At 61.4% G+C, this 57,403-nt stretch carries 52 protein-coding genes and 1 pseudogene (2 of these 53 running past the window's edge); 20 read left to right on the forward strand and 33 right to left on the reverse strand.

Going from position 1 to position 57,403, the window contains the following annotated elements:
- The 3 genes in view from lolE to lolC are tightly spaced (each overlapping or abutting the next) and all read right to left on the reverse strand, a layout consistent with a single transcriptional unit that may run on beyond the window.
- On the reverse strand, positions 1-675 hold the 5' portion of the coding sequence (gene lolE, locus L1P05_RS09890) for a lipoprotein-releasing ABC transporter permease subunit LolE (RefSeq protein WP_012848899.1). Its footprint begins 573 nt before the window's first position; 675 of the gene's 1,248 nt are visible here — the first part of the coding sequence; its start codon is at positions 673-675; the stop codon falls past the left edge of the window.
- A complete protein-coding gene (gene lolD / locus L1P05_RS09895) occupies positions 675-1,394 on the reverse strand; it encodes a lipoprotein-releasing ABC transporter ATP-binding protein LolD (protein WP_012848900.1) in 720 nt (239 codons plus the stop codon). The genes lolE and lolD overlap by 1 nt, the downstream gene beginning before the upstream one ends.
- Positions 1,387-2,589 (reverse strand): lipoprotein-releasing ABC transporter permease subunit LolC, encoded by a 1,203-nt coding sequence (gene lolC, locus L1P05_RS09900; RefSeq protein WP_012848901.1) that lies wholly within the window; start codon positions 2,587-2,589, stop codon positions 1,387-1,389. Before lolC ends, lolD begins: the two co-directional genes overlap by 8 nt.
- A gap of 218 nt (positions 2,590-2,807) precedes the next feature.
- On the opposite strand from lolC, the gene mfd reads away from it, so the two are divergent.
- Complete coding sequence (gene mfd / locus L1P05_RS09905) at positions 2,808-6,269, forward strand: transcription-repair coupling factor (protein WP_034167956.1); 3,462 nt, start codon at positions 2,808-2,810, stop codon at positions 6,267-6,269.
- A 78-nt stretch (positions 6,270-6,347) separates the two neighbouring features.
- Here the strand turns inward: mfd and L1P05_RS09910 are convergent, their stop codons facing one another.
- The 3 genes from L1P05_RS09910 to L1P05_RS09920 all read right to left on the reverse strand — a co-directional run bounded on the left by L1P05_RS09910 (position 6,348) and on the right by L1P05_RS09920 (position 9,361).
- On the reverse strand, positions 6,348-6,878 hold the full coding sequence (locus L1P05_RS09910; RefSeq protein ID WP_012848903.1) for a glycine zipper 2TM domain-containing protein: 531 nt from the start codon (positions 6,876-6,878) through the stop codon (positions 6,348-6,350).
- Positions 6,879-7,033: 155 nt separating this feature from the next.
- On the reverse strand, positions 7,034-7,942 hold the full coding sequence (locus L1P05_RS09915) for a DMT family transporter (RefSeq protein ID WP_012848904.1): 909 nt from the start codon (positions 7,940-7,942) through the stop codon (positions 7,034-7,036).
- A 114-nt stretch (positions 7,943-8,056) separates the two neighbouring features.
- A complete protein-coding gene (locus tag L1P05_RS09920; RefSeq protein WP_012848905.1) occupies positions 8,057-9,361 on the reverse strand; it encodes an NAD(P)/FAD-dependent oxidoreductase in 1,305 nt (434 codons plus the stop codon).
- Positions 9,362-9,751: 390 nt separating this feature from the next.
- Here L1P05_RS09920 and L1P05_RS09925 point away from each other — a divergent pair, with 390 nt between their 5' ends.
- The 7 genes from L1P05_RS09925 to pdxR all read left to right on the forward strand — a co-directional run bounded on the left by L1P05_RS09925 (position 9,752) and on the right by pdxR (position 15,297).
- The gene (locus L1P05_RS09925) at positions 9,752-10,510 is read left to right on the forward strand and encodes a DeoR/GlpR family DNA-binding transcription regulator (RefSeq protein ID WP_012848906.1); all 759 of its coding nucleotides are present in this window, start codon (positions 9,752-9,754) and stop codon (positions 10,508-10,510) included.
- 90 nt (positions 10,511-10,600) lie between these two features.
- A complete protein-coding gene (gene dinI / locus L1P05_RS09930; protein WP_012848907.1) occupies positions 10,601-10,849 on the forward strand; it encodes a DNA damage-inducible protein I in 249 nt (82 codons plus the stop codon).
- Positions 10,850-10,978: 129 nt separating this feature from the next.
- The gene (gene bssS / locus L1P05_RS09935; protein ID WP_012848908.1) at positions 10,979-11,233 is read left to right on the forward strand and encodes a biofilm formation regulator BssS; all 255 of its coding nucleotides are present in this window, start codon (positions 10,979-10,981) and stop codon (positions 11,231-11,233) included.
- Positions 11,234-11,455: 222 nt separating this feature from the next.
- Positions 11,456-12,583, forward strand: a complete 1,128-nt coding sequence (solA, locus tag L1P05_RS09940) for an N-methyl-L-tryptophan oxidase (RefSeq protein WP_012848909.1) — start codon at positions 11,456-11,458, stop codon at positions 12,581-12,583.
- A 303-nt stretch (positions 12,584-12,886) separates the two neighbouring features.
- On the forward strand, positions 12,887-13,486 hold the full coding sequence (locus tag L1P05_RS09945) for a LuxR C-terminal-related transcriptional regulator (protein WP_012848910.1): 600 nt from the start codon (positions 12,887-12,889) through the stop codon (positions 13,484-13,486).
- Positions 13,487-13,590: 104 nt separating this feature from the next.
- A complete protein-coding gene (locus L1P05_RS09950; RefSeq protein ID WP_012848911.1) occupies positions 13,591-13,707 on the forward strand; it encodes a YceO family protein in 117 nt (38 codons plus the stop codon).
- A gap of 132 nt (positions 13,708-13,839) precedes the next feature.
- Positions 13,840-15,297, forward strand: coding sequence for a MocR-like pyridoxine biosynthesis transcription factor PdxR (gene pdxR / locus L1P05_RS09955; protein ID WP_012848912.1), 1,458 nt, complete (start codon positions 13,840-13,842; stop codon positions 15,295-15,297).
- An 8-nt stretch (positions 15,298-15,305) separates the two neighbouring features.
- Here pdxR and L1P05_RS09960 read toward each other — a convergent pair whose 3' ends face one another.
- Entirely contained in the window at positions 15,306-15,833 is a 528-nt protein-coding gene (locus L1P05_RS09960; RefSeq protein WP_012848913.1) for a hypothetical protein, read from the reverse strand.
- A gap of 425 nt (positions 15,834-16,258) precedes the next feature.
- On the opposite strand from L1P05_RS09960, the gene L1P05_RS09965 reads away from it, so the two are divergent.
- Together L1P05_RS09965 and osmB are read left to right on the forward strand one after the other, a co-directional pair.
- Entirely contained in the window at positions 16,259-16,921 is a 663-nt protein-coding gene (locus L1P05_RS09965) for a DedA family protein (protein ID WP_012848914.1), read from the forward strand.
- A gap of 173 nt (positions 16,922-17,094) precedes the next feature.
- Positions 17,095-17,313 carry an osmotically-inducible lipoprotein OsmB gene (gene osmB, locus L1P05_RS09970; RefSeq protein WP_012848915.1) on the forward strand — a complete coding sequence of 73 codons (219 nt, stop codon included), beginning with the start codon at positions 17,095-17,097 and terminating at the stop codon, positions 17,311-17,313.
- 63 nt (positions 17,314-17,376) lie between these two features.
- On the opposite strand, the gene yciH is transcribed toward osmB, so the two are convergent.
- From yciH to L1P05_RS09995, 5 genes are all read right to left on the reverse strand, one after another.
- Positions 17,377-17,703, reverse strand: coding sequence for a stress response translation initiation inhibitor YciH (gene yciH / locus L1P05_RS09975; protein WP_012848916.1), 327 nt, complete (start codon positions 17,701-17,703; stop codon positions 17,377-17,379).
- A 22-nt stretch (positions 17,704-17,725) separates the two neighbouring features.
- A complete protein-coding gene (pyrF, locus tag L1P05_RS09980) occupies positions 17,726-18,448 on the reverse strand; it encodes an orotidine-5'-phosphate decarboxylase (protein WP_012848917.1) in 723 nt (240 codons plus the stop codon).
- 113 nt (positions 18,449-18,561) lie between these two features.
- Positions 18,562-19,731, reverse strand: coding sequence for a lipopolysaccharide assembly protein LapB (gene lapB, locus L1P05_RS09985; protein WP_012848918.1), 1,170 nt, complete (start codon positions 19,729-19,731; stop codon positions 18,562-18,564).
- 5 nt (positions 19,732-19,736) lie between these two features.
- Positions 19,737-20,045 (reverse strand): LapA family protein, encoded by a 309-nt coding sequence (locus L1P05_RS09990; protein WP_012848919.1) that lies wholly within the window; start codon positions 20,043-20,045, stop codon positions 19,737-19,739.
- 171 nt (positions 20,046-20,216) lie between these two features.
- Complete coding sequence (locus tag L1P05_RS09995; RefSeq protein ID WP_012848920.1) at positions 20,217-20,939, reverse strand: phosphatase PAP2 family protein; 723 nt, start codon at positions 20,937-20,939, stop codon at positions 20,217-20,219.
- A 291-nt stretch (positions 20,940-21,230) separates the two neighbouring features.
- Here L1P05_RS09995 and ribA point away from each other — a divergent pair, with 291 nt between their 5' ends.
- Positions 21,231-21,821, forward strand: a complete 591-nt coding sequence (ribA, locus tag L1P05_RS10000; RefSeq protein WP_012848921.1) for a GTP cyclohydrolase II — start codon at positions 21,231-21,233, stop codon at positions 21,819-21,821.
- Between the two features lie 80 nt (positions 21,822-21,901).
- Here the strand turns inward: ribA and L1P05_RS10005 are convergent, their stop codons facing one another.
- The 17 genes and pseudogenes from L1P05_RS10005 to yceD form a co-directional block, all read right to left on the reverse strand.
- On the reverse strand, positions 21,902-22,081 hold the full coding sequence (locus L1P05_RS10005) for a hypothetical protein (protein ID WP_012848922.1): 180 nt from the start codon (positions 22,079-22,081) through the stop codon (positions 21,902-21,904).
- Complete coding sequence (locus tag L1P05_RS10010) at positions 22,078-23,130, reverse strand: autotransporter outer membrane beta-barrel domain-containing protein (RefSeq protein ID WP_071818523.1); 1,053 nt, start codon at positions 23,128-23,130, stop codon at positions 22,078-22,080. Before L1P05_RS10010 ends, L1P05_RS10005 begins: the two co-directional genes overlap by 4 nt.
- A gap of 2,032 nt (positions 23,131-25,162) precedes the next feature.
- Positions 25,163-27,232, reverse strand: a pseudogene (locus L1P05_RS10015) (S6 family peptidase); the annotation flags it as partial.
- Between the two features lie 743 nt (positions 27,233-27,975).
- Positions 27,976-29,409, reverse strand: coding sequence for a PTS glucose transporter subunit IIBC (gene ptsG / locus L1P05_RS10020; protein WP_012848925.1), 1,434 nt, complete (start codon positions 29,407-29,409; stop codon positions 27,976-27,978).
- Between the two features lie 307 nt (positions 29,410-29,716).
- Positions 29,717-30,505 (reverse strand): metal-dependent hydrolase, encoded by a 789-nt coding sequence (locus tag L1P05_RS10025; RefSeq protein WP_012848927.1) that lies wholly within the window; start codon positions 30,503-30,505, stop codon positions 29,717-29,719.
- A 29-nt stretch (positions 30,506-30,534) separates the two neighbouring features.
- A complete protein-coding gene (gene holB, locus L1P05_RS10030; RefSeq protein WP_012848928.1) occupies positions 30,535-31,521 on the reverse strand; it encodes a DNA polymerase III subunit delta' in 987 nt (328 codons plus the stop codon).
- Positions 31,518-32,159, reverse strand: coding sequence for a dTMP kinase (gene tmk, locus L1P05_RS10035; protein WP_012848929.1), 642 nt, complete (start codon positions 32,157-32,159; stop codon positions 31,518-31,520). Before tmk ends, holB begins: the two co-directional genes overlap by 4 nt.
- The gene (gene mltG, locus L1P05_RS10040; protein ID WP_012848930.1) at positions 32,149-33,171 is read right to left on the reverse strand and encodes an endolytic transglycosylase MltG; all 1,023 of its coding nucleotides are present in this window, start codon (positions 33,169-33,171) and stop codon (positions 32,149-32,151) included. The genes tmk and mltG overlap by 11 nt, the downstream gene beginning before the upstream one ends.
- A gap of 18 nt (positions 33,172-33,189) precedes the next feature.
- Positions 33,190-34,002 carry an aminodeoxychorismate lyase gene (gene pabC / locus L1P05_RS10045; protein WP_012848931.1) on the reverse strand — a complete coding sequence of 271 codons (813 nt, stop codon included), beginning with the start codon at positions 34,000-34,002 and terminating at the stop codon, positions 33,190-33,192.
- A gap of 93 nt (positions 34,003-34,095) precedes the next feature.
- Complete coding sequence (gene fabF, locus L1P05_RS10050; protein WP_015461774.1) at positions 34,096-35,337, reverse strand: beta-ketoacyl-ACP synthase II; 1,242 nt, start codon at positions 35,335-35,337, stop codon at positions 34,096-34,098.
- A gap of 82 nt (positions 35,338-35,419) precedes the next feature.
- Positions 35,420-35,656: an acyl carrier protein gene (gene acpP / locus L1P05_RS10055; protein ID WP_005293837.1), complete on the reverse strand. Its 237-nt coding sequence runs from the start codon at positions 35,654-35,656 to the stop codon at positions 35,420-35,422.
- A gap of 154 nt (positions 35,657-35,810) precedes the next feature.
- On the reverse strand, positions 35,811-36,545 hold the full coding sequence (gene fabG, locus L1P05_RS10060) for a 3-oxoacyl-ACP reductase FabG (RefSeq protein WP_012848933.1): 735 nt from the start codon (positions 36,543-36,545) through the stop codon (positions 35,811-35,813).
- Positions 36,546-36,557: 12 nt separating this feature from the next.
- The gene (fabD, locus tag L1P05_RS10065) at positions 36,558-37,487 is read right to left on the reverse strand and encodes an ACP S-malonyltransferase (protein ID WP_012848934.1); all 930 of its coding nucleotides are present in this window, start codon (positions 37,485-37,487) and stop codon (positions 36,558-36,560) included.
- Between the two features lie 24 nt (positions 37,488-37,511).
- Positions 37,512-38,465 carry a beta-ketoacyl-ACP synthase III gene (locus L1P05_RS10070; protein WP_015461776.1) on the reverse strand — a complete coding sequence of 318 codons (954 nt, stop codon included), beginning with the start codon at positions 38,463-38,465 and terminating at the stop codon, positions 37,512-37,514.
- A gap of 6 nt (positions 38,466-38,471) precedes the next feature.
- The gene (gene plsX, locus L1P05_RS10075) at positions 38,472-39,506 is read right to left on the reverse strand and encodes a phosphate acyltransferase PlsX (protein WP_015461777.1); all 1,035 of its coding nucleotides are present in this window, start codon (positions 39,504-39,506) and stop codon (positions 38,472-38,474) included.
- 28 nt (positions 39,507-39,534) lie between these two features.
- A complete protein-coding gene (rpmF, locus tag L1P05_RS10080; RefSeq protein WP_005287307.1) occupies positions 39,535-39,705 on the reverse strand; it encodes a 50S ribosomal protein L32 in 171 nt (56 codons plus the stop codon).
- A 16-nt stretch (positions 39,706-39,721) separates the two neighbouring features.
- Positions 39,722-40,243, reverse strand: a complete 522-nt coding sequence (gene yceD, locus L1P05_RS10085) for a 23S rRNA accumulation protein YceD (protein WP_015461778.1) — start codon at positions 40,241-40,243, stop codon at positions 39,722-39,724.
- Positions 40,244-40,384: 141 nt separating this feature from the next.
- On the opposite strand from yceD, the gene L1P05_RS10090 reads away from it, so the two are divergent.
- Entirely contained in the window at positions 40,385-40,975 is a 591-nt protein-coding gene (locus L1P05_RS10090; protein ID WP_012848938.1) for a Maf family protein, read from the forward strand.
- Between the two features lie 548 nt (positions 40,976-41,523).
- Positions 41,524-43,299 (forward strand): YadA-like family protein, encoded by a 1,776-nt coding sequence (locus tag L1P05_RS10095; RefSeq protein WP_012848940.1) that lies wholly within the window; start codon positions 41,524-41,526, stop codon positions 43,297-43,299.
- A 69-nt stretch (positions 43,300-43,368) separates the two neighbouring features.
- Here the strand turns inward: L1P05_RS10095 and rluC are convergent, their stop codons facing one another.
- Positions 43,369-44,331, reverse strand: a complete 963-nt coding sequence (gene rluC / locus L1P05_RS10100) for a 23S rRNA pseudouridine(955/2504/2580) synthase RluC (RefSeq protein WP_012848941.1) — start codon at positions 44,329-44,331, stop codon at positions 43,369-43,371.
- A 579-nt stretch (positions 44,332-44,910) separates the two neighbouring features.
- Here rluC and rne point away from each other — a divergent pair.
- The gene (gene rne / locus L1P05_RS10105) at positions 44,911-48,129 is read left to right on the forward strand and encodes a ribonuclease E (RefSeq protein ID WP_015683400.1); all 3,219 of its coding nucleotides are present in this window, start codon (positions 44,911-44,913) and stop codon (positions 48,127-48,129) included.
- A gap of 52 nt (positions 48,130-48,181) precedes the next feature.
- On the opposite strand, the gene L1P05_RS10110 is transcribed toward rne, so the two are convergent.
- On the reverse strand, positions 48,182-48,472 hold the full coding sequence (locus tag L1P05_RS10110) for a putative quinol monooxygenase (protein WP_012848943.1): 291 nt from the start codon (positions 48,470-48,472) through the stop codon (positions 48,182-48,184).
- 351 nt (positions 48,473-48,823) lie between these two features.
- Here L1P05_RS10110 and pyrC point away from each other — a divergent pair, with 351 nt between their 5' ends.
- The 3 genes from pyrC (at position 48,824) to fetB (ending at position 51,390) form a co-directional block, all read left to right on the forward strand.
- The gene (gene pyrC / locus L1P05_RS10115) at positions 48,824-49,870 is read left to right on the forward strand and encodes a dihydroorotase (RefSeq protein WP_012848944.1); all 1,047 of its coding nucleotides are present in this window, start codon (positions 48,824-48,826) and stop codon (positions 49,868-49,870) included.
- A 70-nt stretch (positions 49,871-49,940) separates the two neighbouring features.
- Complete coding sequence (fetA, locus tag L1P05_RS10120) at positions 49,941-50,639, forward strand: iron efflux ABC transporter ATP-binding subunit FetA (RefSeq protein WP_012848945.1); 699 nt, start codon at positions 49,941-49,943, stop codon at positions 50,637-50,639.
- Positions 50,632-51,390, forward strand: coding sequence for an iron efflux ABC transporter permease subunit FetB (fetB, locus tag L1P05_RS10125; RefSeq protein WP_012848946.1), 759 nt, complete (start codon positions 50,632-50,634; stop codon positions 51,388-51,390). Before fetA ends, fetB begins: the two co-directional genes overlap by 8 nt.
- Before the next feature lie 78 nt (positions 51,391-51,468).
- Here the strand turns inward: fetB and fumA are convergent, their stop codons facing one another.
- Positions 51,469-53,115, reverse strand: a complete 1,647-nt coding sequence (gene fumA / locus L1P05_RS10130; RefSeq protein ID WP_012848947.1) for a class I fumarate hydratase FumA — start codon at positions 53,113-53,115, stop codon at positions 51,469-51,471.
- Between the two features lie 363 nt (positions 53,116-53,478).
- Positions 53,479-54,387, reverse strand: coding sequence for a LysR family transcriptional regulator (locus L1P05_RS10135; RefSeq protein ID WP_012848948.1), 909 nt, complete (start codon positions 54,385-54,387; stop codon positions 53,479-53,481).
- A gap of 257 nt (positions 54,388-54,644) precedes the next feature.
- Here L1P05_RS10135 and L1P05_RS10140 point away from each other — a divergent pair, with 257 nt between their 5' ends.
- The 3 genes from L1P05_RS10140 to atoD form a co-directional block, all read left to right on the forward strand.
- Entirely contained in the window at positions 54,645-56,036 is a 1,392-nt protein-coding gene (locus L1P05_RS10140; RefSeq protein WP_041692525.1) for a GntP family permease, read from the forward strand.
- Positions 56,037-56,080: 44 nt separating this feature from the next.
- The gene (locus L1P05_RS10145; RefSeq protein WP_034168060.1) at positions 56,081-56,848 is read left to right on the forward strand and encodes a 3-hydroxybutyrate dehydrogenase; all 768 of its coding nucleotides are present in this window, start codon (positions 56,081-56,083) and stop codon (positions 56,846-56,848) included.
- Between the two features lie 175 nt (positions 56,849-57,023).
- A protein-coding gene (gene atoD / locus L1P05_RS10150) for an acetate CoA-transferase subunit alpha (RefSeq protein WP_012848952.1) crosses the window boundary here: on the forward strand, positions 57,024-57,403 show its 5' portion. It continues 280 nt past the right edge of the window; 380 of the gene's 660 nt are visible here — the first part of the coding sequence; its start codon is at positions 57,024-57,026; the stop codon falls past the right edge of the window.

Below are 57,403 nucleotides of genomic sequence, written 5' to 3' on the forward strand. Positions count from 1 at the left end.
GGCTATCCCGGTCACGCTGTCATCCAGATCCTGATACTGCTGGGCATCGGCCAAGGGAACCAGCGCCAGGGTATGGTCCAGCATTCCGCTCAGCTGCAGAATCCCCCCCACCTGCAGTCGAATACGCTTGGGCTGCAGCAGCTTCATCTGCGGATCGCTGTTGGGCACCATCACCGTCACCCAGTCTCCGCGCCGGACGCCCAGCGCATCGGCGACCCCCTTACCCAGGATCACCTGCTGTCCACCGGCGCGAAAGTCCGCCCAGGCGTTATCCAGAACATAGCGCGGCAGGGAGCTAACCCGGCTCTCTTGGGCGGGATCGACCCCGCGCACCTGTACCGCACGCAGCTGACTGCCGTGCTCCATCAGTCCGGTAAAATTGACGTAGGGCGCAGCGCCGACCACGTCCTTCACCCGATCGACGCGCGCCAGCACCGACTGCCAGTCGTTAAAGGGCTGCTCCACCGGGTAGATCTCGCCGTGCGGTACCACCGACAGGATGCGCTGATCCAGCTCGCGCTCAAACCCGTTCATCGCGCTGAGGCCGACGATCAGCACCGCCACCCCGAGCGCAATACCGACCGTGGAAATCACCGAGATCAGCGATACCATGCCGCCCCGACGCCGCCCGCGGCTGAAGCGGCGCGCGATGTGTAACGCGAGCGCCAGATCCATCAGCGAGTCTCCATCAGCGTCAGCTCCTGGGTCAGCTGACCGTCACGCATCTCCAGCTGGCGGCGCAGACGGCTCGCCAGGGCCAGATCGTGCGTCACCACCAAAAAGGCCGTCCCCTGACGTACGTTCAGCTCGCCCAGCAGATCGAAGATGGTATCGGCGGTGCGCATATCCAGATTACCGGTCGGCTCATCGGCCAGCACCAGCGATGGGTTATGCACCAGCGCCCGCGCAATGGCGACACGCTGCCGCTCACCGCCCGACAGCTCCGATGGCCGATGGTGGGCGCGGTGCGCCAGCCCGACGGCCTTGAGCATCGCCAGCGCCTGCGGCTGCGCCTGCTTAGGCTTCATGCCGCCGATCAGCAGCGGCATCATGACGTTCTCCAGCGCATTAAAGTCCGGCAGCAGGTGGTGAAACTGATAAATGAATCCCAGCTCACGGTTACGCAGCGCCGCCTTGGCCGACGCCGACATGGCGTTCAGCGAATTCCCCTTGAAGATCACCTCGCCGCTGGTCGGGGTATCCAGCCCTCCCAGCAGGTGCAGCAGGGTACTCTTGCCGGAGCCGGAGCTACCGACGATCGCCATCATTTCTCCCGGATGGATATCAAACGAGACCTGACGCAGAACGTCGGTGCTCAGTTTGCCCTCCTGGTAGCTTTTGCTCAGCCCCTTGCACTGCAGCAGTGCGGGGGGCCGGGATGAAGGGTTACTCATAACGTAGTGCCTCGGCAGGATGAACGGCGGCGGCGCGCCATGAAGGATAAATCGTTGACAGCAGGGAGAGCAGCATGGCCACCAGCGCGATGGTCACCACCTGACCACCGTGAATATCGACCGGCAGCGTGCCGCCGCCGAGCATATCGCCCAGCCCCGGCAGCAGCGTATTCAGCTGGCTGGCCAACAGGGCCCCCAGCAGGGCCCCCAGCAGCGAGCCGATGATCCCGGCGCTGGCGCCCTGCACCATAAAGACGCTCATGATCTGACGTCGGGTCAGCCCCTGGGTCTGCAGAATGGCCACCTCGCCCTGCTTCTCCATCACCAGCAGCCCCAGCGACGTAATGATATTGAAGGCGGCCACGGCGATGATCAGGCTGAGCAGCAGCCCCATCATGTTTTTCTCCATCTTCACCGCCTGGAACAGCTCACCCTTGCGGGCGCGCCAGTCCTGCCATACCAGTCCGTCGGGCAGCGCGTGCGCCACCAGCGCCTCGATATCCAGCGGACGATCCATAAACAGACGCCAGCCGCTGATGTGACCCAGCGGGTAGCGCATCAGCCGCGAGGCATCCTGCTGGTTCACCAGCAGCTGCGTCTGATCCACCTCGCTGTCGGCGTTAAAGGTGCCGATCACGGTAAAGATGCGCTGGCTGGGAATCCGCCCCATCGGGGTAAACTGGCTGGCGCTCGGCACCATCAGGCGCACCCGATCGCCGGCCTTGACACCGAGCTCGGCGGCCAGCTGGCTACCGAGGATAGCGCGGTACTGGCCCGGCTGCAGCGCGCTTTGGCTAACGCCGTTCAGATAGCGATCCAGGGGATCAGCCTCGGTGGGATTGACGCCGATCATCACGCCGACACCCACGCTGTGCGGACTCTGCAGCACCACATCGCCGGTGGTCAGCGGTGCCACCCGGTGTACGCCGGGCAGCCCCTGCAGCAGCGACGCCGGATAGCGGGCGGGGTCCAGCTGCCCCTGCGGGGTGGTCACCACCGCCTGCGGCATCAGGTTTAAAATGCTCTGCTCCAGATCGCGCTCAAAGCCGTTCATCACCGACAGTACGGTGACCAGCGCCATCACCCCCAGCGTAATACCGATGGTGGATAGCCAGGACACAAACCGCCCGAAGCGGTCCGAGGCGCGCCCACGCATATAGCGCAGGCCAATAAATAGGGCGACAGGTTGATGCATGGCTCTCTTTCTTGCAATGCGCAAAGTGATTGGCAAGTATATGTCTGTGAACAGGTTATCACAATGGTCATCTCCGCGCCCGCCGCGCAGAGACGCACGCAGCGCACGCGTGAAACCCACGCTTGTCTCCCTGCGGGTTTATAGTGATATTATCTACGCTGACATCCGTTGAGTTCCCCGCACCGGGAGACGACGTACACGAGATCCTCAAACGCCCTATGTCTGAACAATACCGTCTTACCCTGCCAGAACGTTACCCGCTGCCCGCGCGCGCGGGCGACGTCCGCCAACTGGGCCAGCTGAGCGGCTCCGCCTGCGCGCTGGAGTGCGCCGAAATCGCTGAGCGGCACGCCGGCCCCGTGATGCTGGTGGTGCCCGACATGCAGACCGCCCTGCGCCTGCGCGACGAAATTCCCCAGTTCAGCCGCCAGTGGGTCACGACCCTGGCCGACTGGGAGACGCTGCCCTACGATAGCTTCTCGCCGCACCAGGATATCATCTCCGCCCGCCTCTCCTGCCTCTACCATCTGCCGGGGATGGAGCGCGGGATCATCATACTGCCGATCAATACGCTGATGCAGCGCGTCTGCCCGCACAGCTTCCTGCACGGACACGCGCTGGTGATGAAAAAGGGGCAGCGCCTGTCGCGCGATGTCCTGCGCACCCAGCTGGAGCAGGCGGGCTACCGCAGCGTGGATCAGGTGATGGAGCACGGGGAGTTCGCGACCCGCGGCGCCCTGCTCGACCTGTTCCCGATGGGCAGCGACGAACCCTATCGCATCGACTTTTTCGACGATGAGATCGACAGCCTGCGCCTGTTCGACGTCGACAGTCAGCGCACCCTGAACGAGGTCGAGCGCATCGATCTGCTGCCGGCCCACGAGTTTCCCACCGATCAGACGGCCATCGAACTGTTCCGCAGCCAGTGGCGCGAACACTTTGAGGTGCGCCGTGACGCCGAGCACATCTACCAGCAGGTCAGTAAAAGGATCTGGCCCGCCGGGATCGAATACTGGCAGCCGCTGTTCTTTAACCAGCCGCTGCCGACGCTGTTCAGCTACCTGCCGGCGGGTACGCTGCTGCTGGGGCTGGGCGATCTGCACCAGGCCGCCGAACGCTTCTGGCAGGACATTGAACAGCGCCGGGCCAGCCGCGGCATCGACCCGATGCGTCCGCTGCTGCCGCCGGAAAGCCTGTGGATGCGCGTGGATGAACTGTTCGCCGCCCTCAAGCAGTGGCCGCGTATTCAGCTGACCCGCGACGCGCTCGACGACCACGCCGGTCACACCAACCTGCACTACCAGCCGCTGCCGACCCTGGCGGTAGAGGCGCAGAGCAAGAAGCCCCTGGCTAATCTGCAGCGCTTCCTGGCGGAGTTTAGCGGCAGCGTGGTGTTCAGCGCAGAAAGCGAAGGCCGCCGCGAAACCCTGCTGGAGCTGCTGGCGCGCATTCAGGTGGCGCCGCGGCTGATCGCCCGGCTTGAGGAGGCCGAGCCCGGCGGTCGCTACATCATGGTCGGCGCCAGCGAGCACGGTTTTATCAACGTACCGCTGGCGCTGGCGCTGATCTGCGAAAGCGATCTGCTCGGCGAGCGCGTTAGCCGCCGTCGCCAGGATAGCCGCCGCACCATCAACACCGATACGCTGATCCGCAACCTGGCGGAGCTGACGCCCGGTCAACCGGTCGTACACCTGGAGCACGGCGTGGGCCGCTACGGCGGGATGACCACCCTGGAGGCGGGCGGGATCAAGGGCGAATACCTGATCCTCAGCTACGCCGGCGACGCCAAGCTGTACGTTCCGGTCTCCTCGCTGCACCTGCTCAGCCGCTACGCCGGCGGTGCCGATGACAGCGCGCCGCTGCACCGCCTGGGCGGCGATGCCTGGACCCGCGCCCGGCAAAAGGCCGCGGAAAAAGTGCGCGACGTGGCGGCCGAGCTGCTGGATATCTATGCGATGCGCGCCGCCAAGGCGGGGTTTGCCTTCCGTCACGACCGCGAGGCCTACCAGCTGTTCTGTCAAGGTTTCCCGTTTGAAACCACCGCGGATCAGGAGATCGCCATCAACGCGGTGCTCAGCGACATGTGCCAGCCGCTGGCCATGGATCGCCTGGTGTGCGGCGACGTCGGCTTCGGGAAAACCGAAGTGGCCATGCGCGCCGCCTTCCTGGCGGTGCACAGCGGCAAGCAGGTGGCGGTGCTGGTGCCGACCACCCTGCTGGCCCAGCAGCACTACGATAACTTCCGCGACCGCTTCGCCAACTGGCCGGTGCGCATTGAGCTGATCTCCCGTTTCCGCAGCGCCAAAGAGCAGGCGCAGGTGCTGGCGGACACCGCCGACGGCAAGGTCGATATTCTGATCGGCACCCACAAGCTGCTGCAGAACGACGTACAGTGGAGCGATCTGGGGCTGCTGATCGTCGACGAAGAGCACCGCTTCGGCGTACGCCAGAAGGAGCGCATCAAGGCGATGCGCGCCGATGTGGATATTCTGACGCTCACGGCGACGCCGATCCCGCGCACCCTGAACATGGCCATGAGCGGCATGCGCGATCTCTCCATCATCGCCACCCCGCCGGCGCGGCGCATGGCGGTAAAGACCTTTGTCCGCGAATATGACAGCCTGGTGGTGCGCGAGGCCATTCTGCGTGAAACCCTGCGCGGCGGTCAGGTGTACTACCTGTACAACGACGTCGACACCATCCAGAAAGCCGCCGATCGCCTGGCGACCCTGGTGCCGGAGGCGCGCATCGCCATCGGCCACGGGCAGATGCGCGAGCGCGAGCTGGAGCGGGTGATGAATGATTTTCACCACCAGCGCTTTAACGTATTGGTCTGCACCACCATAATCGAAACCGGTATCGATATTCCCAGCGCCAACACCATCATCATTGAGCGAGCGGACCACTTTGGCCTGGCGCAGCTGCACCAGCTGCGCGGGCGCGTCGGGCGCTCGTATCATCAGGCCTATGCCTACCTGCTCACCCCGCCGCCCAAGGCGATGACCGTCGATGCGCAGAAGCGGCTGGAGGCGATTGCCTCGCTGGAGGATCTCGGCGCCGGCTTTGCCCTGGCGACGCACGATCTGGAGATCCGCGGCGCCGGCGAGCTGCTGGGGGACGATCAGAGCGGTCAGATGGCCAGCGTAGGCTTCTCGCTGTATATGGAGCTGCTGGAAAGCGCGGTCACGGCGCTGAAAGAGGGGCGCGAACCCTCCCTGGAGGATCTCACCAGCCAGCAGACCGAGGTGGAGCTGCGTATGCCTACCCTGCTGCCGGAGGAGATGATCCCCGACGTCGGCACCCGTCTCTCTTTCTACAAGCGTATCGCCAGCGCCAGCGATGGGGATACCCTCGCCGACCTGCGCGCGGAGCTGATCGATCGCTTCGGGGCGCTGCCCGATGCGGCGCGTAACCTGCTGCAGTGCGCCGCACTGCGCCAGCAGGCCGCGGCGCTGGGGATCCGCCGGATTGAGGGGCACGATAAGGGGGGATTCATCGAGTTCAGCGAAAAGAACCACGTCGATCCGCTGTATCTGATCGGCCTGCTGCAGCAGCAGCCGGGCGTCTTCCGACTGGATGGCCCCAGTAAGCTGAAGTTCATCTGCGATCTCAGCGAGCGTCAGGCGCGCCTCGCCTTCGTCGAGCGTCTGCTGGCCGACTTCGCCGAACATCGCATCTAGCGGCGGCGCACCCGCTCAGAAGAGCGGCGTCGGCCTCTGGCCGCGCCGCGTCTCTTCGCCTCAGGCCCGGCGATCGCCCTACCCGATGATCAGCTGGCCATTGCCGTCCAGCGGGATCTGCTGGCCGGGATCGCTCTCCATGCGCACCCGACCGCGCCGATCGCCGATGCGGTAGGTCACATCGTAGCCCAGCAGACGACGGGATTTATCATACTCCGTGGTGCAGCGCTGCTCACGGGTGGTGTAGGTGTCATTCTGCTGCATCGTCCCCTGGATCTGATGACCGGCATAGCCGCCGCCCAGCGCGCCCAGCACGGTCGCCACATCGCGTCCTCGACCGTTGCCGACCTGGTGACCCAGCACCCCGCCGGCCACGGCCCCCAGCAGCGAGCCCGCCAGCCGGTTTTCGTCCTGCACCGCCCGGCGGTGGGTCACCGCCACGTCGCGGCACACCCTGCGCGGCGTCTTGATGGTGTCATGGATCGGCACCGCCGACAGCACCTGTGCATACTGCGGCGGCGCATCAAACACCTTCAGCCCGGCCACGGCGGCCACGCTCAGCGCCGCCGCCACCCCAATACCGATACCGCCCAGCATGGATTTATTCATCCCGATCTTCTCCCTTAGCGGTCCGCCGTGCGCAGAAGTGGGCACGGGCGCGACCGGTGATTTCGCAATAATCGCCGCCAGTGTGCGCAGCCTACGCCCGGGCAACAATCGGAATAAGGGAGAAAATCACCGCGCGGCCGCGGCATGGTGCAGATTCAGGATAATTCTGACGTCGGGCGGTGGCGGCCGCGGCGGCGCGGCTTCAGCTCGCTGATCAGCACCCCCACCACGATCAGCGCCGCGCCCAGCAGCGCCACCCCCGGCAGACGCTCACCGGCGATACGCCCCACCACCCCGGCCCACACCGGCTCGCCGGCGTAGATCACCGTGGCGCGGGTCGGCGAAACGCTGCGCTGCGCCCAGTTCATGGTCACCTGAATGATCCCGCTGGCCAGACCCAGTCCCAGCGCGCTGAGCAGCAGGTAGCCTGAATAGGGCGGCACCGATTCGCCGTTTGGCGCCATCAGCGCAAAGCCGAGCAGCGAGGCCGTCGCCAGCTGGATCACCGTGACCCGCCGCACGTCCACCCGTCCGGCGCAGCCGCTGATCAGGATGATCTCCGCCGCAATGGCCAAGGTGCTGAATAGCGTCGCCGTCTCTCCGGTCCCCAGCGTCAGCGTGCCATCCTGCGGCCCGGCCAGCAGCAGTAGCCCGACAAACGCCAGCCCGATGCCCAGCCACGCCATCAGACGCGGGCGACGCCCCAGAAACAGCCACTGCAGCAGCGGCACCAGCGGCACATACAGCGCGGTCATAAAGGCGGACTTGCTACTGCTGATGGTCTGTAGCCCATAGGTTTGCAGGCCATAGCCGGCGGCGATCGCCGCCCCGATGCAAAGCCCCCACAGCAGCTCCCGGCGGGTAAAACCGCGCAGATGACGCCAGGAGATCGCCCCCAGCACCAGCGTGGCGGCGGCAAAGCGCAGGCCGACAAAGAAAAACGGGCCGCTCACCGTCATGGCGCGGTGCACGATCAGAAAGGTGCCGCCCCACAGCATGGTGATGAAGATCAGGATCAGCTCCTGCGGCGTCAGGGAAAAGCGGACGGCGGATAGACGAGGCATTATGGACAACCACTGCGATATTAATGAGCTATCCAGTGTGCGCGCCGCGCTGGGCAGGGTCAAGGGAGGGAAAGCGACGGGCGCCGCGGCGGCGTCCGTCGTCTCGCGATGCGATCAGTGCAGCTTCAGGTGCGGGCGGATCACCCGGTTGATGCTATCGACCAGCATCATCAGACCGGTCTTCATATATCCGTGCAGCGCAATCTGGTGCATGCGGTACAGCGAGACATACATGATGCGCGCGATACGCCCTTCGATCATCATCGAGCCCCGCGTCAGATTCCCCATCAGGCTGCCCACGGTGCTGAACTCCGACAGGGAGACCAGCGACCCGCGATCGTGATAGAGATAATCCTTCAGCGGCGCCGCCTTCAGCAGCGCCAGGATATTGGCGGCGCACAGCGTCGCCATCTGGTGGGCCGCCTGGCCGCGCGGCGGCACATTGCGCCCGTCCGGCTGTGCGCAGGCCGCGCAGTCGCCGATGGCGAAGATATGGCTATCCAGGGTAGTCTGCAGCGTCGGCTTCACCACCAGCTGATTGATTCGGTTGGTCTCCAGGCCGCCGATATCGCGCAGGAAGTCCGGCGCCTTGATCCCGGCCGCCCACACCATCAGATCGGCCGGGATAAACTCGCCCGCTTTGGTCTGCAGGCCGTTGGCCTCGGCGCGAGTCACCATGGTGTTGGTCAAGACACGCACCCCAAGATTGGTCAGCTCTTGGTGGGCCGCGGCGGAGATACGCGGCGGCAGCGCCGGCAGAATGCGTTCGCCCGCCTCCACCAGCGTCACGTTTAGCGCGGCGCTGCTCAGATTCTCATAGCCGTAGCTCTGCAGCTGTTTCACCGCGTTGTGCAGCTCGGCGGACAGTTCGACGCCGGTCGCCCCGCCGCCGACGATGGCAATATTCACCTGCTCGTCCGTTTTTCCCGCCGCAGAGTACTTCAGGAACAGATTAAGCATTTCGTTATGGAAGCGGTGCGCCTGCTGCGGGCTGTCCAGGAAGATGCAGTTCTGACTCACGCCCGGCGTGCCGAAATCGTTTGAGGTGCTGCCCAGGGCCATCACCAGAATGTCATAGTCCAGCTGACGCTCGGCAACCAGCAGCGTATCCTGCTCATCGCGGATCTCCGCCAGCGTGACCCGGCGGGACTGACGATCGAGCGCCGTCATGCTGCCCAGCTGAAAGGTGAAGTGGTGGTTACGCGCATGGGCCAGATAGCTCAGCGCATCGACGCCGTCATCCAGCGATCCCGTCGCCACTTCATGCAGCAGCGGCTTCCACAGGTGGCTGTGGTTGCGATCGATAAGCACGATCTCCGCCTTACCCTTGCGCCCCAGCGAATGCCCCAGGCTGGTTGCCAGTTCGAGTCCGCCGGCACCACCGCCAACAATCACGATTTTTTTCTTTGCTGCGCTCAAAGCTTTCTCCCTTGGTAAAAAATGCAAACCATTCGTTAACCAAAGATGACTTCCGCATGACCCAGAGTGGCGGCTTGGCTGACGAAGGTTACTGTCGTTCGTTCACGGTGGCCACGATACCACAAAGGGTAATTTGGTCATACCAAAATTGATTCAAATCAAATAAAGCAGAGATTGTTCGCCTGTTTTTTGTGCGCCAGAGCTGATTTTTTGACCTTGGGCAGCATAAGCGCAACAGACGCCTTACACTCCGCACCCCCTCGCCACCGCGCGCCTCTGCGGCGCGAACGCCCCGCGGCGTATTCATCCCGCCGGGCTGCGGTGTTATCATGGCGAAAAACGACGGCATGGAAACACACCGGCATCCGCCGTCTGCCCGCACAGGACACTATGAACGCCAGACAACAACGCATTCTGCAATTGGTCAACGATCAGCGTCGCATCAGCGTCGCCGACCTGGCCCGCACCTGCCAGGTTTCCGAGGTCACCATCCGTCAGGATCTGACGCAGCTGGAAAAACGCAGCTACCTCAAGCGGGTGCACGGCTTCGCCGTCGCCCTAGAGAGCGAGGACGTCGATGCTCGCATGATGATTAACTTCACCCTGAAGCAGCAGCTGGCCGCCTACGCGGCGTCCCTGGTCAACGACGGGGAGACCATCTTCATCGAAAGCGGCAGCACCAACGCCCTGCTGGCCCGCTATCTGGCCGAGCGCAAGCAGGTCACCCTGGTCACCGTCAGCACCTATATCGCCCATCTGCTGAAAGAGACCGACTGCGACGTGATCCTGATGGGCGGTCTGCATCAGAAGCGCAGTGAAACCGTGGTCGGCCCGCTGACTCGCCAGTGCATCCAGCAGGTCTACTTCAGTAAGGCCTTCATCGGCATCGACGGCTTTCATCCCGAGGCCGGCTTTACCGGGCGCGACATGATGCGCGCCGAGGTGGTCAACGCCGTGCTGGCCAAGGGCGTGGAGAACATCATCCTGACCGACGCCTCCAAGTTCGGCCAGATCCACCCCAACCCGCTGCAGCCCATCGGCGCCATCAGCCGGGTGATCACCGACTACCGCTTAAGCGATGCGCAGCGCGGCTCGCTGGAGTCGCTGGGCATCGCGGTCGATAAAGTCTCTGAAAACGGCATCCGCTGATCCTGCGCAGAGAAAAATCCCGGGCGCCCCTTGCAACCCTAAGATAATAGCTGTATATATTTACAGTAAATTACTCATAGGGAGTTACCCATGCGCATCGAACTGACGTTGGACAAGCGCAACCCTCTGCCTCCGGGTGCGCTTGACGCCTTTCACCAGGAATTTTCCCGCCGAATCCAGCGCCACTACCCCGACTGCGCCGTGCAGGTGCGCCAGGCCGGCGCCAACGGCCTGAGCATACTGGGCGGCATCAAGAGCGATCGGGAAATCGTCGAAACCATCCTGCAGGAGACCTGGGAAAGCGCCGACGACTGGTTCTCTCCCGACGACCCCGAGTAGCGACGCCGCCCCGCGTGCAGAAAAAATAGGCCGGGCGGCCCAGAGATGCATATACTGAGAAAGCGCATGGTATGCGTTTATTGATCCTGGTGAGTAACTCATGTCAGTCACTACGCTTAAGGGGGTCTTATGAACGGCAAGGATGAAGTTATCCAGACGCATCCCGTTATTGGTTGGGATATCAGTACCGTAGACAGCTACGACGCTCTCATGATCCGCCTTCACTATCTTTCATCACAGAATCAGCCACCGGAAGATGCTCGGGTTGACCGTACCCTGTGGTTAACCACCGACGTTGCCCGGCAACTGATCACCATACTGGAAGCGGGCATTGCCAAAATTGAGTCCGGCGACTGCCTGCAGAGTGACTACATCAGGCACTAGGGACGGTGGGATTAGCACCGCGCCCCCGTCCGATCCCGCCCCGCCGCCCACGGCGGTGGCCGACACTCCACACCAACACCGCCGCGGCGGTGTTTCTTTTTCCCATCCCGCCGCGCGCGATAGCGGGGTGCCATGCAGCGCCCGCTATCCCGATATATACTTATCCATATCCCGCGGCGATGCGCGGGCCACGGGGCTGGGCCCCACCTCTCGGAGGCGGATATGGATTATGATCTGGCTATCGTTGGCAGTGGCTCCGTCGGCGCGGCAGCGGGTTACTACGCGGCGCTGGCCGGTCTGCGCGTCGCGCTGTTTGACAGCCACAGCCCGCCGCACCGCCTGGGTGGCCACCACGGTGACACCCGGATTATCCGCCACGCCGGCGCCGGCGGAGATATCTATACGCCGCTGGCCCTGCGAGCCCAGCAGCTGTGGCAGGCGCTAGAGGAGATCAGCGCCCTGCCCCTGTTTCACCGCTGCGGCGTGCTCAGCCTGGCGCCGCGAGATACCGCCTTTCTCCGCGAGATCCACGCCAGCGCCCACGCCCACAGGATCGCCATCCACGCCCTGGATCGCGCCGCGCTGCGCGAACGCTGGCCGACGATTACCGCGCCGGAGCACTACGCCGCCCTGCTGGAGCCCAACGCCGGTTATCTGAAGTGCCATCTGGCTATCGCCACCCTGCTTGAAAAAGCCGTTGAGCTGGGTGCTCACCCCTATTTTGACTGTCCGCTGCACGCCGTGCTGGCCGAGCGCGATGGCGTGCGTCTGCTCGGCCCGCGCGGCGAATGGCGGGCGCGCCGCGTCGCCCTCTGCGCCGGCGCCGGGGTGCGCGCGCTGCTGCCTACGCTGCCGCTGCAAACCCGGTGTAAACCCTTTGCCTGGTATCAGGCCGACGCTCGCTTCAGCGAACAGCGCCATTTCCCGGCCCTGCATACGATGATGCCCCAGGGCGCCCACTTCTACAGCTTTCCCGCCGTCGACGGCGCCCTGAAGGCCGGGCGCTACGATGGCGGCCTCATCCCCCCTTCGCCCAGCGCCCGCTGCCCCAGCGCGCGGGACGTCGGCGAAGATATCGAAATCCACGACTACCTGCGCGCCTTTCTGCCCCAGACCGGCGACTGCCTCTACGGTGATATTGCCAGCGTGGCCATGACGCCGGATGGCCACTTTATTATCGATACGCTGCCCACTGCCCCGGCCATCAGCATCGTCAGCGGACTGGGCGTCAACGGCTTTAAGTTCGCCACCGCGCTGGGAGAATTGGTGGTGCGCCTGGCGACAGACGCCGCGCCCGGCTACGATTTAACCCCTTTCCGCCTGAGCCGCTTTGCGCCGCGCACGGAATAGTCCTCTACCGATCGGGGACGCGCGACCGATCGGATTATTTTTGATAAAAACGAAAATAGTGACAATAATAAATTTATTCTTTATATGTTTTATTATTTACAGATAAAAATAATGCATTAGTTGACGCAATAATATATTTTCCATTGACAGCGCAGGTAATAAAACCCTAGGCTGTGCTCCTGTATTATCCGCCGTTTTCTCTCTGCGCCCCTCCGCATGCGTTTATTCCTGCCTGCACCCCGGCACAACGGTAATAGCGGCGATAACGGCAAACACGGACGATGCCAGCGTTAAGGATACCCCATGGAACTACTGGTGCTTGAACCCTGCCGCTATACCCGGCTGGGGATCAGTCTTTTTATTCAAAATGAAAAAAATATAAATGTTAATTATGTCTCAACCCTGGATGCGCTCATCGCCGGCGGAATGGAGAAAAACCCAGATATTATCTTTGCCAACCTGACGCCTTATTGTAAACACGATCCTCTCGACCTGCCGCTGCAGGCATTCTTTCGCTATCCGCAGCGGGCGACCTGCTTTATTTACACCCAGGCTCACTATCCCTATACGCAGCTGCCGCTCTACCTTCAGCGCAACATCTACCTCATCAATAAAAAAATGACGCCAACCCTGCTGCGCCTGCTTTGCTGTCACGCCCCGCGCCAGACGCCGCCGGCGCACCTGCTGGAGCAGCGCTACGGCGCCTGGCCGCTACTGACTACGCGTGAAATCATGGTGATGCACGACTGGATGCAGCAGACGCCCAACCACCGTATCGCACAGCGCCTGCGCCTCAGCCCGCGCACCGTCTATGCCTATAAGCGCCGTCTGGTCGAAAAGATCCGGGTCAAGAATCGCATCGAACTGTGCTATCTGTATAACCTGATCCGCCATATTTACTGACGTCGCGTCCGTCCGCGCGGCCTAACGCCGCGGTCTGCGCCCGGGTTGAGGGCGCGCGCCATTTTACCTATACTCAGGCTCCGTCTCCTGCGCCGTGAAAGCCCATGTTCAATCGCCTGATTCACCGCTTTATCGATAACGTCCGTCACCACCTGCTGTTCTATCTGGCCGTCTCACTGCTGCTGCTGGCCTTTGATCTCTACTACCTGTGGTTTGCCTGAGCGTCCAAGGTAAACGCCAACCGCTGACAGCGCCGTACAATTTATGTGGACAGCCGCGCATGCCGCGTGCACATCGCCATCCACTGTGATAATAGTGGATCCATTAGGTCATTGATCCCGTTTGGAACAGGCATGCTGTCGTTTACTTTGGACCGTAACAGCCCACTTTCGCTGCAAAAACAAATCTACCAACAGTTTCATACCGCCCTGCACGATGGCTCGCTGCAGTGCGGCGAACGCCTGCCCTCGATTCGCGAGCTGGGCAGCAAGCTGCAGGTCTCACGCAATACCATTACCGCCGTCTATGAGAAGCTGCTGCAGGAGGGGTTCATCGCCAGTCGCCCCGGCGTCGGCTATAACGTCGTGCTGGCCAGCCACATCGATCTGCCGGAGACCCCGGCGGCGCAGCAGGAGCTGGATCATCCGCCCAGCGTGCTGTGTACCCAGGCGCCGGAAACCTACGTCGACGTCAACAGCCCGCTGTTCTTCAGCCTGGGCAATCCCGATGAGTCGGCCTTTCCCTGGCAGCGCTGGCGCAGCTGGAACAACAAGGCCTCACGCAGCAAGCACCTGCTGATGACCCGCTATCATCCTCCGGCCGGACTGCTGTCGCTGCGCCAGGAGCTGGTTAAATACCTGGCCAGCGCCCGCGGCATCCACACCGATCCGCAGCACATCATCGTCACCAACGGCGTGCAGGAGGGGCTGGCGCTGCTGGCGCGCACCCTGCTGACGCCGCAGGAGCACATCGCCGTCGAATCGCCGTGCTACTCCGGCGCCTGGAACCTGTTCAACAGCTTCGCTCCCCATATTCACGCCATCCCGGTCGATGACGGCGGACTGCGCACCGATCTGCTGCCTGAGCAGCAGTGCGCGCTGGCCTATGTGACCCCGTCGCACCAATATCCGGTGGGCAGCACCCTGCCGCTGGCGCGCCGCCTGGCCCTGCTCGACTGGTCACGCCGCTCCAACGCCTACGTGATCGAAGATGACTACGACACCACGTTCCTCTACGGGACGCAGCCGCTGCCGGCGCTAAAGTCGCTGGAGGACGCTAACAACGTGATCTACCTGAGCAGCTTCTCCAAAACTCTGGGGCCGGGCATGCGGCTCGGCTTTATGGTCTGCCCGGATCGGCTGGTGGAGCCGATCCTTAATCTGAAGGCGCTGTGGAACCACGGCGCCAGCTGGCTATATCAACAGTTTCTGGCCGATTTTATGCAGGATCAGGGCTATCACCGCCACCTGCGCAAGCTGGAGCTGGAGTACGCTGCGCGGCAGAAGCTGCTGCGCGAAGGGCTAAGCGCCCTGTTTCCACGCGCGCGTCTGCTGGGCACCTCATCGGGACTGCACCTGACCCTGAAGACCGATCTCCCGGCGCAGCGGGTTAATCAGCTGCGCGAGCGCTGCCTGCGCGACGGCGTGCGCTTCGATACGCTGCAAAGCATGTGCAACGGCTCGGAATGCGCCTATATGGAGCACAACGGCGCGCCGCTGATGCTGTTTGGATTTAGCGCCCTGTCTGAAGTGAAGATCCGGCGGGCGCTGGAGATCATCGCCAACGCCGCCAAAGAGCTGGGGCTCGCCTAAACGCAGCGCTAGGCGTGGGGCGGCTCATCGGCCGGCAGCTGCAGGCGGAAGTCCTGCTGCAGAGCGCCGGGCGCGGCGCTGTTCAGCAGCTGCTGATAAATATCGCCGGCCACGGCGCAGCGCTGGCGATCCGGATCGCTGGCCATCGCCATTCCCAGCGCGTTACCCGCCATCTCGTTATACAGCAGATCCGTCAGGCGATTCTTCTCCCCCAGCGAGGTCACCGTGCGCAGCGCATCTACCGTGGCGCTATACAGCGGCGACAGGCTATTTTGCTGATTACAGCGCCGGTAGACCTCATGATAAAATGCCAGCTGCAGCGCCTGCGCATAGCGCAGGCTGGCGGCGGGAACCTTAATCTGCGCCTGCGCCGCACCGGACGGTGCCGCGGGTGCGGCGGACGGCGACGCCGCGGCGTGGGAGGCGATGACGGGCTGCGGCGCATCGATCGCCACGGAGGTATTGGGCTCCGCCGCCGCGCCGCCGACGTACAGTGCCATCAGGCCGACACCCAGCCATAGAACGGCTTTACTCATTATACTTTCCCCTAAAAACGGTCTGCTACTATCCTAATCCGTCAATAATACAATGAAAGCGCCAATCTGTTGTGGCGGCAACCATTCTGTATCAGTCTGTTTCCCTCGCAAACGCCGCCTCGCCCACGCGATGGCGCCCAAACGGCTTACGAAAACGTCTGCGGTTCATCCGATATTCCCCCCGTTTTTCAGCCCGTTGCCGACGATGTCACATTACCGCACGCTATTTCAGATTGATTTACAATTGTATGATTTTATTTATGGTAACATCGCAGCGCGTCCGTTTTTCGGCGGCCTTGTGCTATATTGGGTAGGTAATTACGCTGTCTATCAGACTGGCGCAGCGTCTGTTACGCTCTCTGGGTCAGGGGCATCCGATCCAATGTTTCCCCAGGCGCCTGTCCGCAGTTAATTAAGGTAAGGTAATGGAAGTCATTAAAGAGATCCTGCATGCACTGTGGGCACAAGATTTCGCCGTGCTGAGCGATCCGCATATCGTCTGGGTCATTTACGCCATTCTGTTCACCACGCTGGTGCTGGAGAATGGCCTGCTGCCCGCCGCCTTTCTGCCCGGCGACAGCCTGCTGTTGCTCTCTGGAGCCCTGATCGCCCGCTCCGTACTGCCCTTTTTCCCCACCCTGTGCCTGCTGGTCGTGGCCTCCAGCCTGGGCTGCTGGCTCAGCTATCTGCAGGGGCGCTGGCTGGGGGATACCCGCCTGGTTCAGGGATGGCTGCTGCGGCTACCGCCCCAGTACCACCAGCGCGCCTACAATCTGTTTCATCGCCACGGCCTGATGGCACTGCTGATCGGCCGCTTTTTGGCCTTTGTCCGCACCATTCTGCCGGTGCTGGCCGGGCTATCCGGGCTGCATAACGCCCGCTTTCAGCTCTTCAACTGGCTCAGCGCCCTGCTGTGGGTCGGCGTGGTCATGGGACTGGGGCTGGCCATCAGCAACATTCCCTTCGTTAAACAGCACCAGGATCAGGTGATGTCCATCCTGCTCATCCTGCCGGTGGTTCTGCTGGTCAGCGGACTGCTGGGCACCCTGATGCTGCTGCTGCGCCGACGCCGTCAGCCGCACGGCTGATCGCGGCGAGCACCACCGTCGCAGCGTCGTCCAGCGTAGGGCGACGCTGCAAATCAGACTATTTACCTGTTCGCCCTTTCTCCTGCGCCTATACTGCTCTCACCGTCATCCCCCTGTTCCGTCAGCGCATAGACTATACTCAACACGTGTCGGAACGCAGTAAGGAGCCCAATATGAATCGTACCTTAACACGCGTCGCTACAGTTGCTCTTGCGCTGACGCTTGCCGCCTCGCTCAGCGCCTGTTCCAACATGTCCAAACGCGATCGCAATACCGCCATCGGCGCGGGCGCCGGTGCCCTGGGCGGCGCAATCCTGACCGACGGCAGCGCGCTCGGCACCGTGGGCGGCGCCGCCATCGGCGGTCTTATCGGCCACCAGGTGGGCAAGTAATCCCCCCTCTCACCGATAAAAAAGCCGGCTTACGCCGGCTTTCTTGTCAGAATGCGCGCACGATCAGCCCCCGGACAGCTTGACTCGCATCCCTTTCGCTTCCAGCAGTTGCTTAATCACATCGCGTTTATCTCCCTGGATCTCGATAACGCCATCGCGCGCGCTGCCGCCGCAGCCGCAGCGCTTCTTCAGCTCGGCCGCCAGCGCCAGCGTCGCCGCGTCGTCCAGATCCAGGCCGGTGATCACGCATACCCCTTTGCCTTTACGTCCGCTGGTCTGACGCTGAATACGCACCGTGCCGTCACCCTTTGGCCGCGGCGCCGCGGCCGCCGTTTCACTAATACGCCCCGCGTCGGTGGTGTAGACCAGGCGACTGTTACTCTCTTGCATTTTTACCTGCTCCCGTCTCGATTTAGGCCAGCGTCGCCAGAATGGCGCGCAGCGCCTCGGCCGGCTGCGCCGCTTGGGTGATCGGACGTCCGATCACCATATAGTCGACCCCGGCGGCGACGGCCTGCTGCGGCGTCATAATCCGACGCTGATCGCCGGCCTCACTGCCCGCGGGCCGGATCCCCGGCGTCACCAGTTTGAATGCGGAGCCACAGGCGGCTTTGATGCGCACCGCCTCCTGGGCCGAGCAGACCACCCCATCCAGCCCGCACTGCTGCGTCAGACGCGCCAGGCGCTCGGCATAGTCGGCCGGCGCCTCGTCGATACCGATCGCCTGCAGATCGGCCTGCTCCATGCTGGTCAGCACCGTCACGGCGATCAGCAGCGGCGCCTCCTTGCCGTAGGGCCGCAGCGCCTCTCGGGCCGCGCTCATCATGCGTAGGCTGCCGCTGGCGTGCACGTTGACCATCCACACCCCCAGATCCGCCGCCGCCGCCACGGCGCGTGCGACGGTATTGGGGATATCGTGAAACTTAAGATCCAGAAAAACATCGAATCCGCGCTGCTGCAGAGTGCGAACCCACTCGGGGCCGAACAGGGTGAACATTTCCTTACCGACCTTCAGCCGACAGTCGCGCGGATCGAGCGCATCCACCAGCGCAAGGGCGGCGTTGCGATCGGCATAATCAAGGGCGACAACGATCGGAGAGTGGCTATGGGCACGCATCGGAGTAGATATTGACATGGTGGGTTCCTGAATCTGGCGTTAGCGGAGAAATACCTTTTTCAGGAGCGGCATTGTACACAGCACGCCCCGCTCTGCCTAGGGCGTACGTGCAGTGCGCCGTAAAATCGCGCCTATTGGCCGTCCAGGCCGCGGATCGGTTTGATGGTCGCCCAGGCCCGACAGGAGGGGCAGTGCCAGTACAGACTGTGCGGCGTAAACCCGCACTTCAGGCAGCGATAGCGCGGCTTGGTGCGGATCTGCTCGCCGACCATATCGCGCAGCAGCTGCAGACTTTCGCGGGCGCGTCCGTCCTCCGCTTCGGCCAGATGGTAGTCTATCAGGCGGTGGAATACGCGCATCGTCGGGTGGCGCTGCAGCTGACGGCTGACGTACACCTGCGCCGCCTCCAGCCCTTCCTGCGCCTCGATAACCTGTCCCAGCATCAGCTCTGCGCTGGCGCCGGCGTCCTCATCGACGCAGCGACGCAAAAAGTCATGCCAAGGCTCAGGCTGCCCCAGCGCCTGGTAGCACGTCTCCATCAGCGGCAGCACTTCGCTGACAAATGCCTTATCCTGCTCCAGCACCTGAGAAAAGGCGGCAACCGCTTTGGCCGGTTCGCCCAGCGCCTGGAACACCCGCCCGCGCATTATCGAGACGCGGGCGCAGCCCTTATCCGCCGCCGCGGCTTTCTTCAGCAGGCTCTGCGCCCTATCGAGATCGTCGCTGCCCATCGCCTGTAGCGCCAGCTCACAGTAAAAGTGCGCGATTTCGCCCCGCTGCTGATCTTTGCCCAACCGCACCAGCTTTTCGGCCGCGTCGATGGCCTTATGCCAGTCGCTGGTCGCCTGATGGATCAGCAGCAGCTGCTGCAGGGCGGATACCCTGAAATCCGCCTCATCCACCAGCTGGCTGAACATCTCCTCCGCCCGGTCATACAGCCCCGCCGCCATATAGTCACGCCCCAGCTGCTGTACGGCCAGCAGGCGCTGCTCAAAGGAGAGCGAGGCGCTTTCCATCAGGGATTGGTGAATGCGGATGGCGCGATCGACCTCGCCGCGGGAGCGGAACAGGTTGCCGAGCGTCAGGTGAGCCTCAACGGTGTTGCTATCTTCCTTGAGCATGTCCAAAAACAGCTCAACCGCTTTATCCTGCTGGTTAGACAGCAGAAAGTTCACCCCGGTCACGTACTCGCGCGACAGGCGGTTAGCCTCCTGCTGTTTATCCTGCTGTGCGCTCCTGCGCCCCATATACCAGCCGTAGGCAGCCGCTACCGGGAGAAGCAGAAACAGCAGCTCAAGCATAGCGGTTATTCCTTCGTAGCCGAAGCCGCGGCGCTGCTGCCCTGCGGCTCCGTCGGCGCCAACTGCTGCTCTAGGCGGCGAATTTTACGCTGCGCCCGCGCCAGACCCAGGCGTACGCGCAGATAGAACAGGCCGCAGATCACCCAGCCAAGGATAAAACCGGCGGCAAACAGCGTCGCCAGCAGCGTCGACAGGCGATACTCGCCCTTGGCCAACAGATAGTTGAAGGCCACGACCTGATCATTTTGCGCCCCAAGGGTGACAGACAGTACAAAAATGGCCAGGACGATCAGAAAAATCAGCAAATATTTCACATTTCTTCCTGTTGTTCAGGTTAAGCAAATGAATAATGCTTAAAAAATCGAAACCATCTCTAAATTAACATTTAGTCATGGGGCATGGAAACCCCGCCCGCCAGAAAGGCACCGGATTCTTATATCCGCGCTGTGCTCCGGTACATTTGCGCAGCGGTAAGCGACGCCATTTTACCCAATCTGCCCCCCGCTCAGCCCCCGGCGGTGAATATACCAGCCGAACGGCAGCGCCCATAGCCAGCCCAGCAGCACGGCGGCCAGCAGATCGCGCGGCCAATGCATCCCCAGCGCAAAACGGCTGTACATCACCGCCGCCGCCCATGCCAACAGCGGCACCATCACGGCGTAGCGCCGCCGCGGCAGTACGATCGCGGCCAGCGCCACCCAGGTTGCGACAAACAGCCCATGGCCAGAGGGAAAGGCAAACCCCGTTTCCCGCGCCCAGTGGTCGCCCAGCCACGCCGGCTGCGATGCGACGTGGCGCCGCACCCAATCGTGCCGCGCCGCCGCGCTGCGGGCGTAAAAATCGGCGGGCGCCACGCCCGCCGCCGCCGTCAGGCTCAGAACATAGGGACGCGGCGCCTGGATCCAGCGCTTGATCCCCGCATTGACGCCCTGCGCGCTGCCGACGCACAGCATCAGCAGCAGGAACAGTCGCAGCGCGGCCCGCCCGCGCAGCGCCAGCAGGCGAACCACCACCCCGCCGAGTAGCGCGGCGCTGAGTATCCCCCATGGCTGGCTGACGCTCTGCGTGATGACAAACCAGTATGGGCCGTCGCCCCCCAGCGAGGCCGGGGACCACCGCCAGCCGCTCACCTGCAGCGCCAGGGGGAGCACCAGCAGCACCAGCAGCACCAGCAGCGCCGGCGCGCTCTTTTTGACCATCATCATCATCCGTTCGTTCCTGAGCCGTTAACCTTTTCTCGCAGATCTCTATATCCAATAATACTTCTGCTATTCATGCAGCATTTTTATTCCGTTTTTTTCAAGCTGGGTAGCAATAAATGTGTTTTCCAAGCCGGGATCGCCGCCCGTTTTGTGGCAAAATAGCGTCAGGCTTTTAGGACAAAGTTAGGAAGGCGTCACGCACTCCGCGCGCATCACTGTGTCATCTACATCCACGGTGAGCACCGCAAAAGGTGACGCTGTCACGATGACAAAAATGATATGGTTGTGGAGACAAACATGCAGCTTAAACGAGTGGCAGAGGCAAAACTGCCGACGCCATGGGGCGATTTTTTAATGGTCGGCTTTGAAGAGATTGCCACCGGTCACGATCATCTGGCGCTGGTTTATGGGGACATCAGCGGCGAGACACCGGTGCTGGCGCGTGTTCACTCCGAATGCCTGACGGGCGATGCGCTGTTCAGCCTGCGCTGCGACTGTGGCTTTCAGCTCGAGGCCGCGCTGGAGCATATCGCCGAAGCGGGGCGCGGCATTCTGCTGTACCACCGCCAAGAGGGGCGTAACATTGGCCTGCTGAATAAAATCCGCGCCTATGCGCTGCAGGATCAGGGCGCCGATACCGTCGAGGCTAATCATCAGCTGGGCTTTGCCGCCGACGAGCGTGACTTTACCCTGTGTGCCGATATGTTCAAACTGCTGGGCGTCAGCCAGGTCCGGCTGCTGACCAATAACCCGAACAAAGTCGATATTCTTACCCAGGCGGGGATCAATATCGTCGAACGCGTTCCGCTGATCGTCGGCCGCAACCCGAAGAACGAACGCTACCTGGCGACCAAGGCCGCCAAAATGGGCCATCTGCTGAACGGCTGAGCGCGTTCGGGGCGCACCCGCCGCCCCTCAGTGCATTCATGCTCCGGCTTCGCGCCCGCCTCTCCCGCGGGCGCCTCCTTTTAGAAGCGATAGCGCAGGGTGGCCTGGACGCTATAGTCCAGGTTGTAATCCCCCAGGCTGCTGCGCTCCACCTCCAGTCCCAGCTGCAGCGCGTCGCCTATCCGACTCTCAGCCCCCAGGCTATAGCGCAGCCGAGCGTCGCGCTCGCCGCGGATCGTCCGCTCGCCCGCTGGCGTCACGCAGCAGCGTATCCCCCCCCCGAGATCAGCTCGCGCTGGTAATCCACCCCCGCGCGCAGCGTGGTCTGCCACTCCCCCAGCGTAAACTGCTTGCCCAGCGCAACGCCCGCCGTCGCCAGCAGCGGCGTAAAGCGCGGCTGAGCCAGCGACACCGCCATCCCCTGATCCCGCCAGTCGAAGCGGGTGGATGAGTACGTACCGTACACCATCTCCAGGTGCGGCTCGACAAAGGCGCTCTCGCTCAGCCCGTAGCGGTAGCCCACGTCGGCGCGCGCGTACCAGGCATGGTTGGTCGCCTTGCGCTCCCCCAGCCCCGCCAGGCTGACCTGGTACTCGGTGCTGTGGTGGACATATTTGCCGTTCAGATCGACAAACAGTCCGGAGGGGAACAGCGCGGTGGCGTACAGCCCGGCCCCCAGCGCACGGCTCTTGCTGCTAAAGGCATCGCCGCTGGCCCGGCCATCGGTAAAGGTAGCGGTGGCGCCGGCGAACAGATCGCCCGTTTCCCCCAGCCCATAGCGACGATCGGCCCCCACCTGCAGGTGCAGATAGCGGTCGCGGTAGTTTTCCGCCGCGCTGCCCGCCCCGTGCAGAACCCGAGCCCACACGCCGCTGTCCGTCGGATCGTTGCGCAGATCCAGCTGGCGTTTGTCCAGATACTGCACCTCGGCCATAAAGCTGCGGTAGTTCAGCGCGAGCAGGCTGGCGGCGTCCTCTTCACGCTCGCTATCCGGCGCCACATCAAAACCGATCAGTACCCAGTCCAGCTGACGGTCCGCCTCTCGGGTGATCAGCGCCGGCATCACCTCGCTAAAGCCCATATGCTGCCGGCGGGCGGTAAAGGTCTCCCGATCGCTGCCCGCCGGGGCGCTGATCAGGCTTAGGTTCAGCGGCGCCTCCGGCAGCGTCGGCTCCAGATAGTTCACCAGCACGGTATTGTGACCACCGCTCAGGCGCTCGTTGATCACCAGCCGATCGCTGGCCTCTGCGTCGGCGCGCAGCGCCAGCGCGACGCCGTCGGCGTGCAGGCGGTCCACGCTCAGGGTCATAAAGGCGCCGTCGGTCGCGGTGATCAGGGACGCCAAAGCGCAGCAGACTCGCACCGTCGACAGACAGATCGCCCTGCAGCGACGCCCCCGGCAGCACCGCCAGATGGGCGTCGTCGCCCTGCAGGAAGAGATCGCCCCGGTGCTGACTCGCCGGCCCAAAGTAGGCCTCACTGTCGCTCAGGCTCACCCTCCCCTGACTGCGACCTTCGCTGACGAGGCGCGCCCCCTGGCTAAGCGCAATATCGCCCCGCTGTGCGGCGCTGCGCCCCAGGGTCAGCAGGCTCGCCTCGGCGAGGATAGCGCTCTGATTACGCCCCGCCAGCGCCAGCGTCGCGCCATCGCTTAACGCGATATCGCCGCCCCGGTGCAGGCTCCCCGGCAGCAGATACAGCGCGCTCTCCGAGGCGCTCACCGCGCCATCGATACTCCCCGCCGAGATCAGCGATGACGCCGCCGTCAGGGTCACCTCTCCCTGCAGCTGCATCGCCTCGCGGCCATCCGCGCTGATGGCGATCGCCTCCGGCGCCGGGGCCGGCGCTTGAATGGTCAGCGTAGCGCCACGGTTCAGGGCCACCGCCCCCGTATGCTGCCCGCCCGCCTGCAGCGTCACACGGCTGGCATCGGCGCTCAGTGTCCCCTCGGTGCGGCCCCCCGCGTTAAGCTGCGCGCTGTCGCTCAGCGTAATATCGCCCTGATGTGCGCTCTGCGCTCCCAAATTCAGGACGCTACCGCCGGCGGCGGTCATCGTTCCCTTGCTCTGCCCCATTGAGTTCAGCGTCGAGGCGCCGCGCAGATCGATATCGCCATCGACCTGAGGCGGCCGTGCCGCGAGGGCGCGTACCGTCGTGCGGGGCGCGATGGCGTCCAGCGACATCTGCAGCGTCAGCGCCGCGTGTTCTGCCAGATTAATCGCCCCGCGGTGCTGCCCGGCGTCTGACAGCGTCACCTGACTGTTGTTCGCGTTGATGACGCCGCGGTTTTGCCCCTGAATATCGAGGCTGGCGCGATCGCTCAGCGCGATCGCGGCGGTGTGCTCACTGCCCGCGGCCAGCGTAATCTGGCTGGCCGCGGCCGTAATGACGCTGCTATCCTGGTTTTCCAGCGCCAGCGTCGAGCCATTTTTCAGCGCCAGCGTGCCCTGATCCTTCAGCTGGCCGCCGCGGCTAAGAACGATATGGCTATTGTCAGCCAGGATCGCATCGGCGCGGCTCTCCCCCTTCACGGTCAGGGTGGCGTTATCCGTCAGCTGGGTCGTCGCGCCAACATGAACGCTGCCGCTGTCCAGCAGCACCTGGCTATCGGACGCCGTGATCTCACCGGCCAGCAGCGCGCCACGATGGATCAAGTCCGCTCCGTTGGTCAGGGTGATATTCCCCGATTGACTGCCGCCGGCGCCCACGATCACGCGGCTGGCATCAGCCGAGATCGCGCCGCGGCTCGCCTCTGCCTGACTCCACAGGGTCGCGTCGTTGCTCAGCGTCATCGTCCCCTGATGCACCCCGCCGTGTCTCAGCACAATCACGCTATTGTCGGCGGCAATCGCATTGGTGGTGCTGCCGTCGCTGAGCAGCACAGCGTCATTGCGCAGCGCGATCTCCCCCTGATTATTTGCCTGTTCACCCAGGGTGATCTGGCTGTGATCCGCCGTCACCGCGCCGTGATTACGTCGCTGGATGTCAAGGGTGGATCCGTCGTGCAGATCGATGCGCCCCTGGTTCGCGCCGCCCTCCATCAGCGTGACCTGGCTGCCGTAGGCCGTCACGGCGCTGGCGTTCGCGTTTTGCACCTTCAGCGTCGACGCGTTGCGCAGCGTAATATCGCCGCCCTGTACGCTGTTCCGCGCCAGGGAAACTCGGCTGCCGTCGGCCGTGATGCTGCCCTGACTCGTGCCCCAGAGGGCCAGGCTGGCATCGGCGCTCAGCGCGATATTGCCCTGATGCTCGGCACTCGACAGCAGGCTGATGTCGCTGTTATCAGCGCTAATATCACCCTGCGTCAGCGCGCTAGAGTCCAGTTTCGAATCGTTAGTGAGGTGAATATTGCCGTGATAGCGACTGCGCGCCGGCGCGGGTGCAGGCGATTGCCCCCCCTTAATCTCCGTCGCTACGCCTTCGCCGTCTTTGTTATCCACAAACACCCGGCTGTCGTTGAATAGGATATGGCTGGCATTGGCCTGGATATCCCCGCGCAGGGTTGCATTACGCGCTAGGCTAAAGATGGACTGCGTCAACGTCAGCGTTTTCAACCTAAACAGACGATCTTCCCAGTCAGGCTGCGTCGTGGAGACCGGCGGGCTACCGGTAGAGTAATCGCGCGCGTGGATCACCGGATGCCCCTGAAACTGCAGATGCCCCCCGCTGGCGCTGACGTTGCCGTCAATATCGATGCCGCCGTCAACGATCAGCCGGGCATTCGACGGCGATATCTGAGCGACCAGATCCAGCTTGCCGCGGAACTGACCATGAACCAGGGCGGTACCGTTCAACGCGAGCGTGACCGTCGCCGCCTCGCTGGCGCTATTGGTTAATACTGCGCCGGCGTCGGCCATATTCAGCCGGTGAAAGGTCAGATCATGGCCATTAACGTCTAACTGCCCGCCGCGAAAGCCCCAGGTCACCGAGTCCGGATCGATCTGTCGCTCCGCCATCAATTTTACCGTTGGACGGCCGCTGGCGATATTCAGGGAGCTAAAGGCCCGCACCTTGCCTGCCGCATCGGGGCGCTGATCCAGCAGCGTCAGCCCGTCGCCCACCTTCAGTCCGCCCGGGTTCACCCCCACCCCGTTAACATGCAGCGTCCCCGTCCCCAAGCGATGTAAATTATCCCCGGCGACGCCGTTAAGCTGCCAATCGACCTGCTTATCCGGGTTGACGATCACCCCGGCGCCTTGCCAGGTCTGCCCGTTCTGCGCGCTGATCCTATAGTCGGCGTCAAAGGTCAGCACCCCGGCCCCCTGGTTAATATGACTCTTCAGCAGGATCTCACCGCGCGTACCTGGGCCATCCGTTTGAAAGACCAGGTTTTTACCGGCATTCAGATCATTCCCCGCCTGCCCATGCATGGTAAACTGAGCGCCGCTCTGCGACTGGGAAAGAGAACCACGGTTCGCCCCGCTATCGTAGGTCCACTGCAGCGCGCCCTGATCCGTCTTAAAGGTGACCGCCGGATCGCTGTCCTTCGCCATCTCCTCGCGGATGAAATCGGGCGGCAGCACTACCCACCAGTTGGTGGCACCGGAATCGCCATTGTAGGCCCGCAGCACCGCCACCAGCACCCAGCGCCCCTCCTGGGCATCATAGGCATACAGCGGCGAACCGCTGTCTCCCGGTGTTCCGTAGCTGGCCAGCGGCCCATTGACCGGATCAAAGATATTGCCCGGGTTGGTGACAATCGAGTGATCTGAAATCAACGGCACCCCGATGGTCCCCCCGGTCACATAGCTGTAGGCACCCTGCAGGTACCGTAATTCCCCGCTTCGCGTCTTCGTGTACTGAGTACCGCTCCCGACGCGGTAAAAGATCGGGAAACGGGTGGTGTTCTTATAGGTATCCCGACCGGTGCCCGCCGTCGTCATCGGGATGGGTGCCACTTCGGTAACGATTTTATTTAGCCGGGGAATATGGAAATCCCCCCCGCTATACACATTGCGGTCCACCAGAGAATAGTTATTGCTGCCATCGCTGCTGGCGCCGAACGAGACCGCAGAGTAGCCGCCGTTATGGGCGACGCTGACGATGTACTGCGGCGCCACCAGCGTCGCGATACCAGAGGAGGCGGAGGCGGAGCTGAAGTCAGGAAACGGCGCCTTATCAAGCACCCCGACCAGTTCGCCCACTTTATTATAAATTTTTATATTTTCAGCGCCGGGCTGAAACACCCCTTTATTTTCCGCAAAGTCGCGAAATACCGAATACGGGATCTCGTCGCTGACCACGCTGGCAATACCCGGCGACACACTCAGCCAGGCGCCCAAAAACAGCAGCAGCGTCCCCCCCAGACTGCGCTTTTGCCGCCCCGACTTTTTCGCGCCGCGACAAATCTCGGCCACCGCGATATAGCCACCGGAGATATTGCTGTATTTTAGTGAGAATATTTTGTTCATACCAAATCCTTATGATGAATGCGCCGTTGCCATTGATAAAAAAATGATTCAGAGACAATGGAATAAGCACGAAAAATATTACAGGGTATCCCCCCAGACGATCTGCCACCGACGGCGCGCTTTGCCACGCCCCCTCTTCGCGCAGACGGGCGCCGCGACACGCGCCAAGATGCCGTGCGCGATGCCCCGCGGCGCGCACTGAGAAATCCCCGTTGATTTATCTGTCTATAGAATACAGAGGGGCCGCGCGCCCTGTTCGATGTCCCCCTCTCGGCATGGTGTGGAAATAGGCGCGGCGCCGGCGTTGACGGAGCCGATTTATTCGTGCGGACCGATATACCTGTCCATATATAACAAATAAAAATTACTTAATCCCTTTTGACATCTATTTAACTCGTCCCCTATAACAAAAAGCAGCCGAGCGGAATTAGGCCGACGCGAGAGCGCACCGAAAGGGAAAAATCCAGTCAAAGAGTAACACCGAGATGATTTAGTAATATTAAAATAAGAGTTAATGCCGCAAGAATTAAAAATTGAATTGCATTCAGTTAAATTTATCAACTGAATCTATTTACTAATGCGCGCAGGTGAGAACGAAAAGAGCGCGCAGCGGCAGAGGGGGGAGCGCAGCCTGATTGCGGTGCGGCGGGCAAAATGGCGGTGCGGCGGGCAAAAAAAAGCCCCCGTCACAGCGGGGGCGAACGAACGTAATCACCCTGTCAAAGGCGCATCACGCACTTGCATCAATGGCTACGAATATAGTCGTCCATTTCGGTTTTCAGGTTATCGGACTTGGTACCGAAGATAGCCTGAACCCCAGAGCCCGCCACCACCACGCCGGCGGCCCCCAGCTTCTTCAGCCCGGCCTGATCCACCTTGGCGACGTCGGCGACGCTGACGCGCAGACGGGTAATACAGGCGTCCAGGTTTGTAATGTTCTCTTTACCGCCAAATGCCTGCACCAGCGACGCGGCCATGTCGTTACCGCTCTGCGCGCTCTGCTCGCTGCTGCTCTCTTCGCGGCCCGGCGTCTTCAGGTTCAGTTTGACGATCAGCACGCGGAAGATCACGTAGTACAGCAGTGCGTAGCACAGGCCGACGATCGGGAACAGCCACAGCTTGCTGCCGTTGCCGCTCAGAACGATAAAGTCGATAAGGCCATGTGAGAAGCTGGTTCCGTCGCGCATCCCCAGCAGGATACAGATCGGGAACGCCAGACCGGCCAGAATCGCGTGGATCACATACAGGATCGGTGCCACGAACATGAAGGCGAACTCGATCGGCTCGGTGATCCCGGTCAGGAATGAGGTCAGCGCCGCGGAGATCATGATACCGGCCACCTTGGCACGGTTTTCCGGCTTCGCCGAATGCCAGATGGCGATCGCCGCCGCCGGCAGACCGTACATTTTGAACAGGAAGCCGCCGGAGAGTTTACCCGCCGTCGGATCGCCGGCCATATAGCGCGGAATATCGCCGTGGAACACCTGCCCCGCCGCATTCACATACTCGCCAATCTGCATCTGGAACGGTACGTTCCAGATATGGTGCAGGCCAAACGGCACCAGCGCGCGCTCAACCAGGCCATAGATGCCGAATGCAACCACCGGGTTCTGATAGGCGGCCCACTGGGAGAAGTGCTGGATCGCGGAGCCAACCGGCGGCCAAACGAAGGAGAGCGCCACGCCCAGGGCGATGGCGGCCAGGCCGGAGATGATCGGCACAAAGCGTTTACCGGCAAAAAAGCCCAGATACTCCGGCAGCTTGATGCGGTAAAAGCGATTAAACATATAGGCGGCGATAGCCCCGGCGATGATCCCGCCGAGCACCCCGGTATCCGCCAGATGCTTGGAAGCAATCTCTTCCGCCGGCAGATGCAGCACCAGCGGCGCCACCACGGCCATGGTTTTCACCATGATGCCATAGGCGACCACGGCGGCCAGGGCCGATACCCCGTCATTATTGGTAAACCCCAGCGCCACGCCGATGGCAAAGATCAGCGGCATATTGGCGAATACCGAACCACCGGCCTCCGCCATCACATGGGAAACCACCGCGGGCAGCCAGCTAAAGTTTGCCGAGCCGACGCCGAGAAGGATACCTGCGATAGGTAAGACTGATACCGGCAGCATCAGTGACTTACCGACCTTTTGCAGGTTGGCAAATGCGTTTTTAAACATAATTGAGTGTGCTCCTGAGTAAAAATGCTCTTTTCATCCGCGCCGGAAACAGCGCGCCGCCGCAGGGAAGAGAGCCCCGGACGTCGGGTGTCTATGCACCCTCGTATTTTTTACGCAGAGTAAAATAAATAGGTCGGATTGTGTTTGATGGCTGTCACGTTTCACACATTACAGCGATCTATTTAACATTTGCAGAAAAAAAAGGCGCCTTTATTGGCTATTTTGTTGAATTATTATCCCCTTGGCACCGCAGCGTACCGCACAAAAAATGCCCGCTGGCGGGCATTTTTACACAGCATAAAATATATTAATCCGCCTCGGGCAGGGTCACACCAAACAAACGACTAAAATTCGCGCTAGTCTGCGCGGCCAACTGCTGTGGATCGACGCCCTTCAGCACAGCCAGGTACTCCGCGACATCGCGCACGTAGGCCGGCTGGTTCTCCTTTCCGCGGTGCGGCACCGGCGCCAGATAGGGCGAGTCGGTCTCCACCAGCAGGCGATCCAGCGGCACATAGCGGGCCACCTCACGCAGGGCGTCCGCCGAGCGAAACGTCACGATGCCGGAGAACGAGATGTAAAACCCGAGATCCAGCAGCGCCGCCGCCGTCGCGCGATCTTCGGTAAAGCAGTGCAGCACGCCGCCGCACGCCTCCGCCCCCTCCTCGCGCAGGATCGCCAGCGTATCGTCCCGCGCGTCGCGGGTATGCACGATCACCGGTTTCCCCAGCGCACGGCCGATGCGGATATGCTGGCGAAACGACGCCTGCTGCAGCGCGATATTATCCTGCTGGTAGTAGTAGTCGAGCCCGGTCTCCCCCAGCGCCACGACGCCCGGCTGCGCCGCCAGGCTGCGCAGCGCCTCGCTGTCATAGCCACCGTCCAGGTTCAACGGATGGACTCCGCAGGAAAATGCTACATCGCGTCGCTCGCCGATCCGCTCACGCATGCTGCGGTAGCCCGGCAGCGTCGTAGCGACCGCCAGCACAAAGCCCACGCCGCGCGCACGGGCATCGGCCAGCACGCTGTCGACGCCGTCGTGCAGCGTCTCATAGTTCAAGCCATCAAGATGGCAGTGAGAATCCACTAGATACATAAAAAACCTACAGTCTGTCTATGACCGGCTCACGGGTGGGCCGGTGCGGGTGCGTCCCATGCGCACAGCTGGCGCATGAGCATCAATTCACGGTTTACGCCCGGCGTCGCCAGCAGCTGGTGGCGGCAAGCGATCCACGCCTGCAGCAGGCGCCGCAGATCGGCCTCGCCGAGACCGGCCGCCAGCCGCTGGATGAGCAGGAGACGATCGCAGTTCGCCACGCTGGCCGCGGCGCCGTGGCACAGCTTCAGGGCATCCAGCAGCAGAGCGCACAGCCAGCCCAGCCGCTCGGTGCCGTCATCGTGGTTCAACGCGCCCAGCAGCGTCAGCCACTGGCGGCTCTCCAACGCCTGCTCCAGCGCCTGACACAGCGACTCACGCTGGGCCCAGCGCGGCGGCTGCAGCAGCGCCAGCGCCGCCACCGGCGCACCCGCGCTCAAGCGTAGGGCGCTGCGCTGCGCCTGCGCATCCCCCGGCATCTGCTGCGCCAGCCAGCGCAGGCTGGCGTCCTCGGCCGGCGGCGCGAGATAAAGATAAAAACAGCGGCTGCGCAGCGTCGGCAGCAGCTGCGCCGGCTCGCGGGTTCCCAGCAGGAAATAGGTCTGCGCGGGCGGCTCCTCCAGCGTCTTCAGCAGAGCGTTGGCCGCGGCTTCGCTAAGCTGCTCGCAGCGGGCGATCCACACCAGCTTGGCGCCCCCCTGCTGGGCATGGTTCTGCAGTTGTTCAATGACCTGGCGCACCGGCTCAATGCCCAGCGTCGACTTGCCCTTCTCCGGCTGCAGCACGTGCCAGTCGGGATGGGTGCCCGCCATCATCAGGCGGCAGGCATGGCATTCGCCACAGCTCTTCTCCCCCTGCGGGCGCTGACAGAGCAGCCAGCGGGCCAGGGCGTACACCAGCGACTCCTCGCCCATGCCGTCGATGGCATGCAGCAGCAGCGCATGGTGACCGCGCCCCTCCTGATGCTGCGCCAGCAGCTGGCGGTACGGCGCATTGAGCCAGGGATACCAGTTCACGCCTGCGCCTCCTGAGACGCCAGCCAGGCCCGCAGCGCCCGACGGATCGCCGCGCTCACCTGCTCCAGCGGCTGCGCGGCGTCCAGGGTCACGATCGTCGCATCCGCGGCGGCCAGCGCCAGATAGCGGTCACGGGTGCGCTCAAAGAAGGCCAGAGACTCCCGCTCAATGCGATCCAGCTCACCGCGGCTGCGCGCCCGCGCCAGCCCCTGCTGCGGCGGGATATCCAGATACAGCGTCAAATCGGGTTTAAAGTCACCCAGCACCGTATCGCGCAGGGTCTGCATCAGGTGGGTATCGATGCCCCGCCCCCCGCCCTGATAGGCCTGGGACGACAGATCGTGACGATCGCCCACCACCCAGGCGCCGCGCGCCAGCGCCGGTTTGATCACATTTTCGATCAGCTGAACCCGGGCGGCATACAGCATCAGCACCTCGGCGCGGTCGGTCAGCGTTTCGCCCTCCACCCCCTCTTTCACCAGGGTGCGCAGATGCTCGGCCAACGGCGTTCCGCCCGGCTCACGGGTGAAGACCACCTCCTGAATGCCGTGGCGGCGCAGCTCATCCACCACCACGTCGCGCGCCGTCGTCTTACCGGCGCCCTCCAGCCCCTCAATTACGATGAACTTACTTTCCATTCTTATCCCTTAATGCCTGCAGATAGGCGCGCACCGCCTGATTATGGCTCTGCAGGTTGGTACTGAATACATGCCCCCCCTTGCCGTCCGCCACAAAATAGAGATAGGGCGTTTTGGCCGGGTGCGCCGCCGCATTCAGCGATGCCTTGCTCGGCATCGCGATGGGCGTCGGCGGCAGACCGGCGATGACGTAGGTGTTATAGGGCGTCGGCTGCTGTAGGTCACGCCGCGTCAGGTTGCCATTATAGGCATTTCCCAATCCATAGATCACGGTCGGATCGGTTTGCAGGCGCATACCGATCCGCAGACGATTGATGAATACGGAGGCCACCTTGGGACGCTCCTCTCCCAGCCCGGTCTCTTTCTCTACGATCGAGGCCATGGTGACCATCTGCTGTGGACTCTTATAGGGTAGCGCGACGTCACGCTGCGCCCACTGCTGCGCCACCTCTTGCTCCATCCGGGCGTGTGCGCGCTTCAGCAGCATCAGATCGCTGGTGCCGGCGGTATAGCGGTAGGTGTCGGGGTATAGCCACCCCTCCAGCGACTGCCCCGTCGTGATCCCCAGTCGTTGGGCTATCTGCGCCTCGCTCTCCCCGCGCAGCGTCTGCTGCACCTGCGGGGCATCGGCCAGCACCTTACGCCAGTCGCTAAACCGGGTGCCCTCAATAAAGCGCACGTCAAACTGCGCCTCGCGGCCGCTGCTGAACAGCGTCAGCATGTCGCGCACCGTCATCCCGGGCGTTAGCCGGTAGGTCCCGGCCTTAAACTGCGCCAGATCCGGCTCCAGCTGCAGCAGCCAGGGTAAGTAGCGTCCGCTGTGGATCAGGCGATCGCGGACCAACAGCGCCTGCAGCTTATCCCGCCCGCTGCCGGCGGGCAGCTTGAACAGCGTCGCCTGGCTCAGGGGCAGCGGCGTATGGGCAAACTGCATCACCCGGTGATAGCCCAGCCCGATCCCGGCCATCAGCAGCAATAGCGCCGCGATCAGCGCGATGATTTTTCTCTTCATTCAACCGCCGTTACACCGCTATGCCTCAACCCGCAGGCAGTGCGGTAATAAAAATTGATACAGCGTGCGCTCGCTGAAAACCTGCGTCGCTGCCCGGCGCACCGGCAGCAGGGGCATCAGCGCATTGCACACCACGACTTCATCGGCCGCCAGCAGCGCCGGCAGCGCCGCATCGACCTCGGCCAGGTGATACTCGCTGTGCGCCAGCACCCGGCAGATGCGCTGGCGCATCAGCCCATCCACGCCGCAGCGGGTCAGGCGCGGGGTAAACACCCGCTGGCCGCTGCGCCAGAACAGATTGGCCGCACAGCATTCCACCAGGTTATCCTGGGTGTCAAGCACCAGCGCCTCATCCGCCTGCGTCTGCGCCAGGCTGGCCCGGATCAGCACCTGCTCTAACCGATTCAGATGCTTGATCCCCGCCAGCAGCGGCTGGTGCGCCAGCCTGACCGGGCTCACGACCAGGCTGATCCCGCGCTCGCGCAGCGCCGGATAGTGCGCAGGGAGCGGCCCCGTGCTGAAGATCCGCCGCGGAGAATGGCTCCCGGCGGGATCATAGCCGCGTCCACCGCAGCCGCGGGTGACGATCGCCTTCAGCACGCCCTCATCGCGGGTCGCCGCAGACTGCTCGGCCTCGGCCTGCCAGCGCGGCCAGTCCACGCCGTGGATCATCAGGCGTTCGCAGGCGTGCTGCATCCGGGCCAGGTGCGCCCGCAGTCCGTCGACCCGGCCGTTGACGATGCGCGCCGTGGTAAAACAGCCGTCGCCATACTGCAGCCCGCGATCGCACAGGTCGATCTGCTGGCGCGCCTCTCCGTCAAGCCAATACATTCGCGTCTCCCTTCATCCGTGCGCATCGCCCTATTCTAACCGCCGGGACAAAAAAAATGGCCCCCGAAGGAGCCATTTCCCAGCGATACGCCATTACACCTTGCGGAAAATAATCGAGCCGTTGGTACCGCCAAAGCCGAAGGAGTTGCACAGCGCATACTCCAGGCCGCTGACCTGGCGGGCTTCGTGCGGAACGAAGTCCAGATCGCAACCCTCATCCGGGTTGTCCAGGTTAATGGTCGGCGGAATCACCTGGTCGCGCAGCGCCAGAATGGTAAAGATGGACTCTACCGCTCCGGCGGCGCCCAGCAGGTGGCCGGTCATCGACTTGGTCGAGCTGACCATCACACCGGCCGCATCGGCGCCGTAGACATTCTTGACCGCCTGGGTCTCCGCCTTATCGCCGGCCGCCGTAGAGGTGCCGTGGGCGTTGATATAGCCAACCTGGCTCGGGGTAACCCCCGCATCGCGCAGCGCATTTTCCATCGCCAGCGCGGCACCGGCGCCATCGGCCGGCGGTGACGTCATATGGTAGGCGTCGCTGCTCATGCCAAAGCCAACCAGCTCGGCATAGATCTTGGCACCGCGCGCCTTGGCGTGCTCGTACTCTTCCAGCACCAGAATACCGGCGCCGTCGCCCAGCACGAAGCCGTCGCGATCTTTGTCCCACGGACGGCTCGCCGCCTGCGGGTTATCATTGCGGGTCGAGAGCGCGCGTGCGGCGCCAAATCCGCCGACGCCCAGCTGCGTACTCGCCTTTTCTGCGCCGCCGGCCAGCATGGCATCGGCGTCGCCATACGCGATCATTCGCGCCGCGTGGCCAATGTTATGCACGCCAGAGGTGCAGGCCGTCGCAATGGAGATGCTCGGTCCACGCAGCCCCAGCATGATGGAGAGATGCCCTGCCACCATGTTGACGATGGTTGACGGAACGAAAAACGGGCTGATCTTGCGTGGGCCACCGTGCATCAGTGCACCGTGGTTTTCTTCGATCAGGCCGAGGCCGCCGATCCCGGAGCCGATAGCGGCGCCAATACGCGGGGCATTTTCTTCCGTAATTTCCAGTCCAGAGTCCTGAAAGGCCTGAATACCGGCCATGATCCCGTACTGGATGAAGAGATCCATCTTACGCGCGTCTTTGCGCGAAATATGCTCTTCGCAATTAAAATCCTTTACTAAGCCCGCAAAACGCGTTGCATAGGCGCTAGTATCGAAATGGTCGATCAGGCTGATGCCACTCTGACCGGCAAGAATCGCATTCCATGTGGAATCTACGGTATTGCCGACAGGAGACAACATGCCCAGTCCGGTCACAACAACTCGACGCTTAGACACGTTTGTCCTCCAGGGAGGGAAGTGATACTTGATGAATGCAGGAAAAACGTAGGCGGTCGAATGACCGCCTAGATGAGTTCACTTACTTGTTTGCAGCTTCGATGTAGTCGATAGCGGCCTGAACAGTGGTGATCTTCTCTGCTTCTTCGTCCGGAATCTCAGTATCAAACTCTTCTTCCAGAGCCATAACCAGTTCAACGGTGTCAAGAGAATCAGCACCCAGATCGTCAACGAAAGAAGCTGAATTCACAACTTCGTCTTCTTTAACACCCAGCTGTTCAACAATGATTTTCTTAACGCGTTCTTCGATAGTGCTCATACTCTTAAATTTCCTATCAAAACTCGCTTGCGCGATGGTTTTCGTAGTGTATTGAAAGTTGAAAAAGATGCAACCAAATCCCGGCTGGTCAAACCACGATTTTGCTCTATTTTGCGGTGTTTTGCTCAATAAAGGCAAATAGTTTTCGTGATTTTTAGATCATGTACATGCCGCCGTTGACATGTAGCGTCTCGCCGGTGATGTAGGCCGCCTCATCCGAGGCCAAAAAGGCAACGGCGTAGGCGATCTCTTTAGCATCACCCAGACGACCGGCCGGCACCGCGGCCAAAATGCCGCTGCGCTGCTCATCGGAGAGCGCGCGCGTCATATCGGTCTCGATAAATCCCGGCGCCACCACGTTAACGGTGATGCCGCGGGAGGCGACTTCACGCGCCAGCGACTTGCTGAAGCCGATAAGGCCCGCTTTAGCCGCGGCGTAGTTCGCCTGCCCAGCGTTCCCCATGGTGCCTACCACGGAGCCGATGGTAATAATACGCCCGCAGCGCTTCTTCATCATAGCGCGCATGACGGCTTTTGACAGGCGGAACACCGACGTCAGGTTGGTGTCCAGGATATCCTGCCACTCATCATCCTTCATCCGCATCAGCAGATTGTCGCGGGTGATCCCGGCGTTATTGACCAGAATATCGATCTCGCCAAACTCCGCGCGCACGCGCTCCAGCATGCTGTCGATAGAGGCAGAGTCGGTCACGTTCAGCGCCATTCCCATACCGTTATCGCCCAGATAAGCGCTGATCGCCTCTGCGCCCTTGTCGCTGGTGGCCGTACCGATGACGCGGGCGCCGCGGGCGACCAGCGTCTCGGCGATGGCGCGGCCGATGCCACGGCTTGCGCCGGTTACCAGTGCAATTTTACCTTCTAATCTCATGTTTTCCTCGTCTTACTGTTCGAGAGCGGCGGTCAGGGATGCGCAGTCATTCACCGCCGCAGCGGTCATGGTATCGACGATACGCTTGGTCAGGCCGGTCAACACTTTGCCCGGGCCCATCTCCAGCAGATGGTCAACGCCTTCGGCGGCCATCAGCTGCACGGTCTCCGTCCAGCGAACCGGGCTGTAGAGCTGGCGCACCAGCGCATCGCGTATCGCATCAGCGTCGCTCGCCGCCGTCACATCGACGTTATTGATCACCGGACAGGACGGCGCATGGAAGTCGATCGCTTTCAGCGCCTCGGCCAGCTGGTCCGCGGCCGGCTTCATCAGCGCACAGTGCGACGGTACGCTGACCGGCAGCGGCAGCGCACGCTTGGCACCGGCGGCCTTACAGGCGGCGCCGGCGCGCTCGACGGCCTCTTTTTCACCGGCGATCACCACCTGCCCCGGCGAGTTGAAGTTGACCGGCGCGACCACCTGCCCCTGCGCCGCCTCGGCGCAGGCGGCGGCGATGGCGTCGTTGTCCAGACCGATGATGGCATACATCGCACCGGTGCCTGCCGGCACCGCCTGCTGCATCAGCTTGCCGCGCAGCTCGACCAGGCGTACCGCCTGCGTAAAGTCGAGGACGCCGGCGCAGACCAGCGCAGAGTATTCACCCAGGCTGTGCCCAGCCATCATCGCCGGCTGTTTGCCATGGTTCTGCTGCCAGACGCGGTAAATTGCGACGGAGGCCGTCAGCAGCGCCGGCTGGGTCTGCCAGGTCTTGTTCAGCTCTTCGGCCGGCCCTTGCTGCACCAGGCTCCACAAATCATAACCCAGCGCCTCGGAGGCCTCGGCGAAGGTCTGCTCGACCACCGGGTACTGTGCGGCTAAATCGGCCAGCATACCCACGGTCTGTGACCCCTGCCCGGGGAATACCATTGCAAATGTAGACATGAGTGTTTTCCTGAACAAAAAAAATCAAAAACGAACCAGCGCGGAGCCCCAGGTGAAACCGCCACCGAAGGCCTCCAGCAGAATCAGTTGACCACGCTGGATACGGCCATCGCGTACCGCCTCGTCCAGCGCCGCCGGCACCGAGGCCGCCGAGGTATTACCGTGGCGATCCAGCGTCACCACCACGCTGTCCAGGCTCATGCCCAGCTTCTTCGCGGTCGCGCTGATGATGCGCAGGTTGGCCTGATGCGGCACCAGCCAGTCCAGATCGTCGCGGGACAGCTGGTTAGCCTGCAGCGTCTCATCCACGATATGCGCCAGCTCGGTCACGGCCACTTTAAACACCTCGTTCCCCGCCATGGTCAGGTACGCCTGATCCTCGGTATGGCGCGGGCGGTTAGGCAGCGTCAGCAACTCGCCATAGCGGCCGTCGGCATGAATATGGGTCGACAGGATGCCCGGCTGCTCAGCGGCGCCCAGCACCACGGCACCGGCGCCGTCGCCAAACAGGATCACCGTGCCGCGATCCTGCTGATCCACGGTGCGCGCCAGCGCATCCGAACCGATCACCAGCGCGTAGCGTACCGCGCCGCCTTTAATGTACTGATCGGCGATACTCAGCGCGTAGGTGAACCCGGCACAGGCCGCACCGACGTCAAAAGCCGGAGAGCCGTTACGGATCTCCAGCATATTCTGGACTTCGCAGGCCGCGCTGGGAAACGCGTTATTGGCCGAGGTGGTCGCCACGATGATCAGGCCGATGTCATCCTTGTCGATCTGTGCCATTTCCAGAGCGTGTTTGGCAGCTTCAAATGCCATAGTGGCGACGGACTCGTCCGCCGCGGCAATGCGCCGCTCACGGATGCCGGTACGGCTGACGATCCACTCGTCAGAGGTCTCCACCATTTTCTCTAAATCAGCATTGGTGCGTACTTGTACGGGCAGGTAGCTCCCCGTACCGAGAATTCTTGTATGCATGTACGATTAGTCACTCTTGGGTAATACAGCCTTAAGGCGCAGCGCGATCCGCTCGGGGATCTGCCGTTGCACCGCCTGCACAGCCTGTTGTATGGCGACGGCGAACGCCCGTTGGTTGGCCGCCCCATGGCTCTTGATTACGGTGCCACGTAATCCTAACAGACAAGCGCCATTATACTGGTCGGGGTTCAAATGCCCGAAACGCTTTGCCACTCTTTTTTGTATCCAGCGACCCAGCCAGCGCAGCCACCAGGCACTGCGCGGTTTATCGCCCGCCGGCTTCAGCAGGGAGAGGAACATGCGCACCACTCCCTCCATGGTTTTCAGCGTAACATTACCCACGAAGCCGTCACAGACCAAGACATCGGTTTTTCCGCTCAGCAAGTCATTGCCTTCCAGATAACCAATATAGTCGATGGCCGGCGTCGTCTTCAGCACAGCGGCGGCTTCGCGGATATTGTCCAGTCCCTTACACTCTTCTTCCCCGATATTCAGTAACGCGACGCGCGGCGCCGGGATACCGACAATCTCTTCTGCCAGCACCGCGCCCATCACGGCGAACTGTACCAGCATGGCGCTGCTGCAGGCCACGTTGGCCCCGAGATCCAGCACCACGGTCTTACTCTTGCGCTGATTGGGCAGCACCGTCACCAGCGCCGGACGGTCGATGCCCTCCAGCGGCTTTAGCAACAGCGTCGCCAGTCCCATCAGTGCGCCGGTGTTTCCCGCGCTGACCACCGCCTGAGCCTCGCCGCGCTTCACCAGCTCCAGCGCAATGCGCATTGAGCTGCCGCGACTGTTGCGGATAGCGTGTGACGGCTTAGCGTCGTTGGGGATCACGGTTTCGGCTGCCACCACCCGTAGCCGGGAGCGCAGTGAAGCGTCTGCGGCGGAAAGGTAAGGCGCGATGGCGTCGGGCTGGCCGACCAACAAAAGGGACAGTGACGAAGTTGAAGTCAGTGCCTGCAGCGCGGCAGGCACTGTGATGCAGGGACCAAAGTCCCCGCTCATCGCATCTAACGCAAGGGTTAGACGAGTCAAAGTATCGCCTTGTTAATACAGAGCTGTATTACTTAGCGATGACCTTGCGACCGCGGTAGAAACCGTCCGCAGTGACGTGGTGACGCAGGTGAGTTTCACCGGAAACCTTGTCAACAGAGACGGTTGCAGTGGTCAGCGCATCGTGGGAACGACGCATACCACGGCAAGAGCGGGTTTTTTTGTTCTGCTGTACGGCCATGGACCTTACTCCTTGATTACTTTCGCTTTAAACTGGCTAGTGCGGCAAATGGATTCGGTTTTTCCGCCTCGGGAGGCAGCTTACCGAACACCATGTCCGCGTCGGACACTTCACAGTGTTCAGATTCATGCACCGGAACCACCGGCAAGGCGAGGATGATTTCATCTTCGACCATCGCCAGCAGATCGACTTCGCCGTATTCATTGACGTCGATCGGCTCGTAAATTTCCGGCAATGCTTCAGCCTGCTCGTCATTGGCGACCGGACTGAAACAATACGTTACGTGGAGGTGATGCTGGAATGGCTGATTACAACGCTGGCACTGCAACGTTACGCTAACGTCGGCATGCCCGCGGATCACAGCCAACCGCTGATTGTCGATTGAGAAGGACATTTCAGCGGAGACATCGCTGTCCACGCTGACCACAGATTCAGCTAAGCGCGTTAACTGCTCGGAAGCATAGACACCAACATAGTCTAAACGCTTCTGCGCAGCGCGTACCGGATCAAGGGTCAAGGGTAATTTTACCTTTTGCATAGGGCGCGCATATTAACTTTGTAAAGCCATAGAGTCAAAGGAAAAGGCCACTCTCGCACCCCTTTCCCCCAATATTCGCTTCCTGAGCGGCGGACAGTTTAGAATGATGCCATCATTAACGCCATGCTTTCGGGAAAAAATATGTTGCCCCTGCTGCTCGCCTCGACCTCGCCCTACCGCCGCGCCCTGCTGGAGAAGCTGGCGCTGCCTTTTATCTGCGCAGCGCCACACACGGACGAAACGCCGCGGCCCAATGAAACCGCCCAGGCACTGGTCTGTCGCTTGGCCGAGGCCAAGGCGCGCGCGCTGGCCGCCGACTATCCGGCGCACCTGATCATCGGCAGCGATCAGGTCTGCGTACTCGACGGCCAAATCACCGGGAAACCCCTAAGCCATGAGCGCGCCTGCGCCCAGCTGCGCGCCGCCAGCGGACAACGCATTACGTTTTATAGCGGCCTGAGCGTGCTCAACAGCGCCAGCGGCGCCTGCCATACGCTGTGTGAGCCGTTTCATGTTCACTTTCGGTCGCTGAGCGATGCCGAGATCGAGGCCTATGTGACGCTGGAGCAGCCGCTCCACTGTGCCGGCAGCTTTATGTGCGAAGGCGCCGGCATTCTGCTGTTCGACCGTCTGGAGGGGCGAGACCCCAATGCCCTGATTGGACTGCCGCTGATCGCGCTGAATACGCTGCTGCTGCGCCACGGCGTGAATCCGCTGCTGGCCGCCCGATAATCGACCGGCGGCGGAAGGGTGCCTTTTGCGGATGCCGCTAAGACGCCCTTGCCCTTATACTTAAGCCGTGACGGCCTCCCCCCTTTTATTACTGCACTATTTACTGCATTGCCGTACTACCGTCTTCATTCTCTCCCGCCCGGATGCACGGAATAATACCCACACACCATATTCACCATTTCTAATAAATTCTTGATAATTATATTTTCCAACGTTTCATTCGCGCAAAAGACAATAAGATACCTATATTAAAATCGGTATATTTTTCGGAGTAATGTTTACAGCGCAGAGTAAATACCCCCTATCCAAATACATGGAAATAGTGAAACAACGCCTCACGCCAGCGGCATAACGCGACAAGCCACGCCGATGGAAAACAATGAGATATATCACAGCCCAGCACAGATTAAAATACGCGGAGATAAAATATACAACAGATTGATTTTAAATCATTTAAATCAATTCCCCACCGAAGAAAGAACGAGACGCGCCATAACGTTAATTATTTATTAATTCAGTAGCAAGATACTTAGACAAGGATTGATAAGATGAAGAAAAATATTATTGCCTCTGCTATTAGCGCTAGCCTATTTATCATGACATGCCAGGCCTTCGCGGCGGCACCGGAACGTGGCGACATTACCCTCGAGGGCGTAGAAAATAGAAAATGGGAAGATCCCATCACTATTTCAGAGTCGCTAAATACGTTGGAGCAACATATTATCCCAAAAATAAATCAGGCTGATACTAAGGCCAGCGTTGCAGAGACCAAAGCCGATACGAACGCGGAGGCGCTCACCACGCTGCAGACCAACCTGGGCGGGCTGAACGGCGTCTTTGCCAACCTTTCCGACGCCTTCAGCGCCACCGGAGAGGATGGCAGCGGCCCGAGCTCGCTGGAAACATTTCTGGGCCTGCCGTCGGTAAAAAGGCTGATCGACAGAGTAGATGACGATATGGCAGATGCCAAGGCTGATATCAACGGACTAAGAACGGCGGTGCGGGCCGCGGATACTAAGGCCAGCACCGCAGATAACAAAGCCGATACGAACGCGGAGGCGCTCACCACGCTGCAGACCAGCCTGGGCGGGCTGAACGGCGTCTTTGCCAACCTTTCCGGCGCCTTCAGCGCCACCGGAGAGGATGGCAGCGGCCCGAGCTCGCTGGAAGAATTCCTGAAACTGCCGGCGGTAAAAGAGCAGCTCGCCAGCGTAAATACCGCGACGACTGAGGCCAAGGCTGAGATCGACACGCTAAAAACGGCGCTACAGGCCACGGATACTAAGGCCAGCACCGCAGATAACAAAGCCGATACGAACGCGGATGCACTCGCCACGCTGCAGACCAGCCTGGGCGAGCTGAACGGCGTCTTTGCCAACCTTTCCGGCGCCTTCAGCGCCACCGGAGAGGATGGCAGCGGCCCGAGCTCGCTGGAAGAATTCCTGAAACTGCCGGCGGTAAAAGAGCAGCTCGCCAGCGTAAATACCGCGACGACTGAGACCAAGGCTGAGATCGGCGCGCTAAAAACGGCGCTGCAGGCAGCATTTATCGATAGCGCGGCGGATGACGGCGCGGTCACCCCCTCCGCATTCACCACCTATATCAACGACCTGAAGCAAGCCATCGATGAGGGTAATACCGCGAACCTGCAGCGGCTGGTCACCCAGCTGCAGCGCGACTTCACCCTGACGCCGTCCGAAGAGGGAACGCCGGCGAACTCTGGCCTCTCCCGCGTCTTGCAGGGTGTGCACGATGCCGGACAGGAGGCAACCGATGCCAAGCTGCAGGTAACGCAGGCAGCGAGCGATGGGAAGATACAGGCGCTGGCCAACGCGATCAATGCGCGGCTTGATACGATTGACCCCTCGGAGGGGTCCCCGCTGGATCAGCGCGTTACGACGCTGGAGAGCGAGCTAAGCCAGGGGCTGAAAAGCTATACCGAGACGATTGCCAACGCCGAGGCCAAAGTGCAGGCCGAGCGGACGCTCAATGCGGCGATAGGCTATACCGATCTTCGGCAGGAGCTGACTCAGGCTTGGCAGGACACCGCCCAGCGGCAGATCAACGATCTCTACCGCGAGGTCGACAATAACCGCAAAGAGCTGCGCCAGACCGCCGCGAAAACGGCGGCGCTCTCCGGCCTGTTCCAGCCCTATGGGATCGGGAACGTCAACGTGACGGCGGCCATGGGCGGATATAAGGATGAGCAGGCCGCCGCCGTCGGCGTCGGCTATCGCGTCAATGAAACCTTCGCCGCCAAGGCGGGCATCGCCTTTGGCAGCGGCTCTGCCGCTTACAACGTTGGGGTCAATCTGGAGTTTTAAGCCGTAGCGTCCAACGCAGTAGGCCCCGCTAACGCGGGGCCTACTTTGTCACACCTACGCCGCCTCGCCTCAGCTAAGCGCGCTGCGTGCGCGCAGCACGCTCAGACAGTGGCGCAGCGCGGCATCCAGCGGCGCCTCGACGCGCAGGGTCTCACCGCTGTGCGGATGCACAAAGCGCAGCGCCGCCGCGTGCAGGAACAGGCGGTTTAAGCCGGTATCCGCCAGCTCGCGGTCGAAGTCGCGGTCGCCGTAGCGATCGTCAAAGGCGATCGGGTGGCCGGCGTGCAGGGTATGAACGCGGATCTGATGGGTTCGCCCGGTCACCGGGCTGGCCTTAACCAGCGTGGCGTTAGCAAAGCGCTCCTCTACCTTAAAGCGGGTTTCCGACGGCTTGCCTTCGGCGTTCACCCGCACGACGCGCTCACCGCTTTGCAGGGTATTTTTCAGCAGCGGCGCCTGTACCACTTTACAGTGCGACTGCCACTGGCCGCGCACCAGCGCCAGATAATCCTTCTGCATCCCCTTCTCACGCAGCTGCTCATGCAGCGAGCGCAGCGCCGAGCGCTTCTTCGCCACCAGAAGCACCCCGGAGGTCTCGCGATCCAACCGATGCACCAGCTCCAGGAAACGGGCCTCTGGGCGCAGGGCACGCAGCCCCTCAATCACGCCAAAGCTAAGGCCGCTGCCGCCGTGTACCGCGGTGCCAGAGGGCTTATTCAGCACCAGCAGGTAGTCATCTTCATACAGGATACAGTCATTGAGCGCGGCGACCTTATCCAGACGGGCTGACACCGGCGCCTCATCGCGTTCGGCCACCCGCACCGGCGGGATCCGGACCTGATCCCCGGCTTCCAGCTTATATTCCGGCTTGATGCGTTTCTTGTTGACCCGCACCTCACCCTTACGCACGATGCGATAGATCATACTCTTCGGCACACCCTTTAACTGGTTGCGCAAAAAATTATCGATTCGCTGTCCCGCCTCATCGGCGGCGATCGTGACTAACTTGACGGAGATGTTTTGTGTATTCATGGGCGCGATTTTAAAGAGCGCCGCGCCGCCGCGCTACTGCTATTTTCAGCCGCTGTGCAATAATTCAGCGATAGCGCGCGCGCGACGGCGACGCACGGACATACCTATCAGCAGAGTTTATGGTGTGACATGTCGTCATAGGGCAATTTTCTGCGAACAACCCGCAATGGCGTCTTGCTATATTTGTCATTGCAGTGAAATAATGGAGTAGTTTTCCGCGCTTTTTTCCATCAAAGCGAAAAAAGAGGTGGGATTCAACGTTTACCTGATAGCGCAGAAATGCAGCAATGGCGTAAGACGTAGTGCGAAATCAAGTAATTAGCGGGCTGCGGGTCGCAGTCTGACCAACAACATGGAGTCAGTTGGCCGCATCCTTTTTCTGCGGTGTCATCCTGATAAACAGCGCTGCCTTTCACAAAGAAATGCAGGCTTACCGAATATTGCGCCCCTATGCAGGCGACAACCGTGAGGTTGACGACTTTGCGATAAGACTCGGGGTCATCGGTCTTCCTCCCGGTCAGAAAGGTCTTTTCGCCCGCAGCTTAAGTTGCCAATGCAAAAAAAACGAGTACGTTAACGATGAAAAGAATGTTAATCAACGCAACTCAGCAGGAGGAGTTGCGTGTCGCCCTTGTGGATGGTCAGCGACTGTACGATCTGGATATTGAAAGCCCGGGTCACGAACAGAAGAAAGCAAACATTTACAAGGGTAAAATCACCCGTATTGAGCCCAGTCTGGAAGCAGCCTTTGTTGACTACGGCGCCGAACGACACGGTTTCCTGCCCCTTAAAGAGATCGCCCGCGAATATTTCCCCAGCAACTACTCCGCCCACGGCCGTCCCAACATTAAGGACGTGCTGCGCGAAGGGCAGGAGGTCATTGTTCAGGTTGATAAGGAAGAGCGCGGCAACAAAGGGGCTGCGCTGACCACCTTTATCAGCCTGGCGGGCAGCTATCTGGTGCTGATGCCCAACAACCCGCGCGCCGGCGGTATCTCCCGCCGTATCGAGGGCGATGACCGCACCGAGCTGAAGGAAGCGCTCTCCTCTCTGCAGATCCCCGACGGCATGGGACTGATCGTCCGCACCGCCGGCGTCGGCAAATCCGCCGAAGCCCTGCAGTGGGATCTCTCCTTCCGCCTGAAGCACTGGGACGCCATCAAGAAAGCCGCCGAAGGCCGCTCTGCGCCGTTCCTGATCCATCAGGAAAGCAACGTCATCGTCCGCGCCTTCCGCGACTATCTGCGCCCGGACATCGGCGAAATCCTGATCGATAACCCGAAGATCCTCGACCTGGCCAAGCAGCATATCGCTGCCCTGGGCCGTCCGGACTTCAGCAGCAAAATCAAGCTGTACACCGGGGAAATCCCGCTGTTCAGCCACTATCAGATCGAGTCACAGATCGAGTCCGCCTTCCAGCGTGAAGTCCGCCTGCCCTCCGGCGGCTCTATCGTTATCGACAGCACCGAGGCGCTGACCGCCATCGATATCAACTCCGCCCGCGCTACCCGCGGCGGCGATATCGAAGAGACGGCGTTCAACACCAACCTGGAAGCCGCCGATGAAATCGCCCGCCAGCTGCGTCTGCGCGACCTGGGTGGTCTGATCGTGATCGACTTTATCGATATGACCCCGGTACGCCACCAGCGCGAGGTCGAAAACCGCCTGCGTGACGCCGTGCGTCAGGATCGCGCCCGTATTCAGATCGGTCGGATCTCCCGCTTTGGCCTGCTGGAGATGTCCCGCCAGCGCCTCAGCCCCTCTCTGGGCGAATCCAGCCACCACGTCTGCCCGCGCTGTAATGGCACCGGTACCGTGCGTGACAACGAATCGCTGGCGCTGTCCATCCTGCGTCTGATCGAAGAGGAAGCGCTGAAGGAGAACACCCGTGAAGTGCACGCCATCGTGCCGGTACCGGTCGCCTCTTATCTGCTGAACGAGAAGCGTGACGCCGTAAGCGCCATTGAAAAACGCCAGCCGGACGTGCGCGTCATCGTGGTGCCTAACGAGCAAATGCAGACCCCGCACTACGCCGTTATGCGGGTTCGTAAAGGCGAAGAGACCCATACCCTGAGCTACAAGCTGCCGCAGCTGCACGAAGCGGAAGCCTGCGGTGAGGAAGAAGTACCGGCAGAGCGCAAGCGTCCGGAGCAACCGGCGCTGGCCGCCTTTAGCCTGGATGTAGCCGCACCGCCGATCGACGCCGCGCAGGATAAGCCTGTCGCTGTCGACGTCGCGCCGACCGAACGCCCGCAGCCGGTCGCCGACGCCCGTCCGGGTCTGTTTGGTCGCCTGGTGGCCTCCCTGAAAGGGATCTTCGCCGGCGACGACGCCCCGGCGCCGGTGCAGGAAGAGAAACCTGCCGCCAGCGCAGAGCGTCCGCGTGACGAGAGCCGTTCCTCGCAGGAGCGCCGCGGTCGTCGCCAGAATCCGCGTCGTGAACGCGGTGAACGCGGCGATCGTCCGGAGCGCGGTGAACGCCCGGAGCGCGGTGAGCGTCCGGAGCGCGGTGAACGTCCAGAGCGCGGTGAACGTCCAGAGCGTGCGAACCGCGACGGCCGTGAAAACCGCGACGAACAGCGCCGTGGCCGCCGTCAGGCTCAGCCGACGCCGGTGACAGAGAACGGCGTAGAAGAGAATGCCCAGCAGCGCGAAGAGCAGCAGCAGCGCCGCGAGCAGCGCAACGAGCGTCAGCGCCGTCGTCAGGAAGAGAAGCGCCAGGCCCAGCAAGAGGTCAAGGCACTGGACTCCGCCGCACAGCCTGAGGAAGAGATCGCAGAGGAGAGCGTACCGGCCCAGCGCCGTCAACGCCGCCAGCTGAGCCAGAAAATCCGCATCGGCGAGAGCGCGTCAGCCGTTGTCAGCGCCGACGCAGATGCCGCCGTGGCACCGGTCGCCGACGCGACCGCCGCTCCGGCTCTGCCGGTGGTTAGCGCTCAGCCTCAGGAGAGCGCCGCCGTCGCCGCGGAAGAGGATAACGCGCCGCGCCATGAGAATGGCATGCCGCGTCGCTCACGTCGCTCACCGCGTCACCTGCGCGTCAGCGGGCAGCGCCGTCGCCGCTATCGCGACGAGCGTTATCCGCAGCAGTCACCGATGCCGCTGACGCTGGCGGTCTACTCTCCGGAGATGGCCTCTGGCAAGGTGTGGATCAGCTATCCTATCGCCACCCCTGCGGCCGTCGAGAGCGTCGAGCGCGAAGCGCCGCGCGCCACGGAGGAGAGCGCCACCGCGGTAGCGGTAGAGACCCTCGCCGCCGCACCGGTGGAAGCCGCACGTCCGAGCGTCACCGCCGAGACCGTCGTCAACGACGCCGTGGCCACCGAGCCGGTGGTGCAGGCGATCATCGCCCCGGCCGCAGCCGTTGAGGAGCCGACCCGCGACGCGATCGCGCAGCAGCCGGCGCCGGTAGTCGCAGAGGAGAGCGCCGCGCACGCCGTCTGTGCCGCCGCCGCACCGACGCTGGAAGAGGCGCTGCCTGCATTGGCCCAGGCCGAAGCACAGGCTGCCGAAGCCGAAGCCGAAGCCGAAGCCGAAGCCGAAGCCGAAGCCGAAGCCAGCGTAGTCGACGCCCAGGTACAGCCGTCGGCAATGGCCCCGAGCGATACGCACGAACACGGTCGCGCTAGCGCGCCGATGACTACGGCCCCGGCGCCGGCCTACGTTGCACCGGTCACGGTAGTCAGCACCTGGGTTCGCCCGGAATATGACTTCCACGGCCGCGGTGCCGCCGGTGCAGACGCCGCGACCAATCAGGCCGCGGCGCCAGCCACGAAACCGGTCATGCCGCAGGAGTAAGAGGCGGCTAGCCCAAAAAACCCGCCGAAAGGCGGGTTTTTTTATATCGGCGCTAGGCTATCTGGCGCAGTCGCGTGATCTCAACGCTGGCGCACCGCCCTTCTATCGCCTGCAGAAAGGCGGCAAAGTGGGCGCTTTTTTCATGCTGCGTCAGCGCCTGCGGCGATTGCCAGATCTCAAAGAACACCAGCGTTGCGGCCTGCCCCTCTTCCTGATGGAGGTCATAACGCACGTTTCCCGCCTCGGCGCGGCTGGGCTCAACCAACTGCAGCGCGGCGTGGCGTACCGCCTCTTGCTGCCCCGCGGATGCGACCAGCGTCGCGACAATGCGAACTTCACTCATAACACACTCCTCTTGAGACCGGGGCGCCTCGCCCTGCGGTACGGCGCAAGCGTATCGAACCGCGGCGGACGCCGCCTGGAATACATCCGTCGTGGTACGCGACGAATGCCTACCCGATCACCTTACCCGTTTTTGCCGTCCGCGACATGAGCCCTCGGCCCCTAATCGCCCCACCGCCTTGCTCAAGCGCACAAATTGATGACGCGATACAACAATCGGATGCATCCAAGCCCGTTTCCCGTTATCCTTACCGCCCGGCACAGAAATGTTCACTGCGCCCTGGCGCCCTGCCCCTACAGCGACCAGAAGCCTGCGCAGTCCATCAGACATATCCACCAGCCGGAGTCCGTAATGACCGTAATGCAGCACACCCTGAAGATCCGCCGCCCTGACGATTGGCACCTCCATCTGCGCGATGATGAGATGCTGCACAGCGTGTTACCCTATACCAGCCGCCACTTTTCCCGGGCCGTGGTGATGCCCAACCTGGTTCCGCCGGTCACCTCCGTGGAGCAGTGCATCGCCTATCGCCAGCGCATTCTCGACGCCGTGCCGCAGGGACACGCGTTTACCCCGCTGATGACCTGCTATCTGACCGACGCCCTCTCGGTAGACACGCTGATGCACGGCCAGCGGGAAGGCGTATTCACCGCCGCCAAGCTGTATCCGGCCAACGCCACCACGAACTCGGCCTGCGGCGTGACCTCCATTCCCGGACTGTACCCGCTGTTTGAGGCGATGCAGAAGAGCGGTATGCCGCTGCTGATCCACGGCGAAGTCACCCAGGCGGATATCGACATATTCGATCGCGAAGCGCGCTTTATCGAGCAGGTGATGCTACCGCTGCGCCGCGACTTCCCCGAACTGCGTATCGTCTTTGAGCACATCACCACCCGCGAAGCGGCCCAGTTTGTCGCCGAGGGCGATCGCTATCTGGCGGCGACCATTACCCCTCAGCACCTGATGTTCAACCGCAACCACATGCTGGTCGGCGGGATTCGTCCGCACCTGTACTGCCTGCCGATCCTCAAGCGCAGCGTACACCAACAGGCGCTACGCAAGGCGGCCACCAGCGGAAAAACCTGCTTCTTCCTCGGCACCGACTCCGCGCCGCACCTGCGCGGGCGCAAAGAGTCGGCCTGCGGCTGCGCCGGGGTCTTCAACGCGCCGACGGCGCTACAGGCCTACGCAACGGTCTTTGACGAGGAGCAGGCGCTGCAGCACCTGGAGGCCTTCTGTTCGCTGAACGGACCGGCTTTTTATGGACTCCCGGCCAATGAGGCGTATATTGAGCTGGTACAAGAGCCTGCGTCTGTCGTCGACAGTATCGCCAGCGGTGATGAAACCCTGATCCCCTTCTTGGCAGGGGAAACGCTGCGATGGTCGGTACGCGCGTAGGCTCAGGACGCTATTTACTCCGGCCTGTCCCTTAGGACAGGCCTTTTTGTTGGTACCCGTGAGGGAGAATATGACCGCAACACCGCTACTGGCGCTTAATCACATCGACTTCAGCGCTAATGGACGCCCCATTCTGCACGACGTATCGCTGACGCTACAGCCCGGCGAATTCAAAGTAATCACGGGCCCCTCGGGCTGCGGCAAGAGCACGCTGCTCAAGATTGCGGCCTCACTGCTGGAGCCGCAGCGCGGCGAGATCCTGCTGCAGGGAACCCCCCTGAGCGCCTATCCTCCGGAGGCGTATCGCAAACAGGTCTCCTATAGCTTCCAAACGCCGGTGCTGTTCGGCGATACGGTGCGCGACAACCTGCTGTTTCCCTACCAGATTCGCGGCGACGCGCCGGATATGGATCGCATCCGTCGTGGCCTGATGCAGTTCGGCCTGCCGCTGCATACGCTGGATCAGCGCATCGAAGATCTCTCCGGCGGCGAGCGTCAGCGCGTGGCGCTGCTGCGTAACATTCAATATATGCCGCAGGTGTTGCTGCTGGACGAAATCACCAGCGCGCTGGATGAGCACAATCGAACCATCGTGCATGAGGTCATCACGCACCTCAATCAGCAGCAGGGGATCGCCATTATCTGGGTCACGCACAGCAGCGACGAGATTACCCAGTGCGACAATGTGATAACCCTACCGCGCCTGGCCGATAGCGACGACGCAGAGGAAGACGGGACTCAGTCAAACGGGGAGCTACGCCATGAATAGCCATAACATTACCGATCAGTCTCTGGTCATGGCCCTGGCGCTGGTCGCCATTGCGCTGGTCATCAGCGGGCGGGAAAAGCTGGGGCTCGGCAAAGACATTCTGTGGAGCGTCAGTCGCGCCATCGTCCAGCTGATCCTGGTAGGCTACGCTTTAAAGTATATCTTTCATCTGGACAGCGCCCTGCTGACCCTATTGATGGTGCTGTTTATCTGCGTCAACGCGGCCTGGAACGCGAAGAAGCGCAGTAAGAACCTCAGCAATGCCTTTGCCATGTCGCTGATCGCCATCGTCACCGGCACCGCGCTGACCCTGGCGATCCTGATCGTCAGCGGCTCCATCGAATTCACCCCGATGCAGGTGATCCCCATCGCCGGAATGATCGCCGGTAACGCCATGGTGGCCGTCGGCCTGTGCTATAACAACCTGCGTCAGCGCTTTCACGACGAACGCCAGCGGGTGCAGGAGATGCTCAGCCTGGGCGCGACCCCGAAGCAGGCGTCGGCGAGGATCATCCGCGCCAGCATCAAGGCGGCGATGATCCCCACCGTCGACTCCGCCAAAACCGTCGGACTGGTCAGCCTGCCGGGCATGATGTCGGGCCTGATCTTCGCCGGTATCGATCCGGTCAAGGCCATCCGCTATCAGATTATGGTGACCTTTATGCTGATCTCCACCGCCAGCCTCTCCACCATCATCGCGGGCTACCTCGCCTACGCCAAGTTCTACACGGCCCGCGATCAGCTGCGTTAAGCCCATACAAAAATCCCCACGCCATGGCGTGGGGATCAACGCGATAACCTGACCGGTAGCGCGACCGGGATTCGTCGCTTATTTCATGCAGCCACTGCAGCGGCTGCTCAAAATCTGCTGGAAGAAGTCATTTCCCTTGTCATCCACCAGGATGAAGGCCGGGAAGTCTTCTACCTCAATCTTCCAGATAGCCTCCATCCCCAGCTCAGGATAGGCCACGCAGGTCAGGCTCTTGATGCTCTGCTGGGCCAGTACCGCCGCCGGGCCACCGATGCTGCCCAGATAGAAGCCACCGTGTTTATGGCAGGCGTCGGTGACCTGCTGGCTGCGGTTCCCTTTGGCCAGCATGATCATGCTGCCGCCGTTGGCCTGCAGCAGGTCGACATAGGAGTCCATACGGCCTGCCGTGGTTGGCCCCAGTGAGCCAGAGGCATGGCCCGCCGGCGTCTTGGCCGGGCCTGCGTAGTAGATCGGGTGATCCTTCACATACTGCGGCAGCGGCTTGCCTTCGTCCAGCAGCGCCTTCAGCTTGGCGTGGGCGATATCACGCCCGACGATGATGGTACCGGAGAGCGACAGACGGGTAGAGACCGGATACTGGGAGAGCTGCGCCAGGATCGCCTTCATCGGACGGTTGAGATCCACCTTGATGGCCTCCCCCTCGCCGGCTTGGCGCAGATGCTCAGGAATATATTTACCTGGGTTATGCTCCAGCTTCTCGATCCAGATCCCCTCGCGGTTAATCTTGGCCTTGATATTACGATCCGCCGAGCAGGAAACCCCCATGCCAACCGGACAGGAGGCGCCGTGGCGCGGCAGGCGGATCACCCGCACGTCGTGGGCAAAGTATTTGCCGCCGAACTGTGCACCCAGCCCCAGCGCTTGCGCCGCCAGCAGCAGCTCCTGCTCCAGCGCCACATCGCGGAACGCCTGGCCGTGCTCATTGCCCTCGGTCGGCAGCGCATCATAGTACTTGGTCGACGCCAGCTTCACCGTCTTCAGCGTAGACTCCGCCGACGTACCGCCGATAACGAAGGCCACGTGGTACGGCGGACAGGCCGCGGTACCCAGGGTACGCATCTTCTCGATCAGGAAAGCCTTCAGCTTCTCCGGCGTCAGCAGCGCCTTGGTCTCCTGATACAGGTAGGTTTTATTGGCTGAACCGCCGCCTTTGGCGACGCACAGGAATTTGTACTCCTCGCCCTCGGTGGCGTACAGGTCGATCTGCGCCGGCAGGTTGGTTCCGGTATTGACCTCGTTATACATATCCAGCGCGGCATTCTGGGAGTAGCGCAGGTTATCTTCGATATAGGTGTTATAAACCCCGCGCGACAGCGCCTCGGCATCGCCGCCGCCGGTCCACACGCGCTGGCCTTTTTTACCCACGATAATCGCCGTCCCGGTGTCCTGACAGGTCGGCAGTACCCCCTTGGCGGCGATCTCGGAGTTACGCAGGAACTGCAGCGCGACGTATTTATCGTTTTCGCTGGCCTGCGGATCGTCAAGAATCGCGGCGACCTGGCGCTGATGAGCCGGGCGCAGCATAAACGAGGCGTCGTGGAACGCCTGCTGGGCCAACAGCGTCAGCGCCTGCGGCTCGACCTTCAGCATATCCTGGCCTTCAAAGCTGACCACGGAGACATGCTCCTTGCTCAGCAGATAATAGTCGGTGTCATCGCCTTGCAGCGGAAACGGATCTTGATAATGGAAGGGTTTATTTGACATTTTTCTCTCGCTTACAACGTCAGCTTCTATAAATTTACCGAGCCGCGCAGCACCATCGGCGTGATGCTCGATAAGAAAAACCGCGCGGCCTGTTAACTTTACCGCCCGATGTTAACATGTTATTTACAATAAGCGTTGTGCGACCGCGCTCAGTATCGGCATGAAACGGGACTCAACCTAATCATCAGGTGAATCCATCCTGCCAAATAACCCAAGCGAGGTAACAGGATCAAAATCAAACTATGGGGGATTAATTGTCGTATGTTTGGGGAAAGGAGAGGTTAATCACCTTGATTTAAAAAGAAAATGAACAAAATGGCTAAAATCGACGTATCCAGGCCCACGCATATTGCCCAGCCCGCCTTACCTCAGGCATCCCTCATCCGCCTGCGCATATTCACAAATCGTATCTGCCATAGCCTGCGCAGCGCAGGAGAACGGGTGATGCATGAGGCTTACTAAGCCGAAGCGGTTTTCAATCACCGGCTCGATCAACGGCAGGCACACTGCGCCCAACTGCCGCATTTGCCGGGCGCACCACGCCGGTACCGCGCTGACGCCCAGCCCGTTTGCGACCATATTGCCTACCGTTATCAATTGGTGACTTTCAAACGCCACCGGCAATTGTTTACCGTTCTGCGCCAGACGCTGCTCCAGCAGCAGGCGCATGGACGAAGGGCGCTGTAGCGTAATAAAGTCCAGCGAGAGCAACTGCCGCCAACCAATATCCTGCTGCCGGGCAAAAGGACACCCCGGCGGAACAATGGCAATAAACCGATTCATGCCCAGCGGGGTAAAATGCAATCGCGCACCAGGCTCCGGTTCAAAGGCGATGCCCATTTCTACCCGCCCTTCAGCAATCATTTCATACACGGCTTCATTAATGACATCATGCACCACCACGTTGACCCCGGCATAGCGGCGGCGAAAACGTTGCAAAATAAACGGTAATGGGTTCGCGGCAAACGAGGGCATCGCGGCAATGGCGACTTTACCGACCTGTAATGTAAAACGCTGTCTTATCGTTTCAGTCGTATTATCCCAGTCCACCAGCAGCTGACGCACTAGCGGGAAAAACGCCTCGCCTTCAGGCGTTAGCCTCACTTGACGCGTCGTTCGCACAAACAGCGCCCCCCCCAAAGCGTCCTCCAGGCTACGGATAGCCAGACTCAACGCCGGCTGAGAAAGGTTCAATCTCACGCTAGCCTGCGCAAAGTTTAAAGTGTGAGCAACAGCTAAAAATGCACGCAATTGCTTAATACTCATTGCCATCGGTTATCTCCCCAACCATTTATTAATCAGGGACTAATTCATAATTAATAAAAATAATAAACTAATACATTGAAAAAACAAACTTAACAAAATGCTCGACCTTGTCAATTATTTCACCACAAAAATGGCTAATGACATTCGCCGCTATCGATACCAATTTTGACAATGAATATAACTTGGCAATTTATGTTTTTTATTTCCCGATAACGATAAATAGCAGCAAGCCGAATTAATTATAATTAACTAAGGAATAGTAAATGAGCATTATAGTTGCCATCGCATCCCTAAGTTTACTTATGCTAGCCGCTTACCGGGGTTACAGCGTCATTCTTTTTGCCCCCTTAGCCGCACTCGGCGCCGTACTGTTTACCGACCCCAGTGCTGTCGGCCCAGCGTTCAGCGGACTATTCATGGATAAAATGGTCAGTTTTATCCAGCTCTATTTTCCGGTATTCCTGCTGGGCGCCCTTTTTGGCAAACTGATTGAGCTCGCTGGTTTCTCGCGCGCCATTGTGGTGACCGTTATTCGTATACTCGGGCAGCGGCATGCCATGCCGGTGATTGTCATCGTCTGCGCTCTGCTCACCTATGGCGGCGTGTCTCTGTTTGTTGTCGCCTTCGCCGTCTATCCCTTTGCCGCAGAGATGTTCCGGCAAAGCAATATTCCCAAGCACTTAATCCCGGCCACGATCGCCCTGGGAGCATTTTCATTCACCATGGATACCTTGCCCGGAACACCGCAGATCCAAAATATTATCCCGGCCGCCTTCTTTAACACCAATGCCTGGGCGGCCCCCTTGCTGAGCCTTACCGGCGCACTTTTTATGCTCGCGCTCGGCCTAGCCTACCTTGAGCGCCAGCGGCGTAAAGCCCACCAGGCCCATGAAGGTTACGGCACCGATTTAGTAAATGAGCCCGAAACCCCCGACACGCTTAACTTACCTCATCCTGTTATCGCGCTCGCGCCACTGCTTCTAGTGGGTATCTGTAACCTACTGTTCACGCATTATATTCCGCAATGGTATGGCACATTACACTCATTCGCCCTGCCCGGCATGACAAGCCCGATCGTGATTTCCATAGAGAAGGTCACCGCGATCTGGGCGGTAGAGGCGGCGCTGCTGGTCGGCATTCTGGTGGTCGCACTCTTCGGCTTTCACAATATCGGTGGGCGTCTGGCTGAGGGCAGTAAAAATGCCGTCTCCGGCACCATCCTCGCCGCCATGAATACCGCGTCAGAATATGGTTTTGGCGCCGTTATCGCCGCGCTCCCCGGCTTTCTGTTACTCGCCAAAGGGCTGGAGGCCATCCCCGATCCCTTAGTCAACGAGGCGATCAGCATCACGCTGTTGGCCGGGATTACCGGCTCTGCCTCCGGCGGGATGAGTATTGCGCTGGCGGCGATGTCCGACACTTTTATTGCGGCGGCCAACGCAAACGGCATCCCTATGGAAGTCCTGCACCGCATCGCCGCCATGGCCAGCGGCGGTATGGATACGCTGCCGCACAATGGTGCCGTCATTACATTACTGGCCATTACCGGCTTAAGCCATCGCCAATCCTATGGCGGCATCTTTGCCATCACCCTGATTAAAACCCTTGCGGTCTTTTTTGTCATCGCCGTGTTCTATCTGACCGGCATTGTTTAACGCGTGCCGCTGTGCGGCGCAATGAATGATACGGAGTTCATATGATAAACCTACAAGGCAAAGTCGCATTGATAACCGGCTCAACCAGTGGAATCGGGTTGGGTATTGCGAAAACGCTGGCGCAGCAGGGCGCGCAGGTCATTCTGAATGGCTTTGGCGACGTTGCGCACGCCACCGGGCAAATAGCCGCGTGCGGCCTCCCCCCGGGCTACCACTCGGCTGACCTGAGCCATCCCGACCATATCGCCGCCATGATGGATTACGCCACTACACAGTTCGGCGGCGTGGACATTCTGGTCAATAACGCGGGAATACAGCATGTCGCCAGCGTAGAGCATTTCCCGGAGGAGCAATGGGATGCAATCCTCGCAGTCAACCTCTCTTCTGTATTTCATACCAGCCGTCTGGCCTTGCCTGCCCTACGGGAGAAGGGCTGGGGCCGCATAATCAATATCGCCTCCGTGCACGGCTTGGTCGCCTCCACGCAAAAGGCGGCATACGTGGCGGCCAAGCATGGCGTGGTGGGGCTGACGAAGGTGATTGCGCTGGAAACCGCGCGCAGCCCGGTCACCTGTAATGCCATCTGCCCCGGTTGGGTACTCACGCCCCTGGTGCAACAGCAGATAGCGGCGCGGGCTGCCGACGGTGATACCCAGCAGGCTCGGGATGCGCTACTGGCAGAGAAGCAGCCGTCGCTGGATTTTGTGACGCCGCAGCAATTAGGCGCGCTGGCGCTATTTTTATGCAGCCCGGCGGCCGATCAGGTGCGCGGTGCGGCGTGGAATGTGGACGGGGGCTGGCTGGCTCAATAGCGGCCTGCCGTAGCCACCGGATAGGCAGCCGATATACGGGCGTATGCCGCCTTAGCCGATACGGCGAGAGCGCAAACAGTAAGTCGCCCCAGATGGCCCCTTCTACATCGATTTAATGGCGCCGCCTGGGCGAGCCCATCTCCCTGAGATGGTCAGTCAGTAACAAGGAATCGTCATGCAGAATAAACAAATCACAGTAGCGCAGACTTATGCACATTTTGCTGATGGAATAACCCTCATGATCGGCGGTTTTATGGGCTGTGGTACCCCGCCGCGATTAATTCAGGCATTGCTCGACTCTGGCGCTAAAGAGTTAACGATCATCGCTAACGACACGGCGTTTATCAATAGCGGAATCGGTATTCTCATCCACCACGGCCGGGTGAAAAAAGTGATTGCCTCGCATATTGGGACTAACCCGGAGACCGGCCGTCTAATGATCGCCGGAGAGCTGGAGGTCCAACTGGTTCCCCAGGGGACCCTCATAGAGCAAATCCGCTGCGGCGGGGCCGGGTTAGGCGGCGTGCTTACGCCAACCGGCGTCGGCACGTTGGT

The sequence above is a fragment of the Edwardsiella piscicida genome, from assembly GCF_021733145.1.
Classification (GTDB): domain Bacteria; phylum Pseudomonadota; class Gammaproteobacteria; order Enterobacterales; family Enterobacteriaceae; genus Edwardsiella; species Edwardsiella piscicida.

Bases quoted from the DNA above. Each gene is read 5' to 3' on its own strand.
- lolD (WP_012848900.1), bottom strand. From the start codon at position 1,394: ATGAGTAACCCTTCATCCCGGCCCCCCGCACTGCTGCAGTGCAAGGGG.
- lolC (WP_012848901.1), bottom strand. From the start codon at position 2,589: ATGCATCAACCTGTCGCCCTATTTATTGGCCTGCGCTATATGCGTGGG.
- mfd (WP_034167956.1), top strand. From the start codon at position 2,808: ATGTCTGAACAATACCGTCTTACCCTGCCAGAACGTTACCCGCTGCCC.
- L1P05_RS09910 (WP_012848903.1), bottom strand. From the start codon at position 6,878: ATGAATAAATCCATGCTGGGCGGTATCGGTATTGGGGTGGCGGCGGCG.
- L1P05_RS09915 (WP_012848904.1), bottom strand. From the start codon at position 7,942: ATGCCTCGTCTATCCGCCGTCCGCTTTTCCCTGACGCCGCAGGAGCTG.
- L1P05_RS09925 (WP_012848906.1), top strand. From the start codon at position 9,752: ATGAACGCCAGACAACAACGCATTCTGCAATTGGTCAACGATCAGCGT.
- dinI (WP_012848907.1), top strand. From the start codon at position 10,601: ATGCGCATCGAACTGACGTTGGACAAGCGCAACCCTCTGCCTCCGGGT.
- bssS (WP_012848908.1), top strand. From the start codon at position 10,979: ATGAACGGCAAGGATGAAGTTATCCAGACGCATCCCGTTATTGGTTGG.
- solA (WP_012848909.1), top strand. From the start codon at position 11,456: ATGGATTATGATCTGGCTATCGTTGGCAGTGGCTCCGTCGGCGCGGCA.
- L1P05_RS09945 (WP_012848910.1), top strand. From the start codon at position 12,887: ATGGAACTACTGGTGCTTGAACCCTGCCGCTATACCCGGCTGGGGATC.
- L1P05_RS09950 (WP_012848911.1), top strand. From the start codon at position 13,591: ATGTTCAATCGCCTGATTCACCGCTTTATCGATAACGTCCGTCACCAC.
- pdxR (WP_012848912.1), top strand. From the start codon at position 13,840: ATGCTGTCGTTTACTTTGGACCGTAACAGCCCACTTTCGCTGCAAAAA.
- L1P05_RS09960 (WP_012848913.1), bottom strand. From the start codon at position 15,833: ATGAGTAAAGCCGTTCTATGGCTGGGTGTCGGCCTGATGGCACTGTAC.
- L1P05_RS09965 (WP_012848914.1), top strand. From the start codon at position 16,259: ATGGAAGTCATTAAAGAGATCCTGCATGCACTGTGGGCACAAGATTTC.
- osmB (WP_012848915.1), top strand. From the start codon at position 17,095: ATGAATCGTACCTTAACACGCGTCGCTACAGTTGCTCTTGCGCTGACG.
- yciH (WP_012848916.1), bottom strand. From the start codon at position 17,703: ATGCAAGAGAGTAACAGTCGCCTGGTCTACACCACCGACGCGGGGCGT.
- pyrF (WP_012848917.1), bottom strand. From the start codon at position 18,448: ATGTCAATATCTACTCCGATGCGTGCCCATAGCCACTCTCCGATCGTT.
- lapB (WP_012848918.1), bottom strand. From the start codon at position 19,731: ATGCTTGAGCTGCTGTTTCTGCTTCTCCCGGTAGCGGCTGCCTACGGC.
- L1P05_RS09995 (WP_012848920.1), bottom strand. From the start codon at position 20,939: ATGATGATGATGGTCAAAAAGAGCGCGCCGGCGCTGCTGGTGCTGCTG.
- ribA (WP_012848921.1), top strand. From the start codon at position 21,231: ATGCAGCTTAAACGAGTGGCAGAGGCAAAACTGCCGACGCCATGGGGC.
- L1P05_RS10010 (WP_071818523.1), bottom strand. From the start codon at position 23,130: ATGACCCTGAGCGTGGACCGCCTGCACGCCGACGGCGTCGCGCTGGCG.
- ptsG (WP_012848925.1), bottom strand. From the start codon at position 29,409: ATGTTTAAAAACGCATTTGCCAACCTGCAAAAGGTCGGTAAGTCACTG.
- L1P05_RS10025 (WP_012848927.1), bottom strand. From the start codon at position 30,505: ATGTATCTAGTGGATTCTCACTGCCATCTTGATGGCTTGAACTATGAG.
- tmk (WP_012848929.1), bottom strand. From the start codon at position 32,159: ATGGAAAGTAAGTTCATCGTAATTGAGGGGCTGGAGGGCGCCGGTAAG.
- mltG (WP_012848930.1), bottom strand. From the start codon at position 33,171: ATGAAGAGAAAAATCATCGCGCTGATCGCGGCGCTATTGCTGCTGATG.
- pabC (WP_012848931.1), bottom strand. From the start codon at position 34,002: ATGTATTGGCTTGACGGAGAGGCGCGCCAGCAGATCGACCTGTGCGAT.
- acpP (WP_005293837.1), bottom strand. From the start codon at position 35,656: ATGAGCACTATCGAAGAACGCGTTAAGAAAATCATTGTTGAACAGCTG.
- fabG (WP_012848933.1), bottom strand. From the start codon at position 36,545: ATGAGATTAGAAGGTAAAATTGCACTGGTAACCGGCGCAAGCCGTGGC.
- fabD (WP_012848934.1), bottom strand. From the start codon at position 37,487: ATGTCTACATTTGCAATGGTATTCCCCGGGCAGGGGTCACAGACCGTG.
- L1P05_RS10070 (WP_015461776.1), bottom strand. From the start codon at position 38,465: ATGCATACAAGAATTCTCGGTACGGGGAGCTACCTGCCCGTACAAGTA.
- rpmF (WP_005287307.1), bottom strand. From the start codon at position 39,705: ATGGCCGTACAGCAGAACAAAAAAACCCGCTCTTGCCGTGGTATGCGT.
- yceD (WP_015461778.1), bottom strand. From the start codon at position 40,243: ATGCAAAAGGTAAAATTACCCTTGACCCTTGATCCGGTACGCGCTGCG.
- L1P05_RS10090 (WP_012848938.1), top strand. From the start codon at position 40,385: ATGTTGCCCCTGCTGCTCGCCTCGACCTCGCCCTACCGCCGCGCCCTG.
- L1P05_RS10095 (WP_012848940.1), top strand. From the start codon at position 41,524: ATGAAGAAAAATATTATTGCCTCTGCTATTAGCGCTAGCCTATTTATC.
- rluC (WP_012848941.1), bottom strand. From the start codon at position 44,331: ATGAATACACAAAACATCTCCGTCAAGTTAGTCACGATCGCCGCCGAT.
- rne (WP_015683400.1), top strand. From the start codon at position 44,911: ATGAAAAGAATGTTAATCAACGCAACTCAGCAGGAGGAGTTGCGTGTC.
- L1P05_RS10110 (WP_012848943.1), bottom strand. From the start codon at position 48,472: ATGAGTGAAGTTCGCATTGTCGCGACGCTGGTCGCATCCGCGGGGCAG.
- pyrC (WP_012848944.1), top strand. From the start codon at position 48,824: ATGACCGTAATGCAGCACACCCTGAAGATCCGCCGCCCTGACGATTGG.
- fetA (WP_012848945.1), top strand. From the start codon at position 49,941: ATGACCGCAACACCGCTACTGGCGCTTAATCACATCGACTTCAGCGCT.
- fetB (WP_012848946.1), top strand. From the start codon at position 50,632: ATGAATAGCCATAACATTACCGATCAGTCTCTGGTCATGGCCCTGGCG.
- fumA (WP_012848947.1), bottom strand. From the start codon at position 53,115: ATGTCAAATAAACCCTTCCATTATCAAGATCCGTTTCCGCTGCAAGGC.
- L1P05_RS10135 (WP_012848948.1), bottom strand. From the start codon at position 54,387: ATGGCAATGAGTATTAAGCAATTGCGTGCATTTTTAGCTGTTGCTCAC.
- L1P05_RS10140 (WP_041692525.1), top strand. From the start codon at position 54,645: ATGAGCATTATAGTTGCCATCGCATCCCTAAGTTTACTTATGCTAGCC.